56 protein-coding genes and 2 pseudogenes (2 of these 58 cut by a window edge) are annotated in these 57,464 nt (G+C 56.1%); 20 read left to right on the plus strand and 38 right to left on the minus strand.

The genetic code is table 11. The annotated features are described in order from the left end of the window. Positions 1–1,001 carry the 5' portion of an RHS repeat domain-containing protein gene (locus ACP_RS18625; protein ID WP_041839652.1) on the minus strand. Its footprint begins 475 nt before the window's first position, so 1,001 of the gene's 1,476 nt are visible here — the first part of the coding sequence; the start codon lies at positions 999–1,001; its stop codon lies off the left edge, out of view. Positions 1,002–1,031: 30 nt separating this feature from the next. On the opposite strand from ACP_RS18625, the gene ACP_RS15410 reads away from it, so the two are divergent. The 7 genes and pseudogenes from ACP_RS15410 to ACP_RS15430 all read left to right on the plus strand — a co-directional run bounded on the left by ACP_RS15410 (position 1,032) and on the right by ACP_RS15430 (position 4,571). Further along, the gene (locus ACP_RS15410) at positions 1,032–1,370 is read left to right on the plus strand and encodes a hypothetical protein (RefSeq protein ID WP_041839653.1); all 339 of its coding nucleotides are present in this window, start codon (positions 1,032–1,034) and stop codon (positions 1,368–1,370) included. A gap of 303 nt (positions 1,371–1,673) precedes the next feature. After that, positions 1,674–1,919 (plus strand): helix-turn-helix domain-containing protein, encoded by a 246-nt coding sequence (locus ACP_RS17510; protein ID WP_052294804.1) that lies wholly within the window; start codon positions 1,674–1,676, stop codon positions 1,917–1,919. Between the two features lie 12 nt (positions 1,920–1,931). Beyond that, positions 1,932–2,495, plus strand: a pseudogene (gene istA, locus ACP_RS18875) (IS21 family transposase); the annotation flags it as partial. Positions 2,496–2,510: 15 nt separating this feature from the next. Then, positions 2,511–2,921 (plus strand): Mu transposase domain-containing protein, encoded by a 411-nt coding sequence (locus ACP_RS18880; protein WP_420794754.1) that lies wholly within the window; start codon positions 2,511–2,513, stop codon positions 2,919–2,921. Then, entirely contained in the window at positions 2,905–3,687 is a 783-nt protein-coding gene (gene istB / locus ACP_RS15420) for an IS21-like element helper ATPase IstB (RefSeq protein ID WP_015897673.1), read from the plus strand. Before ACP_RS18880 ends, istB (ACP_RS15420) begins: the two co-directional genes overlap by 17 nt. A 140-nt stretch (positions 3,688–3,827) precedes the next feature. Further along, positions 3,828–4,217 carry a hypothetical protein gene (locus ACP_RS15425; RefSeq protein ID WP_052294802.1) on the plus strand — a complete coding sequence of 130 codons (390 nt, stop codon included), beginning with the start codon at positions 3,828–3,830 and terminating at the stop codon, positions 4,215–4,217. Positions 4,218–4,244: 27 nt separating this feature from the next. Further along, the gene (locus ACP_RS15430; protein ID WP_041839553.1) at positions 4,245–4,571 is read left to right on the plus strand and encodes a hypothetical protein; all 327 of its coding nucleotides are present in this window, start codon (positions 4,245–4,247) and stop codon (positions 4,569–4,571) included. A 134-nt stretch (positions 4,572–4,705) separates the two neighbouring features. Here the strand turns inward: ACP_RS15430 and ACP_RS18495 are convergent, their stop codons facing one another. Continuing rightward, entirely contained in the window at positions 4,706–5,206 is a 501-nt protein-coding gene (locus ACP_RS18495) for an RNA-dependent RNA polymerase family protein (RefSeq protein WP_202944467.1), read from the minus strand. Between the two features lie 8 nt (positions 5,207–5,214). After that, positions 5,215–5,955 (minus strand): reverse transcriptase domain-containing protein, encoded by a 741-nt coding sequence (locus ACP_RS18500; RefSeq protein ID WP_202944466.1) that lies wholly within the window; start codon positions 5,953–5,955, stop codon positions 5,215–5,217. A gap of 818 nt (positions 5,956–6,773) precedes the next feature. Between ACP_RS18500 and ACP_RS15440 the strand changes: the two genes are divergently transcribed. The 7 genes from ACP_RS15440 to ACP_RS15475 all read left to right on the plus strand — a co-directional run bounded on the left by ACP_RS15440 (position 6,774) and on the right by ACP_RS15475 (position 17,642). After that, the gene (locus tag ACP_RS15440; RefSeq protein ID WP_052294844.1) at positions 6,774–7,109 is read left to right on the plus strand and encodes a hypothetical protein; all 336 of its coding nucleotides are present in this window, start codon (positions 6,774–6,776) and stop codon (positions 7,107–7,109) included. 3 nt (positions 7,110–7,112) lie between these two features. Next, positions 7,113–9,107, plus strand: coding sequence for a type IV secretion system DNA-binding domain-containing protein (locus tag ACP_RS15445; protein ID WP_015898275.1), 1,995 nt, complete (start codon positions 7,113–7,115; stop codon positions 9,105–9,107). 9 nt (positions 9,108–9,116) lie between these two features. Continuing rightward, on the plus strand, positions 9,117–11,870 hold the full coding sequence (mobF, locus tag ACP_RS15450) for a MobF family relaxase (RefSeq protein WP_015898276.1): 2,754 nt from the start codon (positions 9,117–9,119) through the stop codon (positions 11,868–11,870). 140 nt (positions 11,871–12,010) lie between these two features. Further along, positions 12,011–14,281, plus strand: coding sequence for an argonaute/piwi family protein (locus tag ACP_RS15455; RefSeq protein WP_015898277.1), 2,271 nt, complete (start codon positions 12,011–12,013; stop codon positions 14,279–14,281). After that, entirely contained in the window at positions 14,278–15,483 is a 1,206-nt protein-coding gene (locus ACP_RS15460) for a PD-(D/E)XK nuclease domain-containing protein (protein ID WP_015898278.1), read from the plus strand. The genes ACP_RS15455 and ACP_RS15460 overlap by 4 nt, the downstream gene beginning before the upstream one ends. Positions 15,484–15,698: 215 nt before the next feature. After that, a complete protein-coding gene (locus ACP_RS15470; RefSeq protein ID WP_169305998.1) occupies positions 15,699–16,766 on the plus strand; it encodes a hypothetical protein in 1,068 nt (355 codons plus the stop codon). A 33-nt stretch (positions 16,767–16,799) separates the two neighbouring features. Then, positions 16,800–17,642 carry a DUF5677 domain-containing protein gene (locus tag ACP_RS15475; protein WP_041839657.1) on the plus strand — a complete coding sequence of 281 codons (843 nt, stop codon included), beginning with the start codon at positions 16,800–16,802 and terminating at the stop codon, positions 17,640–17,642. A 26-nt stretch (positions 17,643–17,668) separates the two neighbouring features. On the opposite strand, the gene ACP_RS15480 is transcribed toward ACP_RS15475, so the two are convergent. After that, entirely contained in the window at positions 17,669–19,381 is a 1,713-nt protein-coding gene (locus ACP_RS15480) for a UvrD-helicase domain-containing protein (RefSeq protein ID WP_041839658.1), read from the minus strand. Beyond that, complete coding sequence (locus tag ACP_RS15485; RefSeq protein ID WP_015898282.1) at positions 19,378–21,225, minus strand: ATP-dependent nuclease; 1,848 nt, start codon at positions 21,223–21,225, stop codon at positions 19,378–19,380. Before ACP_RS15485 ends, ACP_RS15480 begins: the two co-directional genes overlap by 4 nt. Before the next feature lie 178 nt (positions 21,226–21,403). On the opposite strand from ACP_RS15485, the gene ACP_RS15490 reads away from it, so the two are divergent. Both ACP_RS15490 and ACP_RS15495 read left to right on the plus strand, forming a co-directional pair. Next, complete coding sequence (locus ACP_RS15490; RefSeq protein ID WP_041839659.1) at positions 21,404–22,240, plus strand: hypothetical protein; 837 nt, start codon at positions 21,404–21,406, stop codon at positions 22,238–22,240. 119 nt (positions 22,241–22,359) lie between these two features. Beyond that, complete coding sequence (locus ACP_RS15495; RefSeq protein WP_202944478.1) at positions 22,360–23,934, plus strand: hypothetical protein; 1,575 nt, start codon at positions 22,360–22,362, stop codon at positions 23,932–23,934. A gap of 36 nt (positions 23,935–23,970) precedes the next feature. Here the strand turns inward: ACP_RS15495 and ACP_RS15500 are convergent, their stop codons facing one another. The 18 genes and pseudogenes from ACP_RS15500 to ACP_RS18170 form a co-directional block, all read right to left on the minus strand. Next, positions 23,971–25,416, minus strand: a complete 1,446-nt coding sequence (locus ACP_RS15500; RefSeq protein ID WP_015898285.1) for a hypothetical protein — start codon at positions 25,414–25,416, stop codon at positions 23,971–23,973. A gap of 314 nt (positions 25,417–25,730) precedes the next feature. Then, entirely contained in the window at positions 25,731–26,513 is a 783-nt protein-coding gene (gene istB, locus ACP_RS15505) for an IS21-like element helper ATPase IstB (RefSeq protein ID WP_015897673.1), read from the minus strand. Next, complete coding sequence (locus ACP_RS18885; protein WP_420794754.1) at positions 26,497–26,907, minus strand: Mu transposase domain-containing protein; 411 nt, start codon at positions 26,905–26,907, stop codon at positions 26,497–26,499. The genes istB (ACP_RS15505) and ACP_RS18885 overlap by 17 nt, the downstream gene beginning before the upstream one ends. Before the next feature lie 15 nt (positions 26,908–26,922). Beyond that, positions 26,923–27,486 (minus strand): annotated as a pseudogene (gene istA, locus ACP_RS18890) (IS21 family transposase); the annotation flags it as partial. Between the two features lie 12 nt (positions 27,487–27,498). Then, positions 27,499–27,744, minus strand: a complete 246-nt coding sequence (locus ACP_RS17515; RefSeq protein WP_052294804.1) for a helix-turn-helix domain-containing protein — start codon at positions 27,742–27,744, stop codon at positions 27,499–27,501. 86 nt (positions 27,745–27,830) lie between these two features. After that, the gene (locus ACP_RS15515; RefSeq protein WP_015898286.1) at positions 27,831–28,400 is read right to left on the minus strand and encodes a RepB family DNA primase; all 570 of its coding nucleotides are present in this window, start codon (positions 28,398–28,400) and stop codon (positions 27,831–27,833) included. A 100-nt stretch (positions 28,401–28,500) separates the two neighbouring features. After that, a complete protein-coding gene (locus tag ACP_RS15520) occupies positions 28,501–28,875 on the minus strand; it encodes a single-stranded DNA-binding protein (RefSeq protein WP_015898287.1) in 375 nt (124 codons plus the stop codon). Between the two features lie 487 nt (positions 28,876–29,362). Then, the gene (locus ACP_RS15525) at positions 29,363–30,331 is read right to left on the minus strand and encodes a TadA family conjugal transfer-associated ATPase (protein WP_041839660.1); all 969 of its coding nucleotides are present in this window, start codon (positions 30,329–30,331) and stop codon (positions 29,363–29,365) included. After that, a complete protein-coding gene (locus tag ACP_RS15530) occupies positions 30,328–31,113 on the minus strand; it encodes a VirB8/TrbF family protein (protein WP_041839661.1) in 786 nt (261 codons plus the stop codon). Before ACP_RS15530 ends, ACP_RS15525 begins: the two co-directional genes overlap by 4 nt. A gap of 174 nt (positions 31,114–31,287) precedes the next feature. Beyond that, positions 31,288–32,202, minus strand: a complete 915-nt coding sequence (locus tag ACP_RS15540) for a hypothetical protein (protein ID WP_015898290.1) — start codon at positions 32,200–32,202, stop codon at positions 31,288–31,290. Between the two features lie 21 nt (positions 32,203–32,223). Further along, entirely contained in the window at positions 32,224–32,445 is a 222-nt protein-coding gene (locus ACP_RS15545; RefSeq protein ID WP_015898292.1) for a hypothetical protein, read from the minus strand. A gap of 11 nt (positions 32,446–32,456) precedes the next feature. Next, complete coding sequence (locus ACP_RS15550) at positions 32,457–33,242, minus strand: hypothetical protein (protein WP_015898293.1); 786 nt, start codon at positions 33,240–33,242, stop codon at positions 32,457–32,459. A gap of 14 nt (positions 33,243–33,256) precedes the next feature. Further along, a complete protein-coding gene (locus ACP_RS15555; protein WP_015898294.1) occupies positions 33,257–34,528 on the minus strand; it encodes a TrbI/VirB10 family protein in 1,272 nt (423 codons plus the stop codon). A gap of 2 nt (positions 34,529–34,530) precedes the next feature. Beyond that, positions 34,531–35,364, minus strand: coding sequence for a TrbG/VirB9 family P-type conjugative transfer protein (locus tag ACP_RS15560; RefSeq protein WP_015898295.1), 834 nt, complete (start codon positions 35,362–35,364; stop codon positions 34,531–34,533). A gap of 24 nt (positions 35,365–35,388) precedes the next feature. Next, positions 35,389–37,755, minus strand: coding sequence for a VirB4 family type IV secretion system protein (locus tag ACP_RS15565; RefSeq protein ID WP_015898296.1), 2,367 nt, complete (start codon positions 37,753–37,755; stop codon positions 35,389–35,391). Continuing rightward, positions 37,736–37,999: a VirB3 family type IV secretion system protein gene (locus ACP_RS15570; protein WP_015898297.1), complete on the minus strand. Its 264-nt coding sequence runs from the start codon at positions 37,997–37,999 to the stop codon at positions 37,736–37,738. Before ACP_RS15570 ends, ACP_RS15565 begins: the two co-directional genes overlap by 20 nt. A 12-nt stretch (positions 38,000–38,011) precedes the next feature. Continuing rightward, a complete protein-coding gene (locus ACP_RS15575; protein ID WP_238525709.1) occupies positions 38,012–38,299 on the minus strand; it encodes a hypothetical protein in 288 nt (95 codons plus the stop codon). 250 nt (positions 38,300–38,549) lie between these two features. After that, positions 38,550–38,765, minus strand: a complete 216-nt coding sequence (locus ACP_RS18170) for a hypothetical protein (protein WP_148215183.1) — start codon at positions 38,763–38,765, stop codon at positions 38,550–38,552. A 72-nt stretch (positions 38,766–38,837) separates the two neighbouring features. Here ACP_RS18170 and ACP_RS18895 point away from each other — a divergent pair, with 72 nt between their 5' ends. Then, positions 38,838–39,107: a helix-turn-helix domain-containing protein gene (locus ACP_RS18895; RefSeq protein ID WP_083770642.1), complete on the plus strand. Its 270-nt coding sequence runs from the start codon at positions 38,838–38,840 to the stop codon at positions 39,105–39,107. 29 nt (positions 39,108–39,136) lie between these two features. Here ACP_RS18895 and ACP_RS18930 read toward each other — a convergent pair whose 3' ends face one another. The 4 genes from ACP_RS18930 to ACP_RS15595 form a co-directional block, all read right to left on the minus strand. Then, complete coding sequence (locus tag ACP_RS18930; protein ID WP_476499099.1) at positions 39,137–39,448, minus strand: VapC50 family PIN domain-containing toxin; 312 nt, start codon at positions 39,446–39,448, stop codon at positions 39,137–39,139. 2 nt (positions 39,449–39,450) lie between these two features. Then, a complete protein-coding gene (locus ACP_RS15585) occupies positions 39,451–40,488 on the minus strand; it encodes an SAP domain-containing protein (protein ID WP_015898298.1) in 1,038 nt (345 codons plus the stop codon). Between the two features lie 398 nt (positions 40,489–40,886). Further along, positions 40,887–41,474 (minus strand): ImmA/IrrE family metallo-endopeptidase, encoded by a 588-nt coding sequence (locus ACP_RS15590; RefSeq protein WP_015898299.1) that lies wholly within the window; start codon positions 41,472–41,474, stop codon positions 40,887–40,889. 4 nt (positions 41,475–41,478) lie between these two features. Beyond that, positions 41,479–41,859, minus strand: coding sequence for a helix-turn-helix domain-containing protein (locus ACP_RS15595; RefSeq protein WP_015898300.1), 381 nt, complete (start codon positions 41,857–41,859; stop codon positions 41,479–41,481). Between the two features lie 359 nt (positions 41,860–42,218). On the opposite strand from ACP_RS15595, the gene ACP_RS17865 reads away from it, so the two are divergent. Together ACP_RS17865 and ACP_RS15600 are read left to right on the plus strand one after the other, a co-directional pair. Beyond that, complete coding sequence (locus ACP_RS17865; RefSeq protein ID WP_083770643.1) at positions 42,219–42,437, plus strand: hypothetical protein; 219 nt, start codon at positions 42,219–42,221, stop codon at positions 42,435–42,437. Positions 42,438–42,501: 64 nt separating this feature from the next. Next, entirely contained in the window at positions 42,502–42,723 is a 222-nt protein-coding gene (locus ACP_RS15600) for a hypothetical protein (protein ID WP_041839665.1), read from the plus strand. 289 nt (positions 42,724–43,012) lie between these two features. On the opposite strand, the gene ACP_RS15605 is transcribed toward ACP_RS15600, so the two are convergent. The 11 genes from ACP_RS15605 to ACP_RS15655 all read right to left on the minus strand — a co-directional run bounded on the left by ACP_RS15605 (position 43,013) and on the right by ACP_RS15655 (position 54,937). Further along, positions 43,013–44,575 carry a TIGR04141 family sporadically distributed protein gene (locus ACP_RS15605; protein WP_015898301.1) on the minus strand — a complete coding sequence of 521 codons (1,563 nt, stop codon included), beginning with the start codon at positions 44,573–44,575 and terminating at the stop codon, positions 43,013–43,015. Between the two features lie 119 nt (positions 44,576–44,694). Continuing rightward, entirely contained in the window at positions 44,695–46,662 is a 1,968-nt protein-coding gene (locus tag ACP_RS15610; RefSeq protein WP_015898302.1) for a DUF3732 domain-containing protein, read from the minus strand. Continuing rightward, complete coding sequence (locus ACP_RS15615) at positions 46,662–47,168, minus strand: three component ABC system middle component (RefSeq protein WP_052294845.1); 507 nt, start codon at positions 47,166–47,168, stop codon at positions 46,662–46,664. Before ACP_RS15615 ends, ACP_RS15610 begins: the two co-directional genes overlap by 1 nt. Then, complete coding sequence (locus ACP_RS15620; protein WP_148215184.1) at positions 47,152–48,351, minus strand: ABC-three component system protein; 1,200 nt, start codon at positions 48,349–48,351, stop codon at positions 47,152–47,154. Before ACP_RS15620 ends, ACP_RS15615 begins: the two co-directional genes overlap by 17 nt. A gap of 496 nt (positions 48,352–48,847) precedes the next feature. Continuing rightward, complete coding sequence (locus tag ACP_RS15625) at positions 48,848–49,420, minus strand: PIN domain-containing protein (protein WP_015898304.1); 573 nt, start codon at positions 49,418–49,420, stop codon at positions 48,848–48,850. 2 nt (positions 49,421–49,422) lie between these two features. Continuing rightward, positions 49,423–49,872, minus strand: a complete 450-nt coding sequence (locus ACP_RS15630) for an excisionase family DNA-binding protein (protein WP_015898305.1) — start codon at positions 49,870–49,872, stop codon at positions 49,423–49,425. A 636-nt stretch (positions 49,873–50,508) separates the two neighbouring features. After that, on the minus strand, positions 50,509–51,399 hold the full coding sequence (locus ACP_RS15635) for a dihydrodipicolinate synthase family protein (RefSeq protein WP_015898306.1): 891 nt from the start codon (positions 51,397–51,399) through the stop codon (positions 50,509–50,511). A 12-nt stretch (positions 51,400–51,411) separates the two neighbouring features. Next, positions 51,412–52,704 (minus strand): NAD(P)/FAD-dependent oxidoreductase, encoded by a 1,293-nt coding sequence (locus tag ACP_RS15640; protein WP_015898307.1) that lies wholly within the window; start codon positions 52,702–52,704, stop codon positions 51,412–51,414. Next, a complete protein-coding gene (locus tag ACP_RS15645; RefSeq protein ID WP_041839667.1) occupies positions 52,697–52,942 on the minus strand; it encodes a (2Fe-2S)-binding protein in 246 nt (81 codons plus the stop codon). Before ACP_RS15645 ends, ACP_RS15640 begins: the two co-directional genes overlap by 8 nt. Then, positions 52,935–54,068 (minus strand): NAD(P)/FAD-dependent oxidoreductase, encoded by a 1,134-nt coding sequence (locus ACP_RS15650; protein WP_015898308.1) that lies wholly within the window; start codon positions 54,066–54,068, stop codon positions 52,935–52,937. The genes ACP_RS15645 and ACP_RS15650 overlap by 8 nt, the downstream gene beginning before the upstream one ends. Further along, positions 54,065–54,937 (minus strand): proline racemase family protein, encoded by an 873-nt coding sequence (locus ACP_RS15655; RefSeq protein WP_238525586.1) that lies wholly within the window; start codon positions 54,935–54,937, stop codon positions 54,065–54,067. The genes ACP_RS15650 and ACP_RS15655 overlap by 4 nt, the downstream gene beginning before the upstream one ends. A 436-nt stretch (positions 54,938–55,373) precedes the next feature. Between ACP_RS15655 and ACP_RS15660 the strand changes: the two genes are divergently transcribed. Then, on the plus strand, positions 55,374–57,464 hold the 5' portion of the coding sequence (locus tag ACP_RS15660) for a S9 family peptidase (RefSeq protein WP_015898311.1). 189 nt of this gene lie beyond the right edge of the window; only the first 2,091 of its 2,280 coding nucleotides appear in the window; it begins with the start codon at positions 55,374–55,376; the stop codon falls past the right edge of the window.

Consider the following 57,464-nt stretch of genomic DNA (forward strand, 5'->3'; position numbering starts at 1 on the left):
TGCTGTTGGGCCGCTCCTGCTGGAACATCGCCCTGCTCATAGGGGTTCGTATAAAGGATCATGTTACTTGAGCATCCGCCAGGACACCCCCTAGCGTGCCCATTCTGATCAACGCCGTCAAGCGGGCTGTCGAGCATGTAGCTATAAAGGTTCAGACTCTGCGGATCACCCAGCTTGGCGTAGGGCACGGGCTCGACCTTGGCGGACCAGTCCGGAGTCAGAAACCTTGCATCATTTTCGGAGTAGTACCTGGCCCCGAAGTAGTCATTGCCTGATTCCTGGTCGTGCTGTTTGCCGGTGAAGTGCTGTTCGTTGGGCGATTGCGGGGAGTTGGTGCAGTTGAGCCCGTCCCCATAGGGCAGGCTGGCGCAGAGTGATTCGAGCACGCCTTCATAGTCGGTCGAAGCACGCCGCGTGCCCAGCCAGTCATTGAGCAGGAAGTGCAGCCCCTGCGCATCGTAGGTGGCGAAGAGCACTCCGTTGGCATAGACGTTGGTGAAGTTCCACTGCATCACGCCCGTGTCGCTTTTGGTGGTTTCGGTCACCGTCTGGCCGGACTGGTTCAGCACATAATCGGTTTCATAAGCCGAGCTCTCAAAGCCGTTCGTCGTCGGATCGCAGCTCCAGCTCGTGATCGGCCCCTTGGCCACGCGATTCCCATCCGCGTCGTAGATGTAGCCCACCATCGCGCTGATCCCATCCACGGCAGCACCCTGCACCGCGCAAATGCGGCCCTCCGCGTCATAGAGATACTGGCGGCCCTTCGCATCCGAAGTAGCATCTCCGGCCTGATCATAGCTGGGCGCACCCGAGCCCGTCATCTGGTTGTTCGTGTTGTATTGAACCACGGGTTGTCCACTGCAAGGCGAAGCCCCTCCCGCCGTGCTCGAATAAGCCGTCGCCGAACCCTCCGCATCCAGACGATTGCCCCACTGGTCGTAATACCAGCAATTGCTGGTCTGGGTAAGCCCGAGACCTTCGACTTCCTCGGCTTCACGCACATCTGCGGGAAGACAAAGAAGGGAAGGTTCATGGTGCTTCGGCAGACGGTTCGCGAGCGCATGCAAGCCAAGCTGCAAGAGGTGAAGACCGAGTTGCGGCGGTGTCCGCATGACCCTGTTCCGGAAGTTGGCAAATGGTTGAAGTCCATTGTGGGCGGGCATATCCGATACTTCGGAGTGCCGGGCAACCGGCACGCTCTGGCCCATTTTCGTTACACCGTGAGCAACCTCTGGCATCGCGCTCTGTGCAGGCGAAGCCAGCATGGTCGCGTCAAGTGGGAACGAATGAAACGGCTCATCCGCAAATGGCTTCCTCCGGCCCATATCTGCCGTCCTTATCCTTCGCGCCGTCTGCGCGTCACCACCTGAGGTAAGAGCCGTATGCGGGAAATCCGCCCGTACGGATCTGTGCGGGGGGTACGGCGTAAGCCGTATCCCTACCGCGACAACGTATATCCGGTGCGCAGCACCGCCGCGCATCCCGCAACCCCAACGGATGCCGGACACACGTCGAACAGACCCGCACAGCGTCCGGCTTGCATTCGATTTTGATTCGACGACGGGCCGCAACCCGGCCACGTGTTAGCGCCGTCTGAATAATCCTCAAAAGTGGCGTTTGAAAAATCCCCGGTGTAGGCCGAGCGGCGGCATTCTGATCCGGGAGGATGAAGGATGCTGCGACTGGAGGATTTCATGGAGATACAGAAGCTGCATCATGAGGGCTGGAGCGTGACGGAGATCGCCCGGCATCTGAGCATCGACCGCAAGACGGTGCGGAAGTACCTGCGGGAAGCGCCGCGGGCGTATGAACGCAAGCCGAAGAGCTGGAAGATCGATCCCTGGCGGCCCTGGCTGCGGGAGCGCTGGGAGCAGGGCGTGCATAACGCCAGCCGGTTATTTATGGAGATGCGCAAGTGAGGCTATGACGGCTGTTACACGCAAGTGAAAACGACGGTGCGGGAGTGGCGAAGCGAAGACCGGGAGCGGGCGTTTGTGCGTTTCGAGACGGAGCCGGGCGAACAGGCGCAGATGGACTGGGGTCATTTCGGCAACTGGGGCGGCAGGCGGCTGTACGGATTTGCGCTGACGCTGGGCTGGTCGCGGATGCAGTACGCGGAGTTCACACAGCGGCAGGATGTGGAGACACTTCTCAACTGCATGGTGCATGCCTTCCGGCATTTCGGTGGAGTCACAGCGACGGTGCTGACCGACAACATGAAGACGGTGGTGCTGGACCGCATCGATGGGCAGCCACGCTTTCATACGAAGATGCTGGATTTTGCCAGTTACTACGGCTTCGTGCCGCGGGTCTGTCATCTTTACCGGCCGGAGACGAAGGGCAAGATTGAGTCTACGATCCGGTACATCAAGTCGAGTTTCTGGCCGGGGACGAGCTTCGATTCCCTGCCGGAGTTGAACCATCAAGCGCTGGTGTGGTGCGAAGAAGCCAACCGGCGCGTGCATGGAACCACGCGCGAGGTTCCTCTGGAGCGGTTTGCGCGAGAAGGGTTGACGCCACTCGGCGGCCAGCCGGATTACGATACCAGTTACCTCAGCCATCGCCAGGTGGCGAAGGATTGCCTGCTGAGTTATCGCGGCAACCGCTATTCGGTGCCGCATGCGTATGCCGGCAAGAGCGTGGCGGTACGGGAACCTCTGGATGTGCGCGTCATCCGCATCTTTCATCAGCGGGACCTGATCGCCGAACACCGCATGGCCACAGGCAAGGGCCAGGCGGTCATCGACCCGGCGCACTATGCCGGCTTGCCGCGCAGGGTCCGTAGATCAACGGCTCCGATATCAGCGCCAACCACGGAGCTAACGCCCGGTCCCGGCGTCGGCTTGCATCATCCCGTGCCCGTGGTGGAGCTCCGCTCGCTGGATATCTACGAGGAGGTGGCCCATGTCGCTACAGTCTGAACGTCTGCTCAACCACATGCAGCGGCTGCGCTTGTCGCACCTGCCTAACTGCTATGAAGCCATCGCCGAAGAGGCTTCAGCCAAGGACCTGCCCTATCTGGATTTCCTGGAGCAGGCCCTGGAAGCCGAGAGCCAGGCCAAGCACACGCGCAACGTGCGCCTGAAGACCCAATGGGCGCATTTCCCCTACAACAAGGGCCTGGACCAGTTCGATTTCGACTTCCAGCCCTCGGTCGACGAGCGCAAACTGCGCGAGCTGGCCGGTCTGGCGTTTCTGGAACGTAAGGAGAACGTGCTGCTGCTCGGCCCGCCCGGAGTGGGTAAAACGCATCTGGCCATCGCGCTCGGCACCGAGGCCATCGTGGCCGGAAACACGGTCTACTTCGTCACCGTGCAGGACCTGGTGCAGCAGTTCCAGCGCGCCCGCGACGAGAACAAGCTCAAGGAGCGGATGACCCTGCTGGTCAAGCCCAAGCTGCTGATCCTGGATGAAATGGGCTATCTGGCGCTGGATCCCTTCGCCGCCACCTGCCTGTTCCGGCTGGTCAGCGAGCGCTATGAAAAGGGATCGATCATCGTTACCTCAAACAAGAGCTATGGCGACTGGGGCACGATCTTCGCTGACAACGTGATTGCGTCGGCGATTCTGGATCGTCTGCTGCACCACTCCACCACCATCAACATCAAGGGCGAGAGCTACCGGCTCAAGGACAAGAAGAAGGCCGGGGTGATCGCCGCCAAAACCCCCAACAGGGAAGGAGCCTGACCCCAACCTGGACCGGCTTCCGGGAGTATGCGGCTCCGGGCTACGCCCTCCGCCGCACACTCCCGGCCTGATCCAAAATCTCAACCTGCCAAAAGTGGGGAATTTTCAAACGCCCAAATACGAGGAATTTTCAAACGGCGTTGACAGAGGACTTCCATGTCGGCGGAGGAGTAGCCGAAGGCACGTCATTCGGTCATACGCTTCCGCCCCATAAGGGCAAGCGCAGCAATTCCGAGAAGGACTGGGCCTGGGTCACGGCGCAACTCGCCCATGGAGCCGATGCCATGAAGTTGACGCGGGAACTGGCTTCCCGGCGCTCCGACAAGCCCAACCCCGTCTACTACGCCCAGCGCACCATCGATGTCGCTTCCGCTCATCTCTGGCTGCTCGAAGGCATCCGCATCGACGGCGTTATCACCATGCTTGAAGTGCGTCGCCGCTTCGAGTTTCCCCGCGCCCTCTGTGCAGTCCGAGCGAGAGAGATAGCCTCGACAGCGGAGCGTATGGTCGCACGCAAGAGAACAGCCTGAACACGCACCCCACGAAGGAGAACACAAATGCCCCTGCTTGAAGTCACCCGAACCCGGCACATCAACGCCTATATCCGGCTGCTCGACACGACGGCTACCCAACTCGATCAGTATGCCGCATTCCTCCATGCAACAGCGGATGAAGTCATCGAACAGGCGCTCGCCTACATCTTCTCGAAGGACCGCGACTTCCAGGAGTTCCTGAAGTCCTCCGAAGCGCAGACCGTCACGCCCACTCTGAGGACTCGCAAACCATCGCCCAATGACTCACCGGAGCAGTCTCCGAGAAAGCCTGCAAGCCGTGCTGCCAACGGCAGCACTTCGGTGGATTCCGTCGCGGGTACGAGGAGCTGATGCAACCGAAATATCGTTCCCGGAACCACAACGGTGCTCCGCACCGGATGTACGTAGTCGCGGTAGGGATACGGCTTACGCCGTACCCCCCGCACAGATCCGTACGGGCGGATTTCCCGCATACGGCTCTTACCTCAGGTGGTGACGCGCAGACGGCGCGAAGGATAAGGACGGCAGATATGGGCCGGAGGAAGCCATTTGCGGATGAGCCGTTTCATTCGTTCCCACTTGACGCGACCATGCTGGCTTCGCCTGCACAGAGCGCGATGCCAGAGGTTGCTCACGGTGTAACGAAAATGGGCCAGAGCATGCCGGTTGCCCGGCACTCCGAAGTATCGGATATGCCCGCCCACAACGGACTTCAACCACTTTCCGACTTCCGGAACAGGGTCATGCATGCGCCGCCACAAGCCGATCTTCACCTCTTGCAGCTTGGCCTGCATGCGCTTGCGAATCGTCTGCCGAAGCACCATGAACCTTCCCTTCTTTGTCTTCCCGCAGATATGCGTGAAGCCGAGGAAGTCGAAGGTCTCCGGCTTGCCCAGACCGGCGCGCTTTCGGTTCTTCGCCGCATGGCGTCCGAACTCGATCAGCCGCGTCTTCTCCGGGTGCAGCTCCAGTTGGAACTTCTCCATTCGTTCTTTCAGTTCCAACCAGAACCGTTCGGCCTCGTCTTTGTACTCGAACCCAACCACGATGTGTCCGCATAACGCACCACGATTACATCGCCGTGCGCACGCTTCTTACGCCATGCCTGAACCCAGAGATCGAAGACGTAGTGGAGGTAGATATTCGCCAACAGGGGCGATGCACTTCCGCCCTGTGGCGAGCCTGCTTCCACGAAGGTTCGCTTGCCCTTTTCCAGCACGCCCGCGTTCAGCCATTTCTGGATGAGACGCACAACGCGCCGGTCCGCTATCCGATGCTGGAGGAACCGGACCAGCCATTCATGCGACAGCCTGTCGAAGAAGCTGCGCACGTCCAGGTCCAGCACCCAGTTCACACGTCGCTCATGGAGTCCACACCACAACGCATCCAGCGCTTTATGCTGGTGCCGCTTTGGACGGAACCCATAAGAGAAGCCGAGGAAGTCGGTTTCGTAGATTTGATTCAGTACCTCCACCGTCGCTCTCTGAACGAGCTTGTCTTCGAGCGCCGGGACGCCGAGCGGTCGCTGCCGCCCATCCGCCTTCGGGATGTACACCCTACGCACCGGCTTGGCCCGGTATGCCCCGCGCTTCAGTCTATGGGAGAGATTCTGGAGATTCTCCTCAAGAGCCTCGCCGTAGTGCCGCCATGTCTCCCCGTCCACACCCGCCGCAGCGTGCCTCTTCAACTGCAAGTAGGCGAACCGCAGGGTGTCGATCCGGTAGACATGATGCATCAGAGCAGTGAACCTTGCATCCTTGTTCGATTTTGCCGTTTGTCGTATCTGTTCCAACTCACTTGGCGCGCTGAGAGACCCCAGCGACGAAGACCTGTCGCCGGGGACCCCCTTGATCCGGCTCTGAGTCCGGGGCGCGTTTTGTTGGCCCAGATTCCCCTTGGTCAGACCCCTTCCCTCCATCTCCTCCGCCACCGATACTCTGGCTTTGTTCGGAGACTTCCCCGGTACTATGAGTCTGTCCGACTTCCCGTGTTCGTTCATCATCGGCTCCTGTCCTTAGACTTCCCGATGCGTCCCGAGAACGCTGGCCGCTCTCAGGTGAACCCGGGATCTCTCAATTTCCGTGCAAAGTGTGTCCCTACATGCCAGGGTCATAGACCGCGCAGGACTCCTGCCAAGCTCGCCATACTGCTTGTCAGGATGTTGCCTTCCGCGTTGTGTCAAGGCGTCGGCGTCCTGAAGTTAGGGATATTTCGCGGCTCAATAGCCTGGCCTGTAGTTCCTCCTGTCTACGCTTCGTACATGGCCTTACGGCCACATCCGCAAGACTCGGAGCCGGTGTGGCTGGCTAGGCCCTCACCGTACGACTCTTGCATTCGCTACACCTTGCCGGTTCCGTGCTTGCGCACGGGATTGACGCTACGACACTCCACCCCTCACAGGGAACTGTTTAGTTCCCCGCGGGAACTAATAGGTTGTCGTTCAAAACGCATAACTTGCTCGTTTACCGGGAACTATTAGGTTTCCGTCTATCCGGGCTGAAAGAGCGAGGCGCTATGCCACTTCTTGAATCAGAACGTCCGGTGAAACGAGGCATGATCCGTGCCCGCGAAACCCGCAATCAGAACCTGAACACAAAACTCACCGAAGCCGAGTATCAGGCGATCGTTAGGGTGTCGGCAGCCGACGGCAAGACCGCTGGAGAGTGGATGCGCGACCTCGCCCTGCGTCGGCTGCGGAGTGGAGCAAACGATGTCGAGATTGTCGCTTTGTCTGAGCTCGTTGGTGTCCGGCTACTCCTCGTCAATGTTCTGCGCACTCTGGCGACCGGACAGAAGCTGAGCACCGATGCCTTCGACAAGCTCGTCGACGAAATCGGAACGACGAAGTATGACCTCGCCACCAAACTGGTTGCGGAGAGACGGAGCTGAACTATGGTGAAGACGACTTGGGGTCGCAAAGAAACCATCATCTGGCCACGGCACATGCCCACCTACACGTACAGTATTGTTTTCGGCGTGGCCGTTCTGACCTTCCTGGCTGTCTGCATTCGTATCCATTTGGCAGAGCCGCTCCAGCGCTACTACCTGCCCGCCTACGAGCGCGCTTCCGCCTTCGGCTCGGTACTCAAGACGCATAAAAGCACATACCGTCTCCTGTTCATCGGAGGCCCTAGAAGCACTCCGCGCGCCGCCATGAACGACGATGTGATCCTTGGCCGGACTTCGGAGTCGGGCGGGCAGACGATACCTCTGGAACTTTCGCCGGATGCCCGACAGCAGGGTTACTCTCTCCTCTTTCGGATACCGGAACGGAGCTTCGTGGACACGCGTTTTAGCGCCTATCTGCGGGGTGCCGTGTACGGCGGATCGAGCCTCTTTGCGTTCTTCCGCCCGCCCCTGATCGGCGGTGGCATATTGCTCCTGGCGTTGTTGCCAGTCGCCGCGTTCAAGGATGTCCAGTGGCAGAAACAGTTGAAGTATGGTCGCCGCCTCAAAGGCCCGGAGATGCTTACCCCGAAGCAGTTCAACAAGACCGTGAAGGGCGACGGAATCGGGTTCAAGACGAATGACATTGAGCCCATGCTTCGTATCCCCAGCCGCGCCGAGTCGCGGCACATGCAGATTATCGGGGACACTGGTGCGGGCAAGTCCGCCTTGATGTTTCAGGTGCTTCGACAAGTGCGAAGCCGGGGCGATGCGGCCATCGTGTACGACCCTGCGCGGGAGTTCGTGAAGCGCTTTTACGATCCAGCGCGCGGCGATGTGATCCTCAATCCTCTCGACAGCCGGTGTCCCTACTGGGGACCAGCTGATGAGCTGTGCAGCCGCTCAGAAGCTAAGGCTTTGGCGGCATCGCTGTTCCAGCCTCCGCAAGATAAGAAGGGCGAGTTCTTTATTGAATCCCCGCAGAAAATTTTTGCCTTTCTGATGGCGTACGGGCCGACTCCGGAAGAGCTCATTCAGTGGATGTCAAACCCGGAAGAGATCGACCGGAGGCTCAAAGGAACAGAGCACGCTCACCTCATCGACCCTCACGCCCATCAACAGCGCGCCGGTGTGTTGGCGTCGCTTGGTCTAGTAGCCGACAGCTTACGCCTGCTTCCCAAATCGAGTGAGGGGAACGGGGTGTGGACTGCCACTGAGTGGGCCGAGAAACGGCAAGGATGGATCTTCCTAACTTCACTCCCGGCAGAGCGTGAAGCCCTTCGTCCGCTTCAGAGTCTGTGGATAGACTGGCTCGTCTTGCGGCTGTTGAATGAACCAACAGAAGCACAGCGTCGGGTGTGGTTCGTGATCGACGAGCTGGCAAGCTTGCAGAAGCTCCCTCAGCTCCATACGGCAATTACAGAGGCACGCAAGAGTCGCAATCCTGTCGTCCTCGGATTCCAAGGCAAGGCACAACTTGAGTACTTGTACGGTCATCTTGCCGAGGTCATGCTATCGCAGCCCGCGACCAGTGTTTGGCTCACCACGAAGGAGCCGAAGGCCGGCCAATGGGTGAGCGAATTCATCGGCAAAGTTGAGGTGGAGCGCCTTCGCGAGACGCATTTCGATGGCACCCGTGCGGGACGAAACTTCGCCCTTGATCGCCAGGTCGAACCGCTTGTCCTTGAATCTGAAATATCGGGACTCGCTGACCTCCACGCATTCATGAAGTATCAAAACTATGTGACCCGATTCTCATTCCCGTACTTCGATATGCCGGTGGTCGCGAAGGGTTTTGAACCACGCGAGCGGCCCGAAGAGAAGCTGCCTTATCAATCCAAACGATCGGCAGGAAGCGACCCGACGCAGGCGGAATTGAAGCACGAACCGGAAACATCCGCGTCAGCCACAACGGATGGAATTTCCGAGGTCGAGCAGATTGAGCCTGAAGAAGTCGTCATCGCCCCCGACGACGTTCAGAACCTCATCACGCGTGGATAGGAGTGTGCCATGTTGACAATTTCCAAACCGCTTTCATCCACACAAGCGCAGACCTACCACGCGAAGGAGTTCACCGCCGCGGAGCAAAACTATTGGAAGCAGGAGGACATCATTCAGGGTGAATGGCGCGGTCAGCTCGCAGAGAAGTTCGAACTGTCCGGAGCTGTCGGCGGTCAGGAGTTCGCACGGCTTGCGGAAGGTCAGCATCCGCAGACCGGCGAGCAGCTTGTGCGTCATCGGGCCGTTCACGAGTACAAGACGGAGGACGGTAGAACCGTCACGCCTGTGGAACATCGGGCAGGTTGGGATGCGACCTTTTCCGCTCCAAAGTCGGTATCGCTGACGGCGCTGGTCGGCGGCGACAGCGAAGTTCGCGAGGCACATCGAAAGGCGGTGGCCTTTGCGCTCGCCGAGTTGGAACGCTATACCCAAGTCCGCATCGGTGGGAACAATCCTCCTGAAACTACCGGGCGATTTGTGGCCGCGACCTTTGAACACGACACGGCCCGCCCGGTCGGCGGCTACGCGGCTCCCCAGCTTCATACCCATGCCGTCGTCTTCAATATGACCGAGTGTGAAGATGGAACCATACGCGCCCTGCAACCGCGCAGTCTGTTCGAGACGCAGCAATTCGCAACTGCCGTCTACCAGTCCCATCTCACGTATCAGCTTCGTTCGCTCGGGTACGAGATAGAGCCTGGGCGCAGTGGCGCTCCTGAGATCAAGGGCTATTCGCAGGAATACCTTGACGCCTCCAGCCCGCGACGGCAGCAGATCGTCGAAGCCGTTGCCCGAAGCGGCTTTTCGGGTCCAGAAGCTGCCCAGATTGCAGCTCACAACACCCGCGACGGCAAACAAATCCTTTCCCCAAGGGAGGTTGTCGCTGCACATCGTCAGATCGCAGCGGAGTTTGGAAATCAGGCAGACACAGTTATCGCCGAAGCACGTTCGCGCCGTCAGGAACAAGCCCGGGAAAACCCACCTGATGAGAGAAAACAGCAGGTCAATTCAGCAGTAACTTTTGCGCGAGATAAAGGCTTCGAGCGTGAAGCGGTGCTCGATGAACGCGCGATCTTAGTAGACGCTATGCGCAAGGGTATGGGTGAGATGACCTATCCAGAGGTACGTGCCGGCTTCGAGGCCCGCGTGCGCTCCGGTGAGTTTCGAGAAGTCTCCCATGATGGAAAAGCAGCGGCGCGCTCCTTCACCACGGCAGGAACGATCCAAGCCGAAAAGGAGATAATCGCGTCCGTCCGCGAAGGACAGCATCGGTCGCCGCAGCTCATGTCGGTTCAGGACGCTATCCCGCTCACGGAAGCACGCCAACAACTGAATCAGACCCAGCGAAAAGCCATCGAACAGATACTCACTTCTCGCGATCAGATACAGGGACTGCAAGGGAGCGCAGGCTCAGGAAAAACAAGTACGCTTTCCGCGATACGCCTGGGAGCGGAACAAAACGGCTATGTGGTCGAAGGTTTTGCTCCGACATCGCGTGCTGCACACCAGCTCCGCGATGCGGGAATTTCCGCCGACACCCTACAGGGTTTCCTCGCACGAGCTCGGGTTCAAGACGCTCCGGGCCGGAGACATCTGTATATGGTCGATGAGTCCTCCTTAGCCTCGACGGAGCAGATGCGAGATTTTCTCCGGCGCATCAGCAAAGAGGACAAAGTGCTACTGATCGGCGATGTTCGCCAACACCAAGGCGTAGACGCTGGCAAACCCTTCGAGCAGTTACAGCAGTCTGGGATGCAAACAGCGATTCTCGATCGAATCGTCCGTCAGAAAGATCCCGAACTCCTTCGGGCAGTGGAACACCTATCGAAGAATCAAACGGAAGCCGGACTTCAGATGCTCCAGCAACAGGGGCGGGTCACGGAAATAGTCGACCCGGAGCAGCGCATCTCGGCCATCGCCAAAGCCTATGCAATGCATCCTGAAAAGACGATCATCGTCTCGCCGGATAACGCCTCGCGACGGGCAATCAATCAGGCCGTCCGGCAGACTTTACAGAGTCTTGGAAGGTTGGACGCGGAAGATCGCTCCATCAACGTATTGACGCCACGTTCGGACATGACCGGGGCGGATCGAGCCTGGGCAGCCCGCTATCAACCTGGCGACGTGCTTCATTACATCCGAGGAAGCAAAGAGCTTGGTATCGAGGGCGGCAGCTACGCTGAGGTGATCGCGGCCACACCCAAAGACAACCTTGTCACGATCCGGAAATCAGACGGAGAGCTTGTGACCTACGACCCCTCACGCCTGCATGGCATATCCGCTTACAAAGAGATTGAACGCGAGTTTGCGATTGGTGACCGGGTGCAACTGACAGCCCCCAACCGCGACCTGCAGGTCGCAAACCGCGACCTAGGAACGCTCAAAAGCTTCGACGATGCGGGACGTATTACCCTGCGAATGGATAGCGGAAAAGACGTGTCGTTCGACCCGAGAGACATGCGTCACTTCGACCACGGATACGCGGTAACGTCCTACAGCGCGCAGGGGCTCACCTCAGAGCGCGTCCTAGTGAACATGGATATCGAAGTTCACCCGGAATTGATTAACGGACGGTTCGCCTATGTATCCGTCTCTCGCGCCTCGCAAGAGGCTCAGATATTCACCAATGATGCGTCCAACCTAGCGGAAAGTCTCAGCCGCGATGTATCAAAGACCTCGGCCATTCCAGCTCCGCGGCCAGAATTGATCCAAGACCGTGCGGAGACCCGATCCATAGGGCTTGGGCATGCGCTTTCCCACTAAGCTGGACGTCCGCCCTTCTTAGCTAACGCTTTGCCGTTCTTGTGTGAGGAATTCTTGACCGCAAATACCCAAGTGGAGTGCAATGTGAACGATACGACATCTGCCACTAGCTCCTGAACTCTGCCTTGGAAGGGACTCACTTGCATCTCAACTACCTGCCGCTACGTTTTACTGCCGACATATTCAAAGGGGGCGCTCTGACCTTTCCTGAAGGTTCAGAAAAAAACTGGACCTCCGACGACCCAATCAGCAAAGAGTTGAGCAAGTTGAGAGAGAAGCATGGGGATTCCCATGTTTTTCATCGAATGGGAAATAAAATCGCCTGCATCCCGGTAGTAGAAAACGCGATCGCAATTGGCACTGAAACAGACTTCAACATCATCTCCGACTTTCAGTTAGCGAATGCGCTCGCACGCTCAGCATTACATAGATATTTCAAAGCTGCTGGCAGAGAGACTGTTATCGGCTTTCGCCCTGTCACGCTCCTACTCGAAAAACATAATCTCGCTTCTAACCGCAAAGACGTATTTGGCATTTTCCCCGAATACACGCTCGACGTTAGGCCGTTAGCTCCGCACGAGGGGGACATCGCGAGCGGAGTTCTTATTGGATTTGGAATCAAATACGTCTTCCTCCAGAATGTCGCTGAACTTCAGGCTCAGGGTGTTTCAGCAGCCGGCATGTACGCCGTGCGGTTAGTTGACGAGTCCGAACATCAGTTTGATCGGGCCTACCTCGGACGGATCGACCGCTTCACAAAGGACAACGTAACCCTAGTCGATTCTGACTATGCGGAGTATCCAGCCGATCAGTGCTATTTCGAAGGTAGTCGTACAAATATCGAGGCAGTCGGCCGAAGCCTCCTTGGCAAAGACTACGATGCCTTTTCGAGCTCGCTTCTTCAGGAAAGCTACAAAGTGACCGGCGCTCCCAATCAGACCCAGCGACTCCATCAACTTGGAGCCTGGTTGGAAGCAAAATCCCCAATTCCGTGCGCCGTCGGCTTAGGAGTGCGGATCGCTAAGAAACCCCATGAGTGTTCACGAGGCAATGATGCCGGCTACTCCAGATTTTTCGACTCTCCCAAATGTGTCCTTCGCCCTGGAGGTTCGTTAACCGTTCCTTGGCCTGTCGACAAGCAAATCGACCTCAATGGTCCTTACGACGCAGAGTCATTTCCAAACAAACGGGTGCGCATCGCCGTCATCTGTCCGCAAGAGTTCACCGGGGATGCCGAAGAGTTTTTGAGAAAGCTGAAGGAGGGGCTACCCAACGCTCCTGATGGATCGCCTTTCCGGAAAGGTTTCGTCCGCAAATACCACTTGAGCAGTTGCGATTTTACGTTCCACGAAGTGAAGCGCAGTTCGAATTCCGACGACATTTACAAGGATGCTTCGTTGGAGGCGTTGAAACAGAAGCCAGACATGGCAATCGCAATCATCCGTTCGCAGTATCGAGGGCTTCCCGATGCGTCGAACCCGTACTACACCACTAAAGCGCGATTGATGGCGCAAGGTGTTCCAGTACAACTATTGAATATCGAAACCATCCGTCGAAAAAGCCTTGACTACATTCTCAATAATATCGGGCTTGCTATGTACGCGAAGCTTGGCGGAATCCCTTGGACGCTGACCCAGAACAGCGATATGGCGCACGAGATTATCGTTGGTATAGGAAGCGCCAGATTGAACGAAAGCCGTCGTGGTGCAGGCGAGCGGGTGATCGGAATTACGACCGTTTTCAGCGGCGATGGCCAGTACCTGTTGGCAAACAATACTCAAGAGGTGCCTTCAGAAGAGTACGTTGATGCTCTGACTCAGTCTCTCTCGGAGACTGTGAGTGAACTCAGGAGCCGATTCGGTTGGAGACCAAAAGACAGGGTCCGATTCATCTTCCATCAAAAGTTCAAGAAGTACAAAGATGCTGAAGCTGAGGCAGTTGATCGCTTCGCACGATCACTCAAAGATTTCGACGTGCAATATGCCTTCGTTCATGTCAGTGACTCGCACAACTGGATGTTGCTAGATCCCGCATCGAGGGGAGTGAAGTTCGGCGACACAATGAAGGGAGTGGCGGTCCCGCAGAGGGGACAATGTGTGCCTCTAGGGCCAAACGCTGCTCTTTTGACTTTGTCCGGGCCATTTCAGGTCAAGACGCCACTGCAAGGTTGCCCTCATCCAGTACTGGTGAGCATTCACGAGAAGTCCACGTTCAAGAGCGTGGATTATATCGCTCGCCAAATTTTCAATCTCAGCTTCATCTCATGGAGGGGTTTCAACCCGTCAACGCTTCCAGTTTCGATTTCTTACTCAGACATGATCGTAGATCTGTTGGGGCATTTGAGAAGGGTTAAGAACTGGAATCCCGAGACGCTTTCGACCGCACTGAAAGAAAGGCGCTGGTTCCTATGAGCCAACAACTCTTTCTGAAACCAGGACTGGATAAATTGCGAGTCGCGATTTTGGAACAAAATCGTCCAGGCTCCGTCGAAGGTCTACTCGCTCACCACGTTCTGAAGGACAACATACGATTCAACATTGATTGGCAGGTGCTTTGTAACGAACAGTGGATCGAGCAACATTATCGAGCTGCCACCCTCGACCATGTTGCTGCCTTGGGATATTCCATGTGGGCATTTCCCGTCTACACAATGGCAGAAAAACTACTCGAAGGTTTTGAACGAATTCGGGAGCGAGATGCTTTCAAGGGAGAGCATCTGAGCTTGGCCCGCAATTCGACCAGACTGCTGGGCATCATTTTGGGCGCGAAGAGCCTTGGCGATGATGGCAAAGAAACATTGGCTTGGTCGCGTACCGTGCTGGAAGGCATGCAGCAAAAAGGGCTAAGTAAAGATGACCCCCTGTTTCCATATCTCTATTTCCGAGCGTGGGATATTCCTATCCCACTTGGGGTTGGCCGTGATCTGAGCCTCTATATGCTTTCCCTTCAGGATTGGTTCGTTAGGCACCGCATGACGGAGAGTATTCCATCAAACCAACAACTCGAGTCTTCCAGGCAAGAAATTCTGTTTCAGACCGCTACTGAGCCGCGCTTCGAATCGGCCGCGCAGGCCGCCTTCATTTGGGAAAGCGTCAACTCAACACTGTTTCAAGCCCTCGGCGCTGCGTCACTGAGTCCACGGAACGTCGCTGAGGTTCTCAATAATTTCGAAGCTGCAATGAAACGATGGCGGAACGACGGACCGAACCTGAAAAGCCCTGTCAAATGGCCCATCCGTCAAGAGCGTGAAGTGCAAGATATCCTTTGGCTCATCCTTCGGTCATATTTCAACGACGTGGTTGATGAAGATACGCTTCCGAAGCTCGGCCATTCAACGTACCGAGCCGATTTCGGAATCGGCTCGCTGAAGCTCATCATCGAAGCCAAGTTTGCAAACAGCAAAGATGACTTCAAAAAGATCGAAAAGGAAGTGCAGGAAGATTGCATCCCGTATTTGAGGGATCTTCGATACGAGGCGTTGATCGTATTCATCTACGACGACTCAGCAAGCGTTCAGGAGCACGATATCACTAGGCGCGCATTGCTTGAAATACAAGGCGTCGTTGATGTAGTAATCGTGAGCCGTCCGTCACAACTTGCAATCAACGTTTGAGACGTTATAGTCGGGTGCGATCGTCTCGGCCGTGATGCGCCGCGCCCGCACGAACTCAGCGATCTCCTGCTTGGTGCCGTATTGGAACTAACGTCCGCACATAAGATGAGGTTACAAGGCTATACTTAATTCACGCAGCCGACCACGCACGGTCATCTGCTCCTGAAGCGCGCACGGAAAACCTATAATTACGAAGTCTCAAAATGTGATTGCTAATGGACAAGAGAAATCGCGAAAACCGGTGCCTCTACACCTCTCCGGCCGGTCTTTGTCCAGGCACAAGTCCTCTTCACCCGAAAGAGCACTACCTTCCTGCCGGGCTCGGAAACTTTGAGGGAGATGTCCGCCTCAGAGACTTCATTTGCTATGACTGCCAGAAGCGCTTCGCTCAACTTGAGGAGGTTTTTCTGCGAAATAGCACGGAGGCTTTCTTCAGGAAGATACTTGGCGTACAAGGTAGAAAAAATAACAATCCGAAGAACATTTTCGTAGAACCGACGCTGGGACTGCCCCCACTCACAGTCAAGGCAATGCATCCCTCTCTGCAGCAGGAGTTCCTATGGGAGATGAATTCCGACACAGAAGCCTACCTGATGCATCAACTCCTATTCCGCAAGCCGGATGGAACTTTCGTTCATGTGCCGATCCGATCCGGGCTCATTGAGAAAAAGCTGGAGGAACAGAGTCCCACCTGGCGTGAATGGCAGCTCGTCGCCTGTATCGCCGGGGAGAAGGATGAAGAAGAGCTGCAGAACGTCGTGGGCGACGCGCTCAAGCAAATGCCAGATTCGCCACTCGATGTAGCTGAAAGTCAGCAGATCGAAGGCCAGATGAACGCGATGATTTCACTGCCATATATAAGGGCCATCGCCAAGATCGCATTCCATTATGTCCTTGCCATGTTTCAGTTCTCCGGATTCGAAGATGAGTTCGACGATCTCAAGCGTTTCATCTATCACGGCGCTGGTGAGCCCCTCGCAAAGATTGTCGATGACGTGATTCTGCCAGAAGTGGAGCCCGACCATGTTCGACTCAAACAGTGGAGCCATATCCTCACGGCCGAGTTCAATCAGGATGGTTTCTTTGCACGGATGCTCTTTTTCGCAGGACCGCGTCTGAAACCCTTCACCTGGCGCGTTCGATTGGGCGCGAATCCCTCTCGAATACTTCCGCAGCGGTCTATCGGCTGGCGCTACACCTATTCTGATGAGCCCAGCACATCGGGCTACGTCGGGAAGGCCGCCGAACTTCAGCAAGGCCCAATGATATTCGCGAAGCTGTGAGCCCCCTTCACAATCTTTGAACTGGAAATAACAATGTCAGACGAGAAACAAGAGGAAAGACTCACCAATCGAGACCTGATTTTGAAGGGGCACGAGGTTGCGTCGGAGACGCTGCGGCTGTTCTGCACCCACTTCAATGAGACACTGCCGCTCGAAGGTCTTGCTGGCGCGCGCCTTGCCGTTTTGATTGGCACCGCGATGAAGGCGATCAACACAAGCAACGCCATTCGTATGCTGTGCGTTGAGAGGCCTTATTTCGAAGACATGTATATTTTAGTGCGTACACTCATCGAGTCGATCGTGAACGGAGCATACATCCAAATCGCGGAAGATGACGAAGTCAACGCATTTCTGCATTTCGATTCGATCTCCCTCGCCAAGTCGTTGCGTGTTGCGGAGACCGTCTCGCCCGAAGCGGTTGGCACAATGTCTGAGAAGCTGCGCGATCAGTTCCGAGTTCATACCGAATCCATCAAACAAATGATCGGAAAAACCGAACAGGATTTTAGCTGGACACGCCTCGATATAGTTTCCAAAGGCGAACGGATTGACAAGAAACTTGGAGTGCCAACTTTCGGCGTAGTATGTAAGGTCCTGTTTCCTTCAAGCCACACCTATGTGCATGGTGGCTATCGTTCCCTCGAAGCCTACATTCACCCGGAACGAATCGCTATACATGAGGACTTTCTGAATTTTCAGGCAGATGGTGCGCTACACCATACGGTAGTCGCGCTTTTGGCACTTTGCATCACGATGAATCAACTGACAGACCAGCGGCTCGATAATTGGCTGGCTGTGATTCAAAGCATACTCACCACCTATTCGGATCAGGTCAAGTCCGCAATCCCTCGCACTTACGCTGCGAACGGCTTCTGATGCGAAAACTCCCTACAAGCGCGTTGTCAGATGGGATCGACTAAGGGGCGCGCACCTTGGGGGCGAAGAATCGTAACTCGGTGCCGTGCGCGAGTTAACCCGACGCGCAGAAGCCTCCGGCTACGCTCATATGGGGATACTTCCTTCCGCTCATCGAAGAAATGGGATTTGAAAGCCCCTTCGATGAGTACGACGCCGTCAAACTCCTTTCCCTTCGATTTGTGGATGTTCATAAGGATGCAACCACGCGGGTCACGCTCAACAGCAATCAGTTTCTCTTGTTCGAGGATGCCTTTGACCAGATCGCTGACGCCTTCATAGCTGCCCGTGGCGAGCCATCTGTTGCTCAATCCGCTGGCGAGCGCATCCGTTGCCCGGAATAGTCGAACGAGTCGGACCTCGCGGTACAGTTCACCCAAAGCAGAAATCTCCTGCAACACGCGACGTGCGGATTTCCAATCCGCAACAGGGTCGCCGACCATTTGTATACCGCTCTGATGGGCTGCCAATAGCTCCTTCGCAGCCTTAATACGTGGTGTCTCCTCACTCGCCACCTTAGAAGCCGCTGCCTCATATTTCTGGGCCGCTTCTGCAGCAGATTTAGTCGGCTCTTCTGCATTCTTGAGTTTGTAGTAAGCAGCAATGAGAGCCAGGGTTCGTGCGACCGCGACCTCCGCTGCCGCCGTAGGCCATTCCAGGGTGGAAGCCACGACAACCGCCGCCGCGGCTGAAAGCTCAGCGTCCCAGACTACGTCATGCTCGACGATGGGAAGCTCTCGCCCGTTGTAGGCATGCTTCTCAGCAAGGATGGCAGAGACATCGGAGATCAATCCATTACTACGTGAAAGGACTGCAACGCTTGGATTCTCAACTCCGAGTTTCCTCAGCTCCGAAAACGTGAAGACCACACATGCGTGAACAGTCGAGGCGAATGCACGAGGCCAGTACCGAAGCTGCATGATGTCCGAAGTATCTGGAAGCGGTGATTGATTGTGGAGCACGGCATTTGCAAAGTTGAGGATGCCGGCGTTGGGGCTTCGATGGTTCTCCCCTCCCAGATCGAACTCGCGTGGCGCCAATGTGGTACGAAGACCTTCAATACGCAACGGGTCGATGTCATCTCGGTAGTCAAAAATCCGCTGATCGGGGTCGGCAAGACAAAAAATGTCAGCGACTTTCGCGAGCTGCGCAACGATGCGCCACTGATTGTCGTCCGTGTCTTGAAACTCATCGACAATAATCATCGGGAAGCTATCGCCAATCAGCTTGCGAAGGGCGGCGCACCGCTCCAGCAGCTCCGCCGCGCCCTGCGCAAAAAGATCGAAACAAAAGATGCCCATCTCTTTGGCTTGACGTTGACGCTCTGCTTCCCAATCTCCTTCAAAGGCAGCTTTCTGAAGACGTTCATCTCCGGGATACATGAAGCGAACTGGGTGCCCTAATAAGAGCCTTCCGTGAGCACGAAGCATATCCATACAGAAGGAGTGATACGTTTGAACCGCGACTGCGCGCCGCTCTGCGGGCTTCAAGATCTCCTTGCAGCGGAGCAATACTTGGCGGATCGCCGCACGCGAAAAGCTCAGGAAAAGTATTTCCTGACTTGGCTTGAGCGTAGAAAATCGTTGCTTCGCTTTGAAAAGAGCGACAGTTGTCTTGCCCGATCCAGGACCTCCCAATACCAGCAGGTGACCTGGCTCCGCGATGATTGCTTTGCGTTGGTCACACAATTGGAAGTTCATTCTGCGGAGGCCTCGGGCGCGAGCAGTGAAGGAGCGTCGAGGTCCTCAGGAACAGCCTGCAGTTTGTCATGGATAGTCGTGAGGATTTCACGGATGGTCTTTGGTAATTCCTCGGCGGTCGCACAATGACCAACCAGCAGGGCGGCGTATCCGTAGGCATCGCCCTTTCGAGCTTTGAGCACTTTGAGTGCGAGACTGAGCGCAGTCGGCTCATCCATTGCTTCCTGATACTTCGGCTCGCCCGGATAGTCGGACCTATCCTTCACCGCCTCAAGGAAGCGCCGCACAACGACGATCGGCATCTCGTCGAGCAGTAGCGCCTCGATGCCTTTCTTCGGCGACTCCCAGTATTGCGTGTAGTTCGCCAAATTCTTGACAGCGTCGTCCGTCAACGGTGAATTCGGCTTGTCATAGAATCCGAAAGATAGTTTGCCCAGAGCAGAAAATGTTGCCCCGTAGCGAGGTACGGCACCGTCGCCTCCAGCATTGAAGATCGTGACGCCTGCGAGGTCTAAGTGCATGTAGTCGTCTGACGGCAGGTTTTCTTCCAGCACCGTGGAGGCAACAGGAAACAGAGATGCTTCCGTCGAGCCCTCCACCACTAAAACGGCTCGACTCAGGATTGCTTCGGCAAACTGACGACGCTCTACGCGAAAACTCTTAGGCTTGATCGCCGTTTGGTCAATCGGTTTTCCCGTCAGTTGACCATCATGGTCGCGGTCAAGAATGACAATCTGTGTCGGCTCGAACTGTTCGATGACGTAGGGAGAGTGGGAAGTAACAATGGATTGTCCCATCTCGGCAAGCACAAAGCGGGTCACGCGTCGCTGTGTATGCGGTGGCAAGGCAATCTCAGGTTCCTCCATTGCAAAAATCACTGATTGTCTGTCTTTGAGTTCAGCAATGAAGGTGAGCAACGCGAAGACCAGAAGATTTATCGACCCTGTTCCGAGGCGAGCGAAAGGTACAAGATGTTTGCCCGGTTGGGCGGCAATGAACAGCCGCACGACTTCACGCACATGTTCGCGAGTGAGATCAGAAGCAAAAAATCCAGTTGATTCGTCACCGTCTGCAAGATTCACGAAACGCCCCATGCGCGCCCGAATCTCATCGCGTATCTGTTTGAGCTGGGCAATATCGCCAATGGCAGGGTCCAACGCCTGTAGCCGACCGAGGGTGTCTTGCCACATTTCGACTGAACCAGAACCACCCAGCCGCAACACGCTGTCAAGCAGCGAGCCCCTCTGAAGACTTAGCGCGCGCGATCCGGTCCGAAGTGTGCGCAAAAAAACGAAGCCGCACAGGCGTTTGTGAGCGCGAGTGAACGGCACCCGCCCACTGCCCAGCTTGTTCTCAAGCTCATCGTCTAACGCATCGGCTTCACCGGTCGGATGATCGAAAAATGTATTGCCGATGAAGTCGTCTTCGTCCTTGTCATAGCGACCGATGAAGATCAGTGGAAGCGCCCAGATAACGCCGTCGTTATCGGCCTTGTCCACGCCTTCGGGCTCTTCATCGACAAAGGAACATTTCTTATCGTCCCAGCGGCGCGCATGGCCGCGGAATCTACGATGAGCTTCGTCGGACAGATCAATAAGGGTCGCCTCGATACGAATCTCGATGGGGTTGCCGTCTTTGTCTAGATAGCGCCCACAATGGAAATCGTGCTCATCTACTACAGGCCGTCGGAATAGCCTCTCGGGGCCGAGAACGAGGTCGAGAGCCTCGCAAATCGTAGATTTGCCAATGTTGTTGCCGCCCACGAGCAGTGTGTGCCCAGTGAAGTCAACGGAGCCTTCAGCTACGCCACGAAAATGAGTGATTTTCAACCGTCGTACACGCATACAAATTAGCTCCACAAGAGGTCTGTCAATCGGATAATCATAGCGAGAATTTATTCCGTCACGAGCAAATGCTCTCGTTAGCTCCGTGCCCTCTCTCTGGCTGCGCTATTTGACCGCAGAAAAGGTAGCCCTAGACAATTCCTCGGCGCCAGTCTGCCTCTTGCTGAGAAAATGGCTTATGGCGAATACAACCACCGTCGACGCTTTGCAGATGCGGGAGTGGATTTACGAACGCTTGAAGCGAGGCCCCTTTGCTAATTCGGACTTGGAGCTGGCCGAGGTTGCTCGCTCAGTTTACGGGAAAGTCTACCCGGATGCACCGATGCGGCTGATGGGTGCCCACGAGATTCCAGCTTTCATCTCTGACGCCGTTCGCGGGGTCATATGGGGACTGATTATCCAAGGCATCGTCGTCCCAGGCACGGGGATTGGCAGTGGCGCGGGCAGCCCGGAACTTCCTTTCTTCCAAGTGACCGAATGGGGAAAGACCTGTCTGGCATCAGGCGAGTTCACTCCATATGACACGGGAAAGTATATCGAGCGCCTCAGAGTCAAGGTGCCCCAGGTGGAGCCCACACTTCTTCTGTATCTCACGGAATCTCTCGATGGTTTTCGCGGTGCCTCGTATCTCGGTTCTGCCGTGATGCTCGGCGTAAGTGCGGAGACTCTACTGCTTTCCTTACGCGATGCGGTAAATACGGCGCTCGATAGCTCGGCCAAGCAGACCAAGTTTTCTGCCGAAACCAAGGGAAGGCCCGCCAAGCGCATTTACGATGAGATTCGCAAGCGCCTCGACCCGATCATGCAGACGATATCGCGTGATCTCGGGAAAGAAGACATCACCGCAGAACTGACCGGCATCTTCGACATGATCCGAAAAACCCGAAATGACGCAGGCCATCCCACCGGTCGAAGAGTGGAACGAGAAGAGGCCTTCGCTCTTCTACAACTTTTTCCGCTTTACTGCGACGCGGGGTACGCAGTGATTGACTGGCTGGCTAAAAACAAGATCTAGGCGGGCTAATGTCAGAATCGTTCCACACGTCTTCGAACCTACACCACGAGCTTCTTGACTCCGTCGATGAAAGCCTCAAGGCGGACCCTACCTTCGCGTCCAATCTAAACGTCCATGGCATGTACGAGACCATGCGCTTTGTGCTCCGCTTGAGTCCGCGGAATCATGAACTCCTGGAAATGGTTCCCGTTGACGGAATCGTTCTGTCGCGCCTTCCCCCCGAAGCTGTGCAGGCCTTTTCTACCTACCTCCATGAAACTGTGCATTGGTGGCAACACGTAGGTTCAAGTTCTGGTCTGGTGTTTAGTCTGAGCTACTTGGCACAGTGCCATTCGAGCTTAGGGGAACTTCGAACCATTCTCGCCACCATCGGCAAAAAGAAGTCGCTAAAGCGCTATACAGATGATGTTCTCAAGCGCGAAGGACCTTCAGCCCAGGCAAAACTCGCAGTCGCGAACGTTGCTGTGAACAATGCCTTGGATGTCGAGTATTACAAGTTCTACGCCTATTCTCCTCACGAGAACATCGGCTGGATGTTCAAAGAGCCGCATTTCGAGTCCGTAGGCCACGGATACTTCGTCGTGTACAGTCATCTGCTTGGGATACTCTCTGAGGTCATCGATCCTGACCATGTTGTTGTGCCCCATGGCAACTGGAGCAAGGAGATACTTCGATTGAGAGCAGAGCGGATCGAAGGCTACTTCTGGAGATCGCCGGTCCGACTTCCCGCAGTCGGATTGAAGGCGATTTTTGAAGGGCAGGCAAGGTTTACCCAACTCAACTTTCTCGACGGGACGCGTGAGCGGCCCTTGTCATGTGCCGAATGGAAGGATGCAGGCTACCTATCTGGCATCTATGTAGAGGCGTTTGAGTCGTTTCTAAAGTTGTCCGAATCGCAATGGCCGGAAACGCTGGAAGATCCGCTTGTCGCGTTGTTCTTGCTAATCTGTGACGTGGCAATCAACCCGACGCGAGGGTTTCCACTTCCAGTCGAGGTTTTCGAGGATCTCATTCGTGATGTTGACGTAGGCGTTCGGTTCACAGTGCTGTGCCAGACCGCAGCACAACTGCCACATCTCAAGGACAGAATTACTCAGTATTCCAGGGAAGAGTACATTTCAGTATCCGAAGAGCTGACGAAACGGGCCGGGTATGACCCGCCAATCGCGGCCTTGAAGGCGTTCGCGCAATGGTTTGAACAAGCGCGAGGACTCGCAAAGCTAATGGAAGAGTATGAGTCGTTTCACTACGATCCGACTAATTTTCCAATCAGAGTGTTTGTCTCCCATTTCCTTGCGTTCTGCAAAGACAGGCTAGATCATCCTGAGTTCTTTTGTTGGGCCGGAACCTACATGTCCGGTCAGCGGAGCATGTCCAATTGGCAAGCTCTCTGGCTGCGTCATCTGTCCTTGTTCAGTGATCGCGGTGACAAGCATGGGGTGTTTCCCCGTAAGCATCCAGGTCGATCCGACGAGGCAGTAAAGGGAATGTTCAAGCAGTTTTTCCGGACGTTGCCTCTGTACGACCTGACTCGCCAATGGCTTCTGAAGGATGGCCCATTCGTTACTGACTTCGACTGGATGGCCGAGAATCCCGACAAGTCTGGTTCTGAAGCTTTGGCGGATCACGTCTTCAAGCAGGTCTATGGCGTGACGCTGGGCGAGTTCGAGATCATTCAGCCCAAAGCCCCCTAACCGCAATGCATCAAGTTCTTAGGGTGATCTCAGCGTCTACGATTCTTCAATCGAGAGAAACTCTTCTACGAGCGCGTCGAACGAGATCTCATTTTTACGCTGAAGCTCTTGTTCCAAGACACCGGCAGCCAGCGGTGACTCCGCTAGCCGTCCGCCCTCTCCCGCATCTATTCGCGCTTTCATCCGAACGAGTAGTTCGCGAAAGGAATGGTTCTGTCGCTCCTGCATAAAAGTTAAGAACCGTTGTTGCTCTTGAGGGGCTTTTCTGTACTTGGAGAACCATCGTCCCAATCGACGTTGCGACAGCTCCCGGCGAGTGCGAACAATACCCGCCGCGCGATCCAGGTAGTCGGAGGCAGCCTCGTTGTGGATTTCGACCTGTGGCCTCAGATGGAGGAGAAACGGCGGAACCCTTGGGCCAGGGCTGACGATCTCCAATTTCCGTTCGGAGGACCATTCCAACCAGTCAACCAGGACTTGGTTGATATGCAAATCACCGAAGCCATATCCGATGCAAATCAGCGTGGAAACGAAATTGATGTTGGACGCGAATTGCTTTAGAAATTCTTTTGGAATTACCTGAGAGTGACGGTTGTCGAACTTGTGAGTTCCCGCGACCAGCGAGCGCCGAAGGAACTGCATGACTCCTTCATCGTCTGCGTAGGTGATCTCGTTGGTCGCCTTGAAGGAACGGCTTCGCGCCGGATCGACGAAAATCAGTTCGTGCTCTGCTATGGCCAGCATGTCGATGATGCCTCGTACCGTCGGCGCGTCGGGCACGAGTTTTGCGAAGTCCTTGCCGTCGCGATAGGAAAAAACATCGAGAGCGCCATGGATCTTGAGAAGATTGATGCCGATCGGCCCGGACGTCGGGAAGGCCATGCCTCGTTTCAGATCGTCCTCTGTCAATGATTCAGCTTTGAGCTCTCCGATCTTTGTGCCGGCCGGATCTCGTCGAGGAAATGTGATCGGCGTGCCGCAGAAACCGGATCGGATTGGAACCCCAAACTTCGCGCCAACGCATTCCACGATCATGTCGTGATTCAGAGAGAACACCCAAAGCGGTTCATCTCCCTGTCCTAGTTTGGCCATGCCTTCGAGCAAGGTCAGGTTGCGTTCGATCAGGTCAGCATTGTTCGTGTGCCGCATCCGGAGAATGTGGTGCACGATTTCTACAAGCAGAGAATAGAGCCCGTGATATTGCTGGCGTAACGACGATTGTCGGTTGGCCTGCGTTTCGAGGTATCCGAGCAGACTCTCGTAATGCATCTCCTCTTTGACCAGGACCGAGATGAAGTCTTCTATCACTTCGTCCGGGTAGCCGGTCCCCTGGCTTCTCCAACCGGCATTCAGCTCGCGGAGTTTTTCCGGAGTCAGCCACCCTTTCAATTCTTCGGTGAGGTCCCAAACAAGCGGCATACCCACTTCGGCCGATGAACCAGCACCTAGAAACAACCCGATCACGTTCCGCGATGTCGCCATTCTCTGCCGCCTAAGAGTCTATTTTTGCACCCTTTAGGCGGGAGGACATTTCCTCCCGGCTGCAGCCGCTTTGCGTCTTCCGCTCCCACCTCAGCGGGCCGTTCCCGCCCGCAACGCCCACCCTGAAATCAGGTGCGCTGACGCGCACGAATAAGGAAGACAAGCCTCTGTCAACGCCGTTTGAAAATTCCTCGTATTTGGGCGTTTGAAAATTCCCCACTTTTGGCAGGTTGAGATTTTGGATCAGGCCGGGAGTGTGCGGCGGAGGGCGTAGCCCGGAGCCGCATACTCCCGGAAGCCGGTCCAGGTTGGGGTCAGGCTCCTTCCCTGTTGGGGGTTTTGGCGGCGATCACCCCGGCCTTCTTCTTGTCCTTGAGCCGGTAGCTCTCGCCCTTGATGTTGATGGTGGTGGAGTGGTGCAGCAGACGATCCAGAATCGCCGACGCAATCACGTTGTCAGCGAAGATCGTGCCCCAGTCGCCATAGCTCTTGTTTGAGGTAACGATGATCGATCCCTTTTCATAGCGCTCGCTGACCAGCCGGAACAGGCAGGTGGCGGCGAAGGGATCCAGCGCCAGATAGCCCATTTCATCCAGGATCAGCAGCTTGGGCTTGACCAGCAGGGTCATCCGCTCCTTGAGCTTGTTCTCGTCGCGGGCGCGCTGGAACTGCTGCACCAGGTCCTGCACGGTGACGAAGTAGACCGTGTTTCCGGCCACGATGGCCTCGGTGCCGAGCGCGATGGCCAGATGCGTTTTACCCACTCCGGGCGGGCCGAGCAGCAGCACGTTCTCCTTACGTTCCAGAAACGCCAGACCGGCCAGCTCGCGCAGTTTGCGCTCGTCGACCGAGGGCTGGAAGTCGAAATCGAACTGGTCCAGGCCCTTGTTGTAGGGGAAATGCGCCCATTGGGTCTTCAGGCGCACGTTGCGCGTGTGCTTGGCCTGGCTCTCGGCTTCCAGGGCCTGCTCCAGGAAATCCAGATAGGGCAGGTCCTTGGCTGAAGCCTCTTCGGCGATGGCTTCATAGCAGTTAGGCAGGTGCGACAAGCGCAGCCGCTGCATGTGGTTGAGCAGACGTTCAGACTGTAGCGACATGGGCCACCTCCTCGTAGATATCCAGCGAGCGGAGCTCCACCACGGGCACGGGATGATGCAAGCCGACGCCGGGACCGGGCGTTAGCTCCGTGGTTGGCGCTGATATCGGAGCCGTTGATCTACGGACCCTGCGCGGCAAGCCGGCATAGTGCGCCGGGTCGATGACCGCCTGGCCCTTGCCTGTGGCCATGCGGTGTTCGGCGATCAGGTCCCGCTGATGAAAGATGCGGATGACGCGCACATCCAGAGGTTCCCGTACCGCCACGCTCTTGCCGGCATACGCATGCGGCACCGAATAGCGGTTGCCGCGATAACTCAGCAGGCAATCCTTCGCCACCTGGCGATGGCTGAGGTAACTGGTATCGTAATCCGGCTGGCCGCCGAGTGGCGTCAACCCTTCTCGCGCAAACCGCTCCAGAGGAACCTCGCGCGTGGTTCCATGCACGCGCCGGTTGGCTTCTTCGCACCACACCAGCGCTTGATGGTTCAACTCCGGCAGGGAATCGAAGCTCGTCCCCGGCCAGAAACTCGACTTGATGTACCGGATCGTAGACTCAATCTTGCCCTTCGTCTCCGGCCGGTAAAGATGACAGACCCGCGGCACGAAGCCGTAGTAACTGGCAAAATCCAGCATCTTCGTATGAAAGCGTGGCTGCCCATCGATGCGGTCCAGCACCACCGTCTTCATGTTGTCGGTCAGCACCGTCGCTGTGACTCCACCGAAATGCCGGAAGGCATGCACCATGCAGTTGAGAAGTGTCTCCACATCCTGCCGCTGTGTGAACTCCGCGTACTGCATCCGCGACCAGCCCAGCGTCAGCGCAAATCCGTACAGCCGCCTGCCGCCCCAGTTGCCGAAATGACCCCAGTCCATCTGCGCCTGTTCGCCCGGCTCCGTCTCGAAACGCACAAACGCCCGCTCCCGGTCTTCGCTTCGCCACTCCCGCACCGTCGTTTTCACTTGCGTGTAACAGCCGTCATAGCCTCACTTGCGCATCTCCATAAATAACCGGCTGGCGTTATGCACGCCCTGCTCCCAGCGCTCCCGCAGCCAGGGCCGCCAGGGATCGATCTTCCAGCTCTTCGGCTTGCGTTCATACGCCCGCGGCGCTTCCCGCAGGTACTTCCGCACCGTCTTGCGGTCGATGCTCAGATGCCGGGCGATCTCCGTCACGCTCCAGCCCTCATGATGCAGCTTCTGTATCTCCATGAAATCCTCCAGTCGCAGCATCCTTCATCCTCCCGGATCAGAATGCCGCCGCTCGGCCTACACCGGGGATTTTTCAAACGCCACTTTTGAGGATTATTCAGACGGCGCTAACAGTCCTCTGGCGTCCAGACGGAATCGTCGGGATATTCGACGGTCACGCGGTGGGCAGGATCGTACTTGCAGTTGAGGAAGCCGGGGATACGCAACACCCGGTTGCAATCGGTGCAGGCCGGATCACCGCCGAAGGCGTTTGCGAGCAGCTTGAGCGTCAGTTCCTGCTGCTCGAAGTCAAAGCCCTCGACACGCCAGAGGACTTGATACTTGCCGGATGATGTGGAGAGGATTGCGGTGGCCGTCGGCACAGCGTCGGAGCCGCGAAGAGCAGCCAGCTTCTGGTCGCCGTCACTGTCCATGTCGAGATAGAGATGGCGGACGCATTCAATGCTCTCTTTGGTGCGCTTCCTGCTACCGGCGCGGAGCGTATTCATGGCCACGTAGATATTCGCGCCATGCTGGTTCTCGTAGACGAGCCAGGCGAGGTATTTCGGCGAGAGCGCCTGTTCCAGCCTGACAACCCGCTGCATCACCTTCGCCGGTAATTCGGAGCGCAGGAGCAATGCAATCGTTTCATCAAGCGCGAAGCAACGGGTGAGAAAGGTTTGTGCGACCTGGTTCATCGAGGTACCTCCGAAGCGATTGGTGCGAGCGCGATGCTGGGGGATTCACTGCCGAAGAAGTCCGGCTGAACGCCGGACTTCCCGGTTACGGAGGAGAAGCCTATGCGGCCTCTTCCTCGGGGTTGTCCTCGTCGTCTTCCGCTGCTGCTTTGGCGGCGCGGTCGAGCTTCAGGATGGAGTTCACCCGGATCTCCCAGATGGTCTGCTCCGAGTTGGTCTTCTTGCTGTCATACTTGCGGCTGCGCAACTCGCCCTCGACCTGGATATGTGCGCCCCTCGTGAGCGTGGCGGCAAACTCTCCGAGTTTGCCGAAGACAACGCAGCGGTGCCATTCGGTGTGCTCGATGTACTTGCCGTCTTTCTTGTAAGAGGACTTGGTTGCCAGCGAGAGAGTGGTGAGGCTGCGGTCGTTGTTGGTGTGAACCTCGGCATCGCTGCCAAGGAATCCGATGAGGGTGACTTTGTTCTGGTACATGGTGTGATCTCCGTTTCGTTGAAGTTCCCGTATCCTGCTCGGGTCACCCTTCGCGAAGCGAGCGAGTGGCCCCTGCTCCCAAGGCCGAAGCTATGCATTTACGGAGGGTCCGTCGCAGACGGAAACCGTAACCCGCAGGGCGCGGAACGCGAAGCAGAAGAGCGAGCCTGCCGCCGGGCGCAGGATAGGCCCGAAGCGTGATCCCGAGCAGAGGACGGGATACGAGGCGGAAGGCACGCATATGCGCCGAAGTCACGGACAAGATTCCGGCGATGACGATTCGCCCTGACCGTTGCCTTCGATGGGGTGGCAATGGTCTCTGGAAGCGGCTTTGTCGAGCACTTGCACCGCTGTTTGTCGCGAGCTGGGATTGCCACGCCGGGCGAATTCAGAGACGAGTTGGGCTGTGCAGCCATAGAGGCAGCAGAGTTGGACATCGGAGTGACCTCGGATTCGGGTTAGAGACTGAAGCTCAGGGGGGTGCTTGTCAGGCAGAGGAAGCGCGATAGACGACCTCCGTCTCAAAGGATTCGCTCTTAAGGTCGTAACCGGAAACCGTAAGCAGTTCCCGGACTCGGCGGCGGCCCCCGGCATCGCGCTCGCAATGCAGGACGAAATCGACAGCCTTGCCCGTCTGCGAACGCACAAACGCCTGATTGAGATTGGTGCGGGCACTGAGCGCCATGTCGGCCAACCGGTCCAGCGCATCGAGCGCGGAGTCTGCATGGAGCGTCGAGAGCGTTCCACCGTGGCCTGTATTCATGGCCTGGAGCAGGTCATAGCCGCACTCGTCGCGTATCTCGCCCATGATGATCCGGTCGGGACGGTGGCGCAGCGCAGCAGCTACGAGCTGGCTGGTCGTGATGGCTACCTGGCCAGGGATAGCATCGACGGCCTCCCAGCGCACGGCGTTCGGGTGGGCAATCTTCAGCTCTGCGGGCTGCTCGATCACGATGAGCCGCTCCTTGGCTGGGACATGGTCGAGCAGCGCCTTCATCAGCGTCGTCTTGCCCGATCCCGTACCACCGCTGATGATGCCGTTCCTGCGCTCGTGGATAAGCCCAACGACCGCATCGCGGACCTGCTGCGTCATCGTGCCCGATGCCACCAGTACGTCCGAGGAATACCAGCGGTTGAATTTGCGAATGGTCAGCGTCGCCCCATGAATGGAAGACGGAGGACCGACGACCGCCACGCGGGAGCCGTCCGGCAGGCGGGTGTTGAGGATGGGATTCTGGCTGGTGAGATCCTGCCCGAGGACGCGCGCGACCCGTTCAATCGCGGCCTGCAGGCGGTCGTTGGTGTATGGCATCGAGAGTGCGACACGCTCGATCCTGCCGCCCCGGTCTGCAAAGACGCCGGTGGTCCCGTTCATCATCAGGTCGGAGATCGACGGGTCGAGCAGCAGCGCCCGCAACTCCTCGGGAAAGAACGGCAGGATGAGTTCGTAGCTCACGGCTTCACACTTCCTGCGGAGGGCGCGCTCGTGCCAACCGTAAGCGGGTCTACCGAGACCTCGTTCTCGTGAAATTGCGTGATGGTCAGGCCCAGCGGATTGATAGTTTCGAACTGCGGGAAGATCTGAGCCTGCCGGCTGACTTGGGCGGGGTTCAAGTAGTAAGTCACGCTGACCATCCAGTGCTCGGTGCGAGGATGCTGGGAGTGAGTTGGGGAGTAGATACGGTCGAGAGCCACCAGCGCGGTTCCACGCGCTATCTTCTCGCCCTGCACCTTCTGGACGGACATGGAGGTAATGGTCACATCGCGAACCACAACGTCGCTCTGCTCGATCTCTCCGGACATGACCTTCGAGACAAGGTGGTTCTGGTTGTCCTCTGACATCAGCCGTGAGGCCAGCGATTGGGAAAGGAAGTAGTAGTTCAATGGATACTTGGTGGCGATGGTGTCGGGATGGATCGTATAGCGGTAGTCGGCCCAGTCGGTAAGATACGTCCGCACCTCCCCATCGCGCGGCGTGAAGTCGAGGTCACTGTACTGGATGGCCTGGGCGCGGCCCATGGCATTAATGCGGATGTAGCGATCGACGACCGGGCGGGTGGCGAGCGAGAAGTTGAGCCACATAGAACCGCACAGCAGCACGGTTCCGCAGCCGAGGATGAGGCGATAGGCTTTCCGCTCCGCGTAATGCGAGGCGTAGACCTCGTTGCCGACCTGGTCGGTCAGGAGCGCTTGCGCTGGAGTCAGGGATTCTTCAACGGGTGCTGTGTGCGTGGACATGGGGAGCCTGATTCCTTTCCGAGACGGCATGGAAGACGACATAGACATAGATCAAACCAGCGATCAATACTCCTGCGAAGAACAGGATTACGATCGGCTTCCAAAGCCGCCGCGCGGCCTTTGTCTTTCCGATTGCACTTCCTGCTCCTAGAGCGACTAGAAAGTTCCACATCGTTAAGCACCTCCACTTTTCAAAGCAGCCAAACTTCCTACAACACCTGGAGCGGCTGAAGTCAGTCCAGCAGCCCCGCCGAAAATCGCCTGCGTCATGCTGGGAATGAACAGCATGTTCACGATGAAGGCGATGAACACCATGATGCAGGGAATGAGGTTGGCAAGCCACATCGCAATCGAATAATTTCCGTTGAAGGTCTGCTGAAGAAATGTGTTCATGAATCCGGCCCACACGAAGATGAAAGCGGCGGCCACGGCGCGGATCATCGCGAAGCTGACCAGCACGTCGAGGAAGTGAAAGAACTTGGCACGGAAGGTCTGAGTCATGAGCAGTGGAATGAATACAGGCCCGAAGAGCGCCGTCACGCCGTAGAGGATGAAGGCGCTGCAATTGATGACAAAGAGAATCGCAGACGCAATGCCAAGCAATCCCTGCACCACGAAATAGCAGAGGATCTCAACGGGAGCCATGATCGACGGCATGGGGGTGTTGTCGCCTGCCGTCTTCAGCAACATGAGCAGATGATTGAGTGAGTTCTGATCGAAGACGGCGACCATCGCCTGCGCGATGTAGCTGAAGAAGTGATTGATGCCGAAGCTCGCGCCCGGAAACGGGTTGACCCAGTAGTTTTCGAGCAGGCAGCAAAGAATGAGACGCAACAGGAAGTTGGTAAGATCGCCCGCCCGTACCGGATGGGTATGAAAGCGCAACGTCATCCCCGAGGTGTTCCAGTTGATGACCATGCTGATGAGAGTGAAGAGTGCAATGCAACTGAGTTCCGTCAGGCCGAACTGCGTCAGCGCCCCGCCATTCTGCGTGGTGAGGTTGGTCAAATTGTTGGTGAACTGGTAGAGCCAGTCCACGCCGGAACTTGCGGTCGGTAATGTCTGAGCCAATAAATCTGCGGAAACCATGTAGCGACTCTCTGGTTGACATCAAGGGTTGGACTTCTGCCAGGTCTTGCTCTCATGCGCGGCGGCGGAGTTGTGCTTTCGCTTGTCCTGCTCCACCTGCTGCCGGAACCGCTGATACTGTTGCTGTTCCCGTAGAACCGCTGCTTTCGCAACGGTGTGCCTGTGGTAGGCAACGGCGCCGGCGATCAGGATCAGGACGGCGAGGATGGCGAGCAACAGCTTGAATTGAATGGTCTTCAGCATCGTTTCTCCCTTCATGGCAGGTAGGTATCCCAGGTGTTGCCTTCGTTGGCTGCGCTGGCGTCGTCGGCGGTACGCTGCTCGGCAACGAATGCGGCTGTATTCAAATCGATAGCGGCGGCGTCCCTCTGGCGCATGTTGGCGATCGTCATCTCCGATGCCAGGCATGCCTGCAATACGCCCTGCGATTGCATCTCGGACATTTTCTGGGCCTGGGCTGCATTGAGGAGATTCAACTGCTCGACTTCGCTATTGGTGGCTGTGCCGCCGTCGAGTTGTTCTGCAGTGAGGCTGCTGTTGGCCGCTGCGTCCTGCTCCCGGGCGGCGCGGTATTGCCCCACGGCAGTCAGACAGTCAGGCGAAACCGAATCGGATGCTTCGATCAAGGCCAGCTCCGAGCGCGGGGCGGAGCCGGCCGCCTGCGCGGCCAGATACGTATCGGTGGTGTCGTCTACCGGAACCGTGGCCGCGGTCCATGCCGTGCTCGATGCGGCGGGAGAGTTGGTGTTGAGCGCGGTCGTCATGCCTTCTGTCTCCCCAAAGAGATCCCGCACATTGGCCTGCTTCATCTCTGTCAGCGCCGTCTGCCATTGCTGCTTGAAGGAAAAGTGCTCGATATTGTTCTTCAGCATCCGGTACTGTGTTTCCATCGTGGTGAGCTGCGAGACCAGGTTGGCGTAGCTGGTCGGGTCAAAGACGATATCGCCAATGCCAAAGAGCGCAAAGCTGGGCGTTGCGGTCAGCAAGAGCAAACCTCCCGCGATGGCGTACCAGTGACGTTTCTTCAGGCTGACCTTCATAGCTCCTCCTCGGGTTAGAGATTGGGGTTGACGCGATGTTCCGCGTAGGACGGGACAAGAATGTCGTGGCTGACGTAGATGCGGGCGCGCGAGCCTTCCTTGAGCGTGATGACCGGCAAGCGGTCCAGAAAGTGATTGAGCACCTGTTCGCCTTCGGCGGCGGACTGCTCGGAGATGCCGTTGCGAATCTGAGTCGAGGGATCGAGGATCGTGCCGTTATTACCGATCTGTGCGAGTCCGCCCAGACCGCCAATCGCGGCGGCGGCGGCGAAGGCCTGAAAGTATCCGTGGTGAACTTTGGTGGCGAGGCCGGTCGTACCGATCTGGTCGAGGCCGACGTAGTTGTCGAGGCTGAGAGAAAATCCATCGGGACAAATGGCACGGTGGAAGACCACGAAGAGCTTGCGCTGCTGGGCATTACCGACGCTCTGGACCGTGCCGATCAGGCGGGTTCCTTGCGGCAAGAGCAGATGCTGATGATTGTGCGAGTAGTAGTCCGTGGTCAGCATGACCAAGACCGGGCCGCTGAAGCCGCCGTCGATGTGATTGGTGACGACACCCTCCAGAATCGTGCCCTCGAAGATGCGATAGAGCTTCCCCTGGTAGTGATCGAAGTTGTAGGGTGCCATTGCGCTGGCGGCGTTGCCGGTGTTCTTCTTGTGAAAGGAAGTGGGCTGCACAGCGGATGACTTTGTTGTTCCCGTGTTTTTTACGGATTCAGGAACTTCGGGCTGTACGTTTTCCGAGGATGGAGCTTTCTGCTCAAAATCAATGGCTTCGGTGTCGCTGTCGATGGCTTGCTGGTGCTCCCTCTGCTTTGCTAAGACCCGCTGCTTCGCCTCCGCTCGTGCTTGGGAAGCCTCGGATGTGATCACCGGAGCGTTGGGGCTGCTGCCATAAATGGCCGCGCGCTGTTCGGCGGTCATCGGCGGCACATTATTCCCTTCGGGGCCGGGCTGGGCTTCCGCCGATTGCAATTCTTGTTTCGCCTGGGCCAGCTCTTGCCGATACTGCCGCTGCTGGGTGTCACGCTTGGCCTGCAACTGTTGCTGCGTCTCGAAGCTGCTGACTTCCTGCGCGTTCGGCGCTGCCGGGCGCATGGCGGGCACGGTTCCTGGCGGTGCGGCCTTCCGGTTTCCATGTAGCAGACTGGTCAGGTTAGCGATACCGATCAGCGCCACGATCACGACCAGCGCAATCACTACAGGCATTGTCTTTCGCACGGGCAGCTTGGCCACTGGCTGCTCGGGAACCGTTGCAGGCGTGTTTTCATTCGGCTCGGACATGACTAGCGGCTCCCATCCGTGCGGTGGAACTCCACCTTCTGCTTGCCGATGATGAGATAGCCGCGAGCCAGTTCCTTCGGAACGGTGTACAGGCCGTCGTTGAAGTCGTAATTGATCAGCGAAGGCTTTCCGGCCTTGACTTCATAGAGCGCCGGCGTCTCTTCAAAATCGCCGCGCAGGTAAGTAAATTTGCTGTCATGCCAGATTTCGTGAAGGCCCAGAGCATTGCCCTTGGATTTGTTCCAAGTGAAGTCAAAGCGCAGCGTGCCGGGATATTGACTGCGGAATTCCTCCGCTTTCGCCCGTTCCTTCCGAATGGCGGCGGCTTCCGTGGCCTCCGCGGACTTTAACTCTTCTTTTTCAGCTTTTAGCTCAGCCGCAGGCACAAATATTGGCAACTCAATGAGCCGGGCCTTCGCGGCCTTATCGCCCGGCTCCAGGAAAACCTTGGAATCAAAATGCGGGTCGGTCTCCCCGGAGACCTCGCGCAACTCCAGCGTGTACTCGTTGCCGTGGTCCGAAATAATGTGAATATCGGTTTCGGCCCCCGCGGTCTTGGGCTTGACACTGAGAAAGCGGCTGGCGACGTGCCCGCCGTCGATGACCCAATCGACCGTGTCGCCTGCAAAGACGTTGGCGACCTTTTCCTGCGGGGGCAGGATCAGCAACGTCGATTGAAGCAGGGCGGTATCGATGACCGGCGGCGCTGCCGTCGCAGTCACGATGACCGTGCGCGGCGGATTGGGCTGCGGTTGTGGAGGGTGAGTCGCGGCCCGTGACGAAGCACAGGCAAAGGTGAGGGACAGAATGACGGCAACGGGAATGAGCGGTTTCATGGATCAGTCCTTTCGTGGGGATGACTACAAGGTTTCTCCTCTGGCAAAACGATCGATGCCGTCTGCCAATCCATACTTCGCAATCAGCTTCGAGCGGAGCACACGGTCTTTCGGCTTGGTGGTGAAGGTGGCGTAACTGCGTTTGTCGAGATTGAGGATCACGACCTTGGTCAATCCATCGCGGCGGATATAGAGCGCTTCGCGATCCTGCAAGCTCTCGAAAAGCGCGATTTGTTGTTCATTCAACTTGAACAACTCCGCATAGCGCTTCCGATTGAAGGTCGCGTCTTTCAGGAATAGGAATGACGAGCAGGAGTTCACGATGGAATCGGCATTGTCGCCCAGGTCGTCGGCCGATTGCCCGATAAGGGTCACGCCGCCGAGATTCTTGCGGACAGTCTTAATGGAGGTCAATGCGCCTTCGAGCAACTGCCGGTTCTTCATCGAAGAAAAGATCTCTTCGACCAGGATGTGCTTGGGCACGCCGAGATTGGCGGGGTCGTAGAGCACATCGTTAATTCGCCGAAGAATCCAGACCATCAACGGCTCGATTAAATCGGCATACTGCTCATTGTTGACGCCCGCGAAATCGAAGCACTGCACACGCGAAAATGACAGGCTGTCTTCCACGTTGTCGAAGATGGCATGATAGACACCGCCACGAACCCATTTTGCGAGGTAGCGGTCGAGCTTCTTCGGAAGGTAGAGATTCGAGAGTCGGCGATTCTCGGGGTCGAGCAGGTACATATCCCGCACAGCCTTATGAATCACGTCGTCGTCTTCCGGCTCTAGCGCTGCTCCGCCGTTTGTGAGCAGCAGTTTGACGAACGAGTAAAGGAACTTGATGTTGCTTTCCGTCGGCTCCAGGGCGAAGGGATTGACGCGGGGGCCGTCTTTGCCGATGCGGTCAACCCGCCCGCCGTACAGTTCGACGACACTCTCGTAGCTACCGCCGATATCGAAGATGTAAGTGAAGCCACCGTACTTCTGCTCCAGAGCAACGAGCGCATTGCCGTGGACCGACTTCCCGGACCCTGTAGGACCGAGGATAAGCATCACTCGCACGCCATCCACATACACATCCTGAAAGAAGGGCGTCCGCGTGCGTGTTTCAAGAACATTGAGATATTCCGCATCGAGATCGTCGGAGTGAGGGTGTCCGAGGTGCGGAGCGAACAGCGAGGACAGCCGCGCATGATGCTCCTCACTTAACCACAGCGGGAAGACGTTGAACTTCGCGTTGCCGGGGAACATCGCATAGAACGCAGACAAATTGCCAAGAGTCTCCTCAATGATCTGCGCCCGTGCATCGACGAAGATACGATGGACGGCAGGAGCGACATCGCGCAGTTGCTCCGGGCTGCGTGCGGATACGAGCAGCCGGAGCGAGTATTCGCCCTGGGCTTTCTGATCGAGCGAGCGGATGACCTCGCTCAGGTCATCGACGCTGCTGTTGGCGGCCTTTGCCCCGGCCCCGGCATCGAGCGACGGGAAGTTGCGTCCGCTCATCACCCGCGTCAGCACACCGACTTTGAAGAAGTTGATGAACTTTTCCTGCGCGTTGATCTCCCGGCGCGCGGCCGTTGTGGACTTCGGCCGCCAGGTCGAGCAGAGGATGCTGTCGCAATCGAGGGTCATGAGATTGGAAAAGAGGCACGGTCTTGACGCCTCCGGCGTCGTCTTGAGCGAGAACATCTGCACATAGCGTCTGCCGATGCGCAGATGATCGCTTTGCCATACGACCGGGCTCTTCACGATCTGCCGGTCTACGCCGCCATTGTTGCGGAGCTGATCGGCGGAAGCCCATTCTTCCAGGTTGAACAGGTAGGAAAAGAATTGGAATGCAGCATCCTTATTGAGCAGCTTCAGGCCTATCGAACGCCTAAGATGGCCCTCCAGAATGGTCGCTGTCTTTTGCAGTTCTGCGAGCATTCGTGAATTGTTCGCGGTATGTTCCTTCGGCTTCTGCTCAAAGGCTCGGATCTTCGACGGCTCTATCGTCAGGCACCAGTGGAGATCGATGCGCCGGAAGCCAGCCGTCTGACCGAGGAAGTTCAGACGGTCATCGACAAACACCTGCGTGACCGGGTTGTACTTCTCCTGGCGGGGAAGATCGAAGCCGGAGATCACGCGGGTGTACTGGTAGAGGCAGGAACCTTCCGGAAGCCCGCGCAATGCACCCTCGATGGACCGCATCTGCGCATCGAGTTCCTGGTCGGTCAAACCCTCTTCGTCGGTGCCCGTCAACGAGAGCAGGCATCCGTAGCCGCCGCCTTTGAGCGCAAAAATGTGCTCATTGACGAAGCGTGCAATCGGCACAATCGAGCATGCGGCTCCGGCCTTTGCGTACCACGGGACGAATTTTGACTGGCTACTGTTTGCGCGGGTCATAGTAACTTTTCTGGCTGAGGCTCAGGCCCCAGAGCTGAAACATCTTCGGGTGCTTGCGGACAATCAGCCACGCGGATACTGCAAGCGTGGGAAATGCAAGCAAAGCCACCAGACGAAACCCGACGAGAAAAACCGCTACGCAGACGAATAGGATCGTCATCCATGCGCTGAGGTCGAGGCCCAGTTTGGCCCGCGGCCTGTTGAGCGCCTGATTGATCGGCAGCGGTTCTCCTCGCCTGGTCATGGCCGCTCACCGTCACAGTTGCTGGCCGGTAAGGGAGCCAATCCAGCCAGCGCCCCATCCCAGTACGGCAGCGCCAAAGAGCGCGCCAAATAGTCCTGGGATCGCGTCCTGGAACCGCCCCGTCATCATGCGTATTCCGGCGAAGATCAATCCGCCAAGGCAGATGACCGCACCGGCATACATGGCAAAGGTCTGGAAAGTTTGCACCAGCGTGTCCGCACCAGAGAAGTCCATCGTTCCCTGAGCATGGGCTGCGCTGCCCACTGCCATGAATGCCAGGGAAATCAGTGTCGGACGCATCACGTAGAGTGAGTGTTTCAGGTTTTGCTTCGACAGGAGCTTTGCCGAACGACGGAGAAGGGAATGGGACGGTCGGAAGGTTTGTTCTTTCATCCGAACCGGACGGCGGATTCTGAGCATCTTTGCACCTCCGCTGACTTGGTGTTCGCCAGCTATGGCGCAAAGCTACTGCTGCTTCAGGAATGCGTCCAATGACTTTTGGGGAGAACGTCATGCCTCTGAGGCATGACGGCGCTAGGTGAGGGAGGTTCTAGAGCTCATAGTCTTTGATGGTTCTGGGTGTCCCAGCACCACCACGGAACAGGATTCCTTTTATGGTGGGTTGATAGGAGACAGAACTAGAGAACGATGTTCCATCCGTGAATTCAATCAACGTTTCGCATCCTTCCGTGATGTCTTCGGATATTTTTAGCGACTTGATTGTTTTGCCGATCAATTCGGTGCATTCCACAAAATCTCTTGTCACGCCCGGTCTCCTTCATGCGTGCCATGCTGCCCCTTATTAGGGGATTCGTCAAGCCTTTTCGACACTAAAAAGGTGAAGAAACAACGGAAGCCTGAGACTCGCGTATCCCGCAAGGGCAGGACGACGCAGCATCAGGCTCTCTACGACAGCTTTCTTCAAAAGTTGATTTCGGCTCGCGAAGAGGCAGGGCTGACACAGAGAGAGGTTTCCGCCCGTATGGGCAGAGCACATTCTTTCCTCTCGAAATGCGAAACGGGCGAACGTAGCATCGAAGTGTTTGAACTCATCCAACTCGCCCAGATCTACGACAAGCCTCCGCAGCATTTTCTGATTCCTGATTAGCGATCATCTTAAAAAGCCCCGAGGCGAGTCTAATTCAGACCGCCCATGTATTCACGGAGTGCAGATGTTGTTTGTGCTACGCCTTGCACTTCCAGCATAGTGAGGTATTCATCCGCAGATTCGGGCGGATTTTGGGAGCTGCTTCGATGGTTTTTGGCGGCCTCGACCGCCAAGCATTTGGTGCGCATTAGGCAACTAGCTTGCCAAGGTCGCGGATAAGAGGAGGCATCTCGCCAGATAAAGTTGGCGAGTGTTGTAGGCAGCACACTGTTACGGTCTAAACGTTCGAAATGGAATGGGTGGCGGTATAGATTACTTGGGCCAAACACGGAATGGATCATAGCTAAAAGCCGAGGTAAGCACGATAGAGACAGCGGCAACCGAGAGCACAAGTACAGCCTTGATAGGGAAGCTCGGGCAGTTTGTCCAACCAGTAAGTTTTTTTGTCGAGAGCGATACAAGTTTCGCAGCTTCCCGAATTGGTGCACATGATGCTGGCCTTCTTGACGCCTAGCTTTTTCCATTGTTCAAGATCCTGTAGATGCCGGTCGTAAAAGCTCATCATCCGCAACACCGTGGCTGAGTCCATCGCGCCCAATCCCGTGAATGCGGGCATGCATTTCTCGGTGGTCGAGTGGCCTAGCAACTGCCAGATTGCATAGTTAAGATGGAGGCCCTCCCATTGTTCGGGCTCCAATCGCGCTAAGATTTTCGGGCGCAACGTGAACGTTTTCGCGATTTCAGCAGCTCGCTCTTCGAGCGAGCGTGGTGGAGTCCTGATGGTCAACGCTTCTTGGGCGGGGTGCACAGGCAGTTCAAATCTCCCGTTCCGCCACGCATCAGCAACCCGGATGGCGGTCTGGAACTGACGGTTTCGCAAGGCGGCGATGGTTTCGTCCGTTGCGGCTTCGTAAGACTGAGCCTCGTGATCGAGCCAAGCTTGGACGGCCTCGCTTGCGCCAGGTGTGCAGCGCACAATTTGGTGCTCCGCCGCAAGCTGGCGCATCGCCTCCGGATCAGCGTTGAGCAATCGCTGAACTTGCTCGGCCTTCTTGCCGTTGACCTTGAGGTTTCGCTCCTTGAGGAGCTTCTTCAACTCCGCTCCGGTGTGGCAGAACTCGATGGTCTCGGCGAGCGATGTGGGTTCGAGCAAACGAAGCGCGAGAAAGCCTTCAACGACATTCCGAGGATGTGTCCCGAACATCGGTGCCCAGTGATCGGGAACGCCGGTTCGTGTGTCTCGCATCGAAAGAAACCGCTGAAGTAGAGCTAAATGCGGCGGACTGGTGGCCCAGTCGGCGGGGATAGCTGTTGCCCTAGAGGATGAGGGCTGCGAGAATCCATCCGGCTTTCGTCCCAGCCATTTCGTCAGCCAAGCCATTACGATTATCTGTCAATCCCCCTTGATATGAGTGGCACAGGATCTTCGACTTCAACTCGGCAAACGTATCACCTTCGACTAAGCTCGGTCGACGTTTACGATTGGTGAAAAGGGATCGTCGGGGAAAAGTAGTTCCTGGTCAAGCGGCAGCTTGCGGGAACGATGAGGTGAGTATTTGAGATAGCCATTATCGAACGCATACTTCTTCCCGCGGCCGTGTGCCTTGCCGCTGCACCCCTTGCATTGACAAGACTTCGAAAGCGCACGCTTGCCTTTCGCATAGCATTGAGGCGTGCAATAGGCTCGGTGTGAAATGGGAGCAACTGGCCCCTTCGCAGCCGGAATTAACCTTTCCCCTTCCAGCGTGGCCTCCGTCTTATGCATGGAATGCTCGAGCATCATCCGTGCCCGTTGCGCAACTTGTACAGATGCGCGGCGCCACAGATCTTGATTCTGTAGCGGATCAGTTCCCGGCTCACCTCGAATTCTTCTGCCAATTCCTCGATGGGGCGTCCCGAGTTGATCCTCTTAAAGAAAAGACTCCATGGCAGTAGCACGGCGGCACCGATGCCGAATGCTTCCTCTTCCTGCAACTTCTCATAGTCTCTGACTCGTCCATAGTCTTTGGCCACCAGCTTGGTTGGCGTATGCCCGAGGAAACAGTGAGAAATCTCTTCCATCAGTGTGATCTTGTTTCGCCTATAGGGGTGTGTGGGGTTGAGCATGCAGATGCGGGAGCCATCGGGCAGGGTCTGTGCGAAGACACCACCTGACCAATCGCCATTCGCGTGATTGGAAAGGTAGTTTTGCTCTTCGGGATCCAGCCCCTGAAACGAACACGCAATCACAGTAAGGCCGACTTCCGGCGCAAGCTTCCATGGGTCGAACGCCACAGCGTCCCGATCGGGCCTTGGAACCTTTCTGCGCAGTTGCTCGGCCAGTGGCTCCCATTGTTTCGATCTCTTGCTGAATGGGACAAATGCCACGGACTCATTCCTTCTTTTCGGCAGCCGCCTCACGATATGCGGCGCGGAACATTTTAGCCAAGAGTTCGGCGGTCTTACCTGAAAGGTGCTTGTCCGCACGGAGGTGAAGTTCGACGATATCGGGCGTCGAGGCCCCCTTAGGAATCGCTTTGGGAAGATTCACTGTGTCGCGATCCTGGAAGTTCTCAAGCGGGAGACTGGCCCAATTGGCCAATGCAAGGAGTCTCTGGCTCTCCACGTCGTTGGCATCACCACGCTCAATCCTGGACAGAGTCTGAATACTTACGCCCGTCTTTTCAGAAACTTCACGCAGTTTGGCCTCGCGTTCCAGCCTTACTTCCCGGAACCGCTTTCCGAACTTCTCAAGGTCGAAGCTTTTGCTCATTCACACCTCTCTGTGCTGAGGATACTCCCGGTTGGTTCCTTCCTGCGGGAAAAATCAATTTGACAGGATGGCAAAATGGGTTCACTCTGGATATGGAATTTTCCAATACATGGGAATTTCTGCTTTGTTGGCAGGGCTTTCTATTCGGGAGGATAAATGAACGCAACATTTGTGACGCATGGACTCAAACTGATTGGCGGGAACACGCGGATGTGGGTAGGAGTTGTCGTAATCGCACTCGCAGCGGCGCTTCTTGTCCATTTTCTTGAACAAGAACCACAGAAGTGTGCAGCCCAGTCAGTACTTTGGGGCTAGCGCTAAAGCTCAAGCAGTCTTCGATCTCACAAAGGAGAGCAGTTATGGCAAATGTGTATGTTGAAGCCCGTCCAAAGGGACGTCAGGAAGGATCACGCATCGATGACTATGTGGTTGAGGATCACGCCGACCATGTACTGGGTATATTTTCTACCCAGAAGGAAGCCATCGATTGGGCCAAAGCACAAGGACACCGTCCACTGGTTGCTCGGGTTCGGCACCTGAACAACAAGAAAGTCCCCGACCACTGGCGAGCGGCTTAGAAGCAATGGCAAGTGACTGACTACGGGGGAGGGATATGACCTCGTATATGATTGGAGGCCTCAAATGAAAGAACCTGGACTGGATGGGCGACACCGCGACGAGCGCCCACCCAAAGTTGGCGAGATTCAGCAGAAGCGCAGTGACACGCTCAACCGGAATCTGAACCCACCGATACCCGAGTTCCGGTCCGACGCAACACTCGGAGCAATGCGCAAGGCAACCGGCAAGGTGAGCGAAGCTGCCGTGCGGCGGGCGGCACGGCGATTGCGCGGCAATAAAGGATGAGCGGGCCTCGGTAACAAAACACATGGACAGCCCGAACCTATGAGGTGTAGAAGCAGTCGTCCCCTAAGCAAGCGTGACTCGCGACAATTGGACTTAAGGAAGCCGAATTGAGGCGGACGCCTTCTCATATGCGATCGGCGGCGATAATAACTCGCATGTCCCAGGAGGGCGGCAACGCCTCGGCAAGGGTGACGCAAAGGTGTGTTTCTTTGCGATATTACAGGCACAGCGTCTCGGACTTCGAGACAGCGAAGCGTCGAGTGGGCCTGCCACGAATAAGGCGAGGTTGTCAGACTCTTTGAATCTTTTGCTTTTTTACTGAATAGCCGTAGCCCTCAAGCCGACGTCGAGCGCTACGGAGACTTACCTTGCTGAAGAACGGAATATCCAAAGGTTGCACCGAACCACTAATGATTGCGAAGACGACATCGTAATCAGCAGCCCTAGGCTTGGTACGCTTTGGGTCGCTCAGCTTGTATCCACGCGGAAGCAGCTGATTCAAGCGCGCACGAAATTCTCCATCGCTCACAAGCAGTTCTCCCGATACAGCTCCTTGCATGAAAAGGTGGCTCAGTACACTTGAACCGCCATACTTCTTCACATGTACAAGTTTCTTATCGCGTGTCAGGATGTCGCAAAACTCGATCTTGTTGTGCCCCCCACCGTGCGAAATCATTCTTTGATCCATGCAGCACGCGTTACCGAGTATCTGGGCCGCACTCTGGTTGTAAGCCAATTCCGATCCCCCCGTGTATTCAGGAAGCGCGAGTCTGGCGTCTGGTATGCCTTGGAAGTCAGCCTGTACCTGCTCTCCGAACGCTGGAGCTATCTGATACCATTTTCCGTTATTCAGAATATAGAGCTTTCTCCCAAGCTCGACCTCGGCATAAAGGCACCGGAACGCCGACCAGCGTTGCAGCGGGTCTTCATTCTGTGCCTCGATTGCATATACGTGTGCATTCTTGAGCGCGTCGATAGACAAGGTATCTCCCTCAAGTTCGTCGAGGAATTCTTGCAGGATGAGATCCGCTCTCAGTTTGGCTCTCTTCGGACGTACTGAACGAAAACCGGCAACGCTTGCCCAATCGATAACTTCAGGAACGGCCATCCAGGTCTTTTCGAGGTTTCCCTGACCTAGCCGATCAATCAGCTCCGCATTCAGCTTGTCCTCAATCAGCGTGTCTCGTACTTCCCTGATTTGGTCGATCCAGTCGAAATTTGTTCTGTAGGCTTTGCTGCGAGAACGTGCTCGCGCATAACAAAGAAATGTGGCAATGTTTGTTACATCGACAGGTGCTGAAATGTGAAGAGCGTCTTTTCCGGTCAAAATACTGCCGAGCGTTGGGTCCTGTGAGCGCCCCGTCACCGAGCTAACTAAATCCTGTTCGACGTCGATGCCAAACTCTCCGGGAGCGACATCACGACTCATCTGCTCTCGACTATGTTTTGGAATTGCGCCCAATGCGGTCTTGTCGATACTACGGAAACTCTCCGCACCAACTGAATTGAGAACCACACGCAGTCCAAATCGCTCCTCTACGACGCCCTCTTTAAGCAGGTGGCGTCCTTGTCCGAACGAAATTGCGAAGTAGGTCTTGCGATCATTCTCGGTAAGAGGAACCAGAAACAAAGCCTTTGCGCTCGAGGTCAAGATGTTTATTTGTTCGTCCAGTCTGTTGCCGAAGAACTTGGTTAGCCATGTTGGTGGTGCGGGTTGAGATCGTTCATACACAAACGTGCCTAGACTCCCAACCTCGATGGTGACGGTTTTACGTTCGACGATCTCGCTAAGGGAGCGAAACTTTGACTTGATCTGATAGACCGTAAGCCGGTTGGTGCTTGTTCGTGCCATGAAAACTCCTCATTCGGTCCTAACTCCATAAAGTCAAGAGATGAATTGCCGTTCCACTTGCTGGAAGCATCTCGATATCAAGGCAAGAGCGAAATGCGAAGATTTGCGAAGGTCAAATACTAGTCCATCCACTCATTGGGAATTAGTGCCTGTCCGTTGCGCCACTCATCGACTTCGTGAACCAGAGGGACTCCGCCCCAAACCGCTTTGGCTGCGTGATCCAGTACGATGACTTGAAATTTATCTGACGTGGCACTCATCGCTTGCGACATGGCTGCAAAGACTTTCCGAACTGCTTCTGCGTCTTCATCCTGCCATTCTGGCTCTGAAGCAGGCTCAGCATCTTTACGGTCTGCAAGGCGTTGGGGGAAATAGACCTGACTGGGCTGGTCATAGACGATGAAGTTTGGCACCGGGCATGAGGGAAGGGTAAGGAAGAATTGGTGCAATGCAAGAGTTATCGCAACGTGGTAGGACAACCAATTCGAACCGCTTCCAATTTCCCAAAGAAAATCTTCACGTCCTGCGCGTTGGACTTTCAACGTCAGTTCGGTGTCAGAAAGGCTAACTGGGTCATTGGGAGCCTCCGCATCCAGAAACGGCATGAGGCGGCCAGCAAAAAGATTCACTGAGGAGAGTGCCCGCCGCAATCTCTGTCCGATTTCTGCTTCGGAGATCAGGATCTCCAACTCATTGACGCGATCGCGTAGTAACGCAACCTCCGCTGAGAGTTCACCATCCTGACCAATGGTGTCGAAAATGGCTAAGTCCGCTTCTAGGTGCCCCAGAAAACGAGATGCCCGCATCTGCGCATACTGGCGGTCACGCGCTGCCTGAGATTGCTTGGTCAGTGCGGCCTGTCGAATACGGATACCTTTCAAGCGTTCCACCTGCTCGGAGATGGCTGAGCTAACTCTTTCGAGTTCTCGGTCAAAGCTAGGCGGAAGAGCGCTGGTAGAAGTTGCTTCTTCGAGTATGGTAAGACTGCTCAGCAGCTCTCCGAGTTTCGCCGGAGGCTCGACAAGATGGGTGTTGCAGAGCGGGCAGTCCTGTCCTGACTGCTGGTCACTGAGCCAACGGCTCAGCTGTAGGCGATCTCTCTGCAATACAAGGGACTTATGGTAGGAAGTCGAGCTTTGGCGAAGTTGCTCCATTTCCGCGCTGCGCCGGCGCAGCCTAGAGAGCTCCTGAGCGATGGTCTGCTCTTCGGAGCTTAATCTATTGAGTTCGGTCACGCCCTCATTGACTGCAGCCGTAGTCACGAGCGGATCAACATTGACGGAGGAGGCTATAGTACGCAGTTGATCTATAGCGCCCGCTTGATTTGCAGCTACGGGCGCATCACTCGCGATCAGTCCAAGGTCCTTCGCTTCAGAGACTCTGGCATCGATCGTCGCGCGCCACCGCTCTGACAGGTTTTGTATGTTGCGAAGATCGGCTTCTTTTTTCTTAAGCTCTCTTTGCCGCCGTTGCAGCTCATGCCGCTGGGCCAGCGTTTCTCCACTGACGGCCCCTAGAACGTAGGGAAAAATGCTTTGCAGCTTCGCGCGGTTCTTTACGCTGTCTGCCTTGTAGAACAAGACGTTTGGATTGGCAACAATATTCTGGGGCTGGAAATTGAAGGAGGCTAGATCGCGAAAGCTAGGCCGACCGAGTCCGTTACTGCCGGCGTCATCCACGGTGAAACTAAGGGTTGAAAGCATCGACAGGCTGTCTAGTCGTTGCTTCACGGAATCCTTTGTAGCGTTTTTGGTCACGACGCTTGGGATCTCTACTTGGGCAGACTCCTGCAGGTACATGTCGTCGGTGGCCTGTAGTTGCTCGGGCTCGCGCCGGGCAAACAATTTTTCGCCCTCTGCGGTGCTGATAACGACGCCAAACCAGCTTGTCCTTTCTCTAATAATGCCAGTGGGAATTGTGCATCTGCGCGAGCCTAGGCAGTAGTCGATGATGGGGACGATTGCCGACTTGCCAGTTCGGGATAGGCCTGAGATGACATTGATACGCCCGCGCTCGAAAGCGACGGTACGAATTTCGTGTTTTGGATTCTTTGGCCAAAGGATGATTTTGCTGATCTGGAAGTCCACTAGAAGGTCACCTGCATTTGTAGGCCGATTTCATACAATGTGAGGCCGGAAAACCAAACTCCCAATTTTTCGGCGTAGCGGAGCATTGGCCGGATAGAGATAGGCACGCCACTGACGAGTGGGGTTTCGGACAAAGACAACAACGTTCCTTTAGCGGTATCGAGGGCGAGGATATTCGAGGTGAATGCAAGTCGCAGCGATTCCCAAGAGAGGTCACGCATCGCGATCGCACGTCCGCCAACGGCAAGCAGGAGGTCCGTTTTCGATTCCTCAGCGCTACGAAACTTTTCTGTCAACTTGCGCAAACCGGAAGCCGAGCGCGTCGAGGCAACTAGTGTTGCGGTCTCCTCGTGATAAAGAATCGGAAGCACCAAGAAGGCCAACGGTAAAGGCATGAAGTCGCCGGTAGGATGGGTCTGCTGGTATCTAGCGGCGGCTCGCCAAATTAAGATCGACCCCAAGGCGGGGTTCTGAACAGCCCGGACCTCTCTATTCAGAATCGCCATGGCAGGCTCCGGGGCTAAGGAGAATTCTATATTCGGGGTGCCATCCAACTGTCTGGTTCTCAGCGAGAGCGTGAAAGCTGCCAGGAGTAAAGAATGGCGGTGGTTCGAGCCCCTGAAGCTTCTGTTGGTGAAGACCGCAATCGGCAAGCAAGAGCTTGCCTCGCTCCACGCTGGGCAGACTTTTGTGGACGATGTCGTTGATCGATCGTTTATTTTTCCAAAACGCAACGAGAGCCTCCTCGTATTCGTCGAAGCTCTTATCGTGGACGATTCCTTGCTCGCTCCATGCTGAGCGTTCCGCCGAAGCGCGAAGAAATTGATTGATCGCCTCAATCACATCTTCCTCGGTGTGCTCTATGAGTTCAAGCTGCCGCACATAGGTTCGCAGATGTTCGGCAGCAATCGTATCGTCGGTTAGTTCAAATGTTCCCGCAACTGAGGTCAGAATTTGGCGAAAGTCGATTCGTGGCAGAAAGGACTGCATTTCGACGTTAAATTCATCGACGTTCAATGTTGCAGTTTTACCTTCCTGCAGAAGTCCATCGAGCCGCTCTTTGATCCATCCATGCGCATGTTGAATGACGGCGTCGACGCTTTCGGGGCGCACCCACTTACTCACGACCTTTGGCCGCAGATCACGCAAGGGGTCTTTGGCCGCGACAGAGAGACTAAAGCGCTGAATGATGCCAATCACATCTTGGGGCGGATCATCGAGCACATGATTGACATATGGCGCCAGTGTCTCCGCGAGGTTCTTCTTCTTGGGGTACTTTTGACCTGGACCCCAGAGGTCGGCGCGGGCCTGCTCAAAGGCAGCCTTCGCATCCTCCTCCGTTTGTGCGTCATGGAAGATATGGACAAGCTTACCGGTACGGCGCTTGGCTAGGTAGATCTCAAACTGAGAAGTGTCAAGCGAAAGCTGACCAGATGTGATCGCGGTCTTCCAGTTGCTGAATGTCTTCCAAAGGTCTACCGCCCTATCGCTTACGGGATTGGTTTTAAGAGCCGACTTCGTCTGAGAAGCGAGCGTATTTCCGGAACCGTCCACAGAGCCAACATCTTCGAAGACTTCAAGGCTGAGAGTCGTTCCTGCTGCAGCATTCAGTGCCAGACTCAACAAGCGAATCGGTTGCATCGAATAGCCGAAAAGCTGCCCTGGAACTTGGGCGCTCTTGCGAGACAATACATCCTTCGGCTTTCTTGCTCTGTTAGCCATAGTGCGCGTAAAGGCTCGTACAATTCAGCTTGCTTGAATTCCATATCTTCTCATAAGAATTCATTAGTAATCCAATCTGCGCTGTGATTCGGTCACTGCCGTCCGATTTCTACATGGATATGGGCAGTAGCGATGGACGCTCTTGTATTAATTGATCGGTAAAGTTTCAGCACGACTATGAGCACTCAAGATCGAATTAAGTCTTCAGAGTTGGGCCAAAATCTCTGCCGTGCAACTTTAGAGATCTGGATCAATTTGAATGCTGCTGTTCTGTAGAGCTGCGTACGGCTGAGGCCGGAGCATCATAATCACATCTGGTGCTATGAGACTTCATGAGCGCATACACCCCTGATGGAAGGAGGGTGCAGTTCCTGAACCTGATCGATGAGTACATGGGGGGTGTCTGACGATCCATATTGGGCACCGCATCAATCGAGGCCAAGTTGATAAGCGTCGCAAGATTCTACTTCAGGCCACCCATGTATTCACGGAGCGCAGAGGTCGTCTGTGTTAACCCTTGCATTTCCAGCATCGCGAGGTATTCATCCACAGATTTCGGCGGATTCTTGAGACTGCTTCTATGATTTTCAGCGGCTTCAATGACCAAGCCTGGGGAGAGATCAAACAGATTGAAAATGAACTCGTCTGGATGCTGTGCCTCTATATTGAATTCCCGGAGCGCCTCGCGGGGAAAGTCCTCCAAATTGCATGTGACGATGACACTGGCTCTGCAGCGGATCGCCGCCGCCAGGACATGGCGGTCATTTTCATCTGGCAAGAAAAGGCCCGGAATGAGGTGTTCATATGCTGTTACGAGCGCATCTGGAGCGGCTTGATCCATGAGCTGCCTCGTGCGTTCCAACTTCTCGCGAGTGAGGTCGGGCCGGTTCTTCAAGAGATTCCTGATCCATTCTTCATGTACATCTGCGGACCACTGGGCACGAAACACTCCCGTCAATGCGAGATACATGAGGAAGCTTCGCAACTCAGCGGGATAGAGTACATTCGCGTCGAAGAAGACAATGAATGCCGCCACAATCAGATCCCGATCTCCTGGTCATAGGCCACCAGTTCGGCAAGAGCCGCCCGGCGATCTGCATCCGCTTGGCGTTTGTAGGCCATCAGGGCATCGAAGCGAACGCGACGATGCGTGCCAACCTTCCGATACTCCATCTTCCCCTCGTCCAATAGCTGAATCAGGGACGGGCGCGAGATGTTCAGCATGTCCGCCGCTTCCTGTGTGGTTAACTCAGCGTGGACTGGAATCAAGGTTACGGCATTTCCGCGCGCCATCTCCTCCAGAATGCGAATGAGCATTTGGACGGCGGGAGCCGGAAGTTCCAATGTTTCTTCTTTGGCTGCGCCGACAACGCGCACGCGGAGCGGTGCCTTTGAGCGCATACGAGGGGCGAGCAGACGGCTGGTCTCCCGTGCAAGCGTGGCATCGGTCTCTGTGGGAAGGGTTGGTATGAGAAGTGTCTGGGACATCACATCACCTCAAATAGATCGTCCCACATATTCGAAACAATCGCAAATAAGCGAAATATTCGAAAGCGGTAAAAAGTCAGCTTGCACTTCCAATCTTGCGACCGTTGGGTGCAAAACCCAACCTTGAAAACGCGCTCCCAATAGACTCCCAATAGACTCCCAATAGGGTGTCCGGAGGGTACTTTTCGGTACTTCCGTGTCGCTATCCGCACCTAAGAAATCAGTTAGATACGCGAGTGCACGGCCACTCATAACCCAAAGGTCGCAGGTTCAAATCCTGCCCCCGCAACCAAAGCCCAGTCTTTTTATCCCTTCGGACTGTAGCTTGAGCTCAAGTGATCGCTTTCTGGATAGGTCTTGTGCTCTTGAGCGGGTGTTGATCACTGACTCAACTTGGAAAGTTCATCCCGTTTCGAGCGACAGGTGGGCTTTGAATTCATCTCATTCACATTTTGTAGTCTTCTGACGGTGACCTGCTAGCCTCTGTTGACGCCGGGCGCCAACCTCGCCGTCTCTACCCGTGGGCTAGCGTTTTTTTTTGCTGCGCACCGGCCTCTCGTGCAGCGGTTGCTTGAGAGGCCGGTACGGAATCGGGCATGGCGCATCCCGTTAAAGATCAAGATCGATGATGTGAAGTTAAAGCGCAGGCCGGGTTTGCATGGCATGGGCGAGCGCGCCAAGAGCCTCATCGCGTTCATGCCCGGTGATCTCAAGACGGGGCCCACGGACTCGCTCATTGCCCATGCCGGTTTCCTGCTGTACCAGCTTGATGAGCTGTATGAACTTGGGAACGGTATCCATACGAAGCAGCGGCAGAAACCAGCGATAGAGTGCAAACGCCTCTTCGTCCTTGCCGGCAAGGGCGAGACGGAATAGCTGCACCGATTCTTTGGGGAACGCGTTGACGAGTCCTGCGACCCAGCCTGTGGCTCCGGCAGCTATGCCTTCCACAATCGCATCATCGACGCCGACAAAAATAGAAAGCTTGTTTGTGAGAGCGCGAATTGCGGTGATGCGGCGGACATCGGTGCTGGACTCCTTGACGGCTTGCAAATTGGAGTGTTCTGCGGCGAGCTCGGCAATCTGTTCGGGAAGAAAGTCAGTGCCGTAAGAAACAGGATTGTTGTAGAGCATGCATGAGAGCGGGGTCGCGGTGATCACTTCGCTGAGATAGGCTTTCATCTCCCGCCAATCCCCCTTGTAGACATAAGGCGGCAAAACCATCAGCCCCTTACAGCCAGCAGTGGCTGCCGCTTTTGCGAGGGAGACTGACTCCGCAGTGGAGAGCGAAGAGATGGCCGCAACCACAGGAACCCGTTGACCGGCAGTCTGCACCATATTGTTGAGAATGGCGATCTTTTCTTCGGTTGAGAGGGTAGCGGCCTCTCCGAGCGAGCCAAGCATGATCAGTCCTGTGCATCCACTATCGATCATCCAGTTTGCGTGCCTGGCCATGAACGTGTGATCCACCTGCAGTTGCGGATCAAAGCAGGTAGTCATGGCGGGCATGACGCCTTTCCATTGCATAGATGTTTCTCCTTATTCGATTGAGTGAGTAGAGGTTGGATTGGTCTCGAGTCCAGCAAGTGTGCCTACTTGCACGGGCACGGCCGGTGGCCGGGTGCTGTTGGCTTGCCAGCCAAAAAGAAAATCAGTCGCCGGGCCGCAGACACGCCCCTGGCACGGACCCATGCCGCAACGGGTATGCAGTTTGGCTGCGCGCCAGGACGTGTGGCCATGCAAGCGCTCATAAGAAATGTCTTCGCAGCGGCAGACCAGCGTATCTGGCTGGCAGAGGTTGCGTAGTTCATCCCGCAGAGCAAAGGCGCGGCGCATCGCGGACGAAAAACGAATGGCGCGGCTTCTTTTATGGCGAAGCGCTTGCGCCTTCGCCACTTGCCCACTGCTGGCATAACCGGCAATCTCGCCTTCGATGAGCGACTTCTCCAGGCCGCCGATGCCGGTGCTTTCTCCAGCGCAATAGACTCCGGCAATGCTGGTTTGCTGAAGAGTATCTACGGCGACTCCGTGGTTCAGAATCTCGCAGCCTAACAATGCGGGCAACTCGAGGTTAGGCACGAGATGGAAGCTGCAGGCGAGCAGGTCACAACTAATCTCCATCTTGCGATGACCATTGCTCATGGTTACAGCATGCACTTGCCCGTTTCGGCCATGCGCTTTGACGGGCCACCAGCCGAGCTTGTAGCGAGTTCCCGCCAGGGCGCTGCGGTATCGCAACCCTTCTGCTACCTTGCCGGGATGACTCAAGAGCGCAACCGAGAAGCTGGCCAATTGGGCCGGAGATGCTTGCTCGCAGACAGCGAGAACCTGTGCGCCGTGTTGCCGCAGGTGGGCGGCGACGGCCAGCAGAAGGGGACCGCTGCCTGCTACCACGATTCGTTTATTGGTGACCGGCAGGCCGGATTTCACGAGTGCTTGCAGGCCTCCAGCGCCTGTGACACCGCGCAGGGTCCATCCAGGAAATGGCAGAAATTGTTCCCTTGCTCCCGTCGCGAGAATCAATTTTTTATATCTGATCTCGCAGAGCCCATCAGGCCCCTCGGCGTGCAGGAGACCTTTGGCCGGTGCGGCAAAAATGCGATGTCCTGCGAGGAAGGCGATTCTCCTGTCGTAGATTTTGCGGCGCCATTCTTGTGCGAGCGGGCTTCCTGATTCATGAAGCGCTTTGCGCCATATCTGGCCGCCGAGAGCTGGGTTGTCATCCAAAACCGCTACGCGCGAGTTCCCGGCAGCCGCCCATGCAGCGGCCATTCCTGCGGGGCCGCCACCTGCGACGATCACATCGAACTCATAAGCACAGTTGTTAGCCATCCGTCCGAACCTCCATGCCTTCTGAGCAGAGAGTTCGGCAGGAAAGCTGATCTGGAACGCCGTTGATGGTAACGCGGCATTCGTAGCAGATGCCCATGCCGCAGACCGGCCCTCGCGATTCTCCCGTCACGGATGTTCGGCAGCCAGTTTCCTGCTGCATCAGAACGGCGGCAAGGGATGTGCCGCTTGCAACCTGAACGAGACGATCGTTGATGCGCAGAGAGATAAATTCAGACATATTGCACCTCGCTCCGCGTGGAGATCAGGCGAGATGGAAGATAAGGCTCGATTGGGATGTCAATGCTCGATCCTGTGAAGATGTGTCGCAGGATTTTTGCGGTAGCCAGCGAAGTCGTAATGCCGAGGCCTTCATGTCCGGTTGCGAGATATAAAGAAGTATCCTGCGGATGAGGGCCAATCAGAGGCAGCTTATCTGCGGTGGCGGCCCGGAATCCCGTCCAGGTGCGCAGTACGGTGAGAGGCTGGACACTCGGCATATACAAGAGCGTCTGCCGCAGCATCTGCTGCAATATGGCATGGTCGATGCCCGGATGATTGGCATCATATTGACGCGAGGAGCCAATCAGAAGCTGGCCGGTTTTTCGGGGCTGCACATTGAAGGCCACCGAGTCTGCCGTGCCTGAGCCGGCACTGCGAATGTAGCCAAGCTCCACTAACTGGTGCCTGACAAATCCCGGGGCGCGGCCGGTGATTGCCAAATGTCCTTTACGAGGGCGTATCGGTAAATCAGGCGTAATTGCTGCCGCTGAAGCTCCGAGGGCGTTCACGATACGCGGTGCGGTGAGGGTCTCTCCGCTCTTTAGCACCACCTCACCCTGTGAAGCCTGTAGAGCGGTTTGGGAGATGAGTCGGGCACCGGCCTGCATCGCTCGTTGTAAAAAATAGAGCGCCGCACAGGGCGGGTAGACCACCGCGTCGTCTTCCACCAGCAACCCTCCGGCCAGACCTGGGCGCAGGTTGGGCTCTTCGTGTGCAAGCTCGCCCGCATCAAGAATGCGAAGTGGAAGCCCGCACTGTGAATAGAGAGCGTGCTTGCGATTTACCTCCAGCATTTCTTCTTCGTTCGCGGCCACCCAGATGGTGCCGGTCTTCTCATACTCCACATCGTCCGGCAATTCGGCAGCGATCTGATTCCAAAGTTGCTGGGAGTATTGCGTGAGGGCAAGCTGCTCGGGGGAGTCGTCCATGACGACGATATGGCCCATTCCCGCTGCGGTGGCTCCTCCGCCCACCACGTCCGCTTCCACGACGATGACCTTCATGCCGGCCAGAGCGCACTCCATCGCGCAGGCTGCGCCAACAATGCCTCCGCCGAGAATCAGGACATCGCAGGAGGAAGTCATGCCTGTATGCCCAGCATGAAGGGGTCTTCGGGATCGAGAATCAGAGTGGATTGAGCGGTGATGTATGCCGAGCCTGTGACGCTGGGATAAACGCCGTCCTCACGAACATCGAGCCGGCCATCAAAGATGCTGCCCAGAATGCTTTCCTGCCGCCACACCTCTCCCGGCTGCAATCTACCGTCGGCATGCAGGCAGGCCATCTTGGCGGACGTTCCCGTTCCACAAGGGGAGCGGTCGTAAGCCTTGCCGGGACACAAGACAAAGTTACGGCTGTGCGCTCCGCGATGGACTGCAGGACCGAAGAGTTCGATATGGTCAATCTCCTGCCCTCCGTCTCCCGTGATGCCTTGCTGAGTGAGCGCCTTGCGAATGGCCCAAGTGTATGCGGTCAATTCGTCTACGTATTTAAGGTCCAACGAAAAGGCGTGATCCTCCACCAGGAAAAACCAGTTTCCGCCCCAGGCGACATCTCCCGTGACGGGTCCGTAGCCGGGAACGTCGACCGTGACCTGCTTGGCCGAGCGATAACTCCTGACATTGTCGACGGTGATCAATCCGTTCTCGTACAGGGTCGCTTTGACTGCGCCGACCGGTGTATCCACCCGATGCTCGCCGGGCTGGATCCTGCCGAGGTAGGCGAGTGTTTTGATCACTCCCATGGTTCCATGGCCGCACATGCCTAGATAGCCTACGTTGTTAAAGAAGATGACGCCGATATCGCAGGCGGGATCGTGTGGTTCACAAAGCAGGGCTCCAACAATGACATCGTGTCCGCGTGGCTCATTGACCACTGTGGTGCGGAAATTATCAAACTGCGTCCTCAGCCGTTTGAGCCTATCGGCGAGAGGGCCGCTTCCAAGGTCGGGCATTCCATCCAGAACGAGTCGCGTGGGCTCGCCTGCAGTGTGAGAGTCAATGATAGATATCCGGCGAGCAAAATTCATAGACGGGAAAGATACTCCAGTTCCTGTTTACCACATTGGATACATTTTTGTCTTCACTTCGTTTTCACGCCCCGCAGGGAAATATCCGAACAGAGGCCCGTCATTGATTTTCGCAGGAGAACGAGGGGGGAGTGGGTGCAGGTGCTCTCACAAATGCGCCCTTCACCCCAGCGTCTTACGTGTTGCCCCGTAGCAGGATCCCGCATTTTCACTAAATGCAGTTGCCAGAGAGGAATAGGCCAGCCAGAATGATTGCATCTGTTTTAGTATGCAAAAATGAGCGCAATAGTGGCTTGATGATTTCCAGAGGCAGCATGCTGCGAATGTAACGGCTACCTCGTGAACTCCAGATGAGGGAAAAATGAAGAAGCTAACTGTATATCTGCTTGCGGGCTTGTTCCTCAACAGCATTGCGCCGGCAACTGTGCATGGCCAGAGCCTACGCCAGAATTTCAAGACGGCCGCGACGCTGGGCGAGATCTATCGCAAAGACACATTGAATTATCCGGGTACGCCGGTATGGATCGAAAACAGCGACAGCTTCTGGTACCGCAAAAGCGTTGAGGGTGGCCACGTTTTTGTGCTGGTGAACGCGGTGAAGCAGACGCGCGGACCTGCCTTTGACCAGGCCGGGCTGGCGGCAGCTTACAGCAAGGCTAGCGGTCATGCTGTGACGGCTCTCAAGCTTCCTTTTTCTTCATTCCAGTTTGTGAATGCGAGGAAAGAGATCACCTTCACTACCGGCCAAACCGAGTGGACGTGCGACTTGCAGCAGTACAAGTGCAATCGAACCGGCAAAGATGAGCCTTGGTGGCAACAGGATCATTCTCCCGAGCCAGACAATGATCCACAAAAAATGGCCGTGTCTCCCAATGGAAAGTGGGAGGTATTCATTCGAAACTTCAATGTCTACGTGCGTCAGAAAGGCAACGACCATGCGGTTGCGCTGAGCACCGATGGTTCACAAGGGAACTTCTACTATCTGCCGACGGCGCGCTGGTCCCCTGATTCGCAGAATCTTGTTGTTTACCGGATTCGCCCCGGCTTTCGCCGCGAGATTCACTACGTGCAGGCGGCCCCGCCCGATCAGCTGCAGCCGCGCTACTCATCGATGGAATATGAAAAGGCCGGAGATGTGCTCGACCTGCAGCAGCCTGTGCTCTTTCATGTCGCTTCCGCACAAGAGGTTCCAATTGCCTCAGAACTTTTCCCCAATCCTTTCGATCTTTCTAATACGAAATGGTGGAAGGATAGCCGAGGATTCACCTTTGAGTACAACCAGCGCGGGCATCAGGTCTATCGCGTGATCGAAGTGGACGCGAAGACGGGGCAGCCACGTGTCCTCATCAATGAGACGAGTAAGACCTTCATTGAATATCCGCGGGTGACCGGCAGCCAGTATGACACCGGGTGGACGTACCGGCATGACTGGCAAGACGGCAAAGAGATTATCTGGATGTCGGAGCGGGATGGCTGGCCCCACCTCTATCTGTACAACGGAACCACCGGCGTAGTGGAGAACCGAATCACGCATGGGAGCTGGGTCGTTCGGAATGTGAATTATGTGGATGATGCGAAGCGTCAGATCTACTTTGAAGCCAGCGGCATGAACAGGGATGAAGACCCGTATTTCATTCACGGCTATCGCATCAACTTCGACGGCTCAGGACTCACCCCGCTCACTCCTGAAGCGGGGAATCACACTCTCGTTTTCTCGAGTGATGGCAAATACTATGTGGATACATGGTCTACGGTCAGTGCGCCTCCGACGATGGTGCTCAAGCGAACGTCAGACAACGCTGTGATCATGCACCTTGAGAAAACTGATATTCACAAGTTGCTGGCGGCCGGCTGGCAGCCCCCGACTGTCTTTCATACTGCTGGACGGGATGGAAAGACCCAGATATGGGGCTTAATCTACAAGCCGCTGCACTTTGATGCCAGCAAGAAATATCCGGTCGTCGAGGATATTTATGCAGGGCCGCAGGGCTCCTTTGTTCCGAAATCGTTTGGCCCGAGGTTTGAGCCGCTCACTGCGCTCGGTTTTGTCGTGGTTCAGATTGATGGCATGGGGACCAACAACCGGTCCAAAGCCTTTCAGGATGTGATCTGGAAGAACCTGAAGGATAGCGGCTTTGAGGATCGGATTCTTTGGCACAAGGCAGTCGCAGCCAAATATCGCTGGTATGACATTTCGCATGGGGTAGGCATCTTTGGTACCTCGGCGGGCGGCCAAAGTACGCTGAACGCACTTCTGTTTCATCCAGAGTTCTACAAGGCGGGCGTGGCCAACAGCGGATGCTATGACAATCGCATGGACAAGATATGGTGGAACGAATTGTGGATGGGTTGGCCGGTGGGGCCGCAATATGCGGCTTCTTCCGGGGTTGTGAATGCGTACCGCCTGCAAGGCAAGCTGATGTTGGTGATGGGCGGCATGGACCATAATGTC

This window comes from Acidobacterium capsulatum ATCC 51196, assembly GCF_000022565.1.
Lineage (GTDB): Bacteria > Acidobacteriota > Terriglobia > Terriglobales > Acidobacteriaceae > Acidobacterium > Acidobacterium capsulatum.

Bases quoted from the DNA above. Each gene is read 5' to 3' on its own strand.
- ACP_RS15430 (WP_041839553.1), top strand. From the start codon at position 4,245: ATGCCCCTGCTTGAAGTCACCCGAACCCGGCACATCAACGCCTATATC.
- ACP_RS15650 (WP_015898308.1), bottom strand. From the start codon at position 54,068: ATGACTTCCTCCTGCGATGTCCTGATTCTCGGCGGAGGCATTGTTGGC.
- ACP_RS15635 (WP_015898306.1), bottom strand. From the start codon at position 51,399: ATGCAATGGAAAGGCGTCATGCCCGCCATGACTACCTGCTTTGATCCG.
- ACP_RS17865 (WP_083770643.1), top strand. From the start codon at position 42,219: ATGGCAAATGTGTATGTTGAAGCCCGTCCAAAGGGACGTCAGGAAGGA.
- ACP_RS15570 (WP_015898297.1), bottom strand. From the start codon at position 37,999: ATGACCAGGCGAGGAGAACCGCTGCCGATCAATCAGGCGCTCAACAGG.
- ACP_RS15485 (WP_015898282.1), bottom strand. From the start codon at position 21,225: ATGCGTGTACGACGGTTGAAAATCACTCATTTTCGTGGCGTAGCTGAA.
- ACP_RS15565 (WP_015898296.1), bottom strand. From the start codon at position 37,755: ATGACCCGCGCAAACAGTAGCCAGTCAAAATTCGTCCCGTGGTACGCA.
- ACP_RS15550 (WP_015898293.1), bottom strand. From the start codon at position 33,242: ATGAAGGTCAGCCTGAAGAAACGTCACTGGTACGCCATCGCGGGAGGT.
- istB (WP_015897673.1), top strand. From the start codon at position 2,905: ATGTCGCTACAGTCTGAACGTCTGCTCAACCACATGCAGCGGCTGCGC.
- ACP_RS17515 (WP_052294804.1), bottom strand. From the start codon at position 27,744: ATGCTGCGACTGGAGGATTTCATGGAGATACAGAAGCTGCATCATGAG.
- ACP_RS15560 (WP_015898295.1), bottom strand. From the start codon at position 35,364: ATGAAACCGCTCATTCCCGTTGCCGTCATTCTGTCCCTCACCTTTGCC.
- ACP_RS15585 (WP_015898298.1), bottom strand. From the start codon at position 40,488: ATGGCTTGGCTGACGAAATGGCTGGGACGAAAGCCGGATGGATTCTCG.
- ACP_RS15445 (WP_015898275.1), top strand. From the start codon at position 7,113: ATGGTGAAGACGACTTGGGGTCGCAAAGAAACCATCATCTGGCCACGG.
- istB (WP_015897673.1), bottom strand. From the start codon at position 26,513: ATGTCGCTACAGTCTGAACGTCTGCTCAACCACATGCAGCGGCTGCGC.
- mobF (WP_015898276.1), top strand. From the start codon at position 9,117: ATGTTGACAATTTCCAAACCGCTTTCATCCACACAAGCGCAGACCTAC.
- ACP_RS15540 (WP_015898290.1), bottom strand. From the start codon at position 32,202: ATGGTTTCCGCAGATTTATTGGCTCAGACATTACCGACCGCAAGTTCC.
- ACP_RS15460 (WP_015898278.1), top strand. From the start codon at position 14,278: ATGAGCCAACAACTCTTTCTGAAACCAGGACTGGATAAATTGCGAGTC.
- ACP_RS15475 (WP_041839657.1), top strand. From the start codon at position 16,800: ATGTCAGACGAGAAACAAGAGGAAAGACTCACCAATCGAGACCTGATT.
- ACP_RS18495 (WP_202944467.1), bottom strand. From the start codon at position 5,206: ATGGAGAAGTTCCAACTGGAGCTGCACCCGGAGAAGACGCGGCTGATC.
- ACP_RS15655 (WP_238525586.1), bottom strand. From the start codon at position 54,937: ATGCCCGACCTTGGAAGCGGCCCTCTCGCCGATAGGCTCAAACGGCTG.
- ACP_RS18930 (WP_476499099.1), bottom strand. From the start codon at position 39,448: ATGATCCATTCCGTGTTTGGCCCAAGTAATCTATACCGCCACCCATTC.
- ACP_RS15575 (WP_238525709.1), bottom strand. From the start codon at position 38,299: ATGCGTCCGACACTGATTTCCCTGGCATTCATGGCAGTGGGCAGCGCA.
- ACP_RS15495 (WP_202944478.1), top strand. From the start codon at position 22,360: ATGTACGAGACCATGCGCTTTGTGCTCCGCTTGAGTCCGCGGAATCAT.
- ACP_RS15605 (WP_015898301.1), bottom strand. From the start codon at position 44,575: ATGGCACGAACAAGCACCAACCGGCTTACGGTCTATCAGATCAAGTCA.
- ACP_RS15600 (WP_041839665.1), top strand. From the start codon at position 42,502: ATGAAAGAACCTGGACTGGATGGGCGACACCGCGACGAGCGCCCACCC.
- ACP_RS15545 (WP_015898292.1), bottom strand. From the start codon at position 32,445: ATGCTGAAGACCATTCAATTCAAGCTGTTGCTCGCCATCCTCGCCGTC.
- ACP_RS15645 (WP_041839667.1), bottom strand. From the start codon at position 52,942: ATGTCTGAATTTATCTCTCTGCGCATCAACGATCGTCTCGTTCAGGTT.
- ACP_RS15480 (WP_041839658.1), bottom strand. From the start codon at position 19,381: ATGAACTTCCAATTGTGTGACCAACGCAAAGCAATCATCGCGGAGCCA.
- ACP_RS15470 (WP_169305998.1), top strand. From the start codon at position 15,699: ATGGACAAGAGAAATCGCGAAAACCGGTGCCTCTACACCTCTCCGGCC.
- ACP_RS15630 (WP_015898305.1), bottom strand. From the start codon at position 49,872: ATGTCCCAGACACTTCTCATACCAACCCTTCCCACAGAGACCGATGCC.
- ACP_RS15500 (WP_015898285.1), bottom strand. From the start codon at position 25,416: ATGGCGACATCGCGGAACGTGATCGGGTTGTTTCTAGGTGCTGGTTCA.
- ACP_RS15640 (WP_015898307.1), bottom strand. From the start codon at position 52,704: ATGGCTAACAACTGTGCTTATGAGTTCGATGTGATCGTCGCAGGTGGC.
- ACP_RS15595 (WP_015898300.1), bottom strand. From the start codon at position 41,859: ATGAGCAAAAGCTTCGACCTTGAGAAGTTCGGAAAGCGGTTCCGGGAA.
- ACP_RS15515 (WP_015898286.1), bottom strand. From the start codon at position 28,400: ATGAACCAGGTCGCACAAACCTTTCTCACCCGTTGCTTCGCGCTTGAT.
- ACP_RS15520 (WP_015898287.1), bottom strand. From the start codon at position 28,875: ATGTACCAGAACAAAGTCACCCTCATCGGATTCCTTGGCAGCGATGCC.
- ACP_RS15490 (WP_041839659.1), top strand. From the start codon at position 21,404: ATGGCGAATACAACCACCGTCGACGCTTTGCAGATGCGGGAGTGGATT.
- ACP_RS15530 (WP_041839661.1), bottom strand. From the start codon at position 31,113: ATGTCCACGCACACAGCACCCGTTGAAGAATCCCTGACTCCAGCGCAA.
- ACP_RS15410 (WP_041839653.1), top strand. From the start codon at position 1,032: ATGGTGCTTCGGCAGACGGTTCGCGAGCGCATGCAAGCCAAGCTGCAA.
- ACP_RS15555 (WP_015898294.1), bottom strand. From the start codon at position 34,528: ATGTCCGAGCCGAATGAAAACACGCCTGCAACGGTTCCCGAGCAGCCA.
- ACP_RS15440 (WP_052294844.1), top strand. From the start codon at position 6,774: ATGATCCGTGCCCGCGAAACCCGCAATCAGAACCTGAACACAAAACTC.
- ACP_RS18500 (WP_202944466.1), bottom strand. From the start codon at position 5,955: ATGCATCATGTCTACCGGATCGACACCCTGCGGTTCGCCTACTTGCAG.
- ACP_RS17510 (WP_052294804.1), top strand. From the start codon at position 1,674: ATGCTGCGACTGGAGGATTTCATGGAGATACAGAAGCTGCATCATGAG.
- ACP_RS15615 (WP_052294845.1), bottom strand. From the start codon at position 47,168: ATGGCGATTCTGAATAGAGAGGTCCGGGCTGTTCAGAACCCCGCCTTG.